Annotated in this window: 52 protein-coding genes (1 of these 52 only partly in view); 33 read left to right on the top strand and 19 right to left on the bottom strand. The window is 68.5% G+C overall.

All coding sequences use genetic code 11. From position 1 onward, the window contains the following. Together ACWDTD_RS14175 and ACWDTD_RS14170 are read right to left on the bottom strand one after the other, a co-directional pair. A protein-coding gene (locus tag ACWDTD_RS14175) for an aspartate aminotransferase family protein (protein WP_449747755.1) crosses the window boundary here: on the bottom strand, window positions 1–735 show its 5' portion. 564 nt of this gene lie to the left of the window's left edge; the window shows 735 of its 1,299 coding nt (coding positions 1–735); it begins with the start codon at window positions 733–735; its stop codon lies beyond the left edge, outside the window. Then, window positions 732–1,301: a type 1 glutamine amidotransferase domain-containing protein gene (locus ACWDTD_RS14170; RefSeq protein ID WP_449747754.1), complete on the bottom strand. Its 570-nt coding sequence runs from the start codon at window positions 1,299–1,301 to the stop codon at window positions 732–734. The genes ACWDTD_RS14175 and ACWDTD_RS14170 overlap by 4 nt, the downstream gene beginning before the upstream one ends. Window positions 1,302–1,397: 96 nt before the next feature. Between ACWDTD_RS14170 and ACWDTD_RS14165 the strand changes: the two genes are divergently transcribed. Next, window positions 1,398–2,495, top strand: coding sequence for an NAD(P)/FAD-dependent oxidoreductase (locus tag ACWDTD_RS14165; protein ID WP_449747753.1), 1,098 nt, complete (start codon window positions 1,398–1,400; stop codon window positions 2,493–2,495). 16 nt (window positions 2,496–2,511) lie between these two features. Here the strand turns inward: ACWDTD_RS14165 and ACWDTD_RS14160 are convergent, their stop codons facing one another. Next, window positions 2,512–4,065, bottom strand: a complete 1,554-nt coding sequence (locus ACWDTD_RS14160) for a DUF222 domain-containing protein (protein WP_449747752.1) — start codon at window positions 4,063–4,065, stop codon at window positions 2,512–2,514. A gap of 105 nt (window positions 4,066–4,170) precedes the next feature. On the opposite strand from ACWDTD_RS14160, the gene ACWDTD_RS14155 reads away from it, so the two are divergent. Together ACWDTD_RS14155 and ACWDTD_RS14150 are read left to right on the top strand one after the other, a co-directional pair. Then, window positions 4,171–5,106, top strand: a complete 936-nt coding sequence (locus ACWDTD_RS14155; protein WP_449747751.1) for a PfkB family carbohydrate kinase — start codon at window positions 4,171–4,173, stop codon at window positions 5,104–5,106. Between the two features lie 42 nt (window positions 5,107–5,148). After that, window positions 5,149–6,246 carry an alpha/beta hydrolase gene (locus ACWDTD_RS14150; RefSeq protein ID WP_449747832.1) on the top strand — a complete coding sequence of 366 codons (1,098 nt, stop codon included), beginning with the start codon at window positions 5,149–5,151 and terminating at the stop codon, window positions 6,244–6,246. 98 nt (window positions 6,247–6,344) lie between these two features. Here ACWDTD_RS14150 and ACWDTD_RS14145 read toward each other — a convergent pair whose 3' ends face one another. Beyond that, window positions 6,345–8,114, bottom strand: a complete 1,770-nt coding sequence (locus ACWDTD_RS14145; protein WP_449747750.1) for an FAD-dependent oxidoreductase — start codon at window positions 8,112–8,114, stop codon at window positions 6,345–6,347. Between the two features lie 103 nt (window positions 8,115–8,217). Between ACWDTD_RS14145 and ACWDTD_RS14140 the strand changes: the two genes are divergently transcribed. The 14 genes from ACWDTD_RS14140 (at window position 8,218) to ACWDTD_RS14075 (ending at window position 20,470) form a co-directional block, all read left to right on the top strand. Further along, window positions 8,218–9,522, top strand: coding sequence for an NAD(P)/FAD-dependent oxidoreductase (locus tag ACWDTD_RS14140; RefSeq protein ID WP_449747749.1), 1,305 nt, complete (start codon window positions 8,218–8,220; stop codon window positions 9,520–9,522). Between the two features lie 176 nt (window positions 9,523–9,698). Beyond that, window positions 9,699–10,223, top strand: a complete 525-nt coding sequence (locus ACWDTD_RS14135; RefSeq protein WP_449747748.1) for an MSMEG_0572/Sll0783 family nitrogen starvation response protein — start codon at window positions 9,699–9,701, stop codon at window positions 10,221–10,223. Window positions 10,224–10,255: 32 nt separating this feature from the next. Continuing rightward, complete coding sequence (locus ACWDTD_RS14130; RefSeq protein ID WP_449747747.1) at window positions 10,256–11,155, top strand: carbon-nitrogen hydrolase family protein; 900 nt, start codon at window positions 10,256–10,258, stop codon at window positions 11,153–11,155. Next, window positions 11,148–11,441 (top strand): MSMEG_0570 family nitrogen starvation response protein, encoded by a 294-nt coding sequence (locus ACWDTD_RS14125; RefSeq protein ID WP_449747746.1) that lies wholly within the window; start codon window positions 11,148–11,150, stop codon window positions 11,439–11,441. Before ACWDTD_RS14130 ends, ACWDTD_RS14125 begins: the two co-directional genes overlap by 8 nt. A 25-nt stretch (window positions 11,442–11,466) precedes the next feature. Then, complete coding sequence (locus ACWDTD_RS14120; protein WP_449747745.1) at window positions 11,467–12,801, top strand: MSMEG_0569 family flavin-dependent oxidoreductase; 1,335 nt, start codon at window positions 11,467–11,469, stop codon at window positions 12,799–12,801. Window positions 12,802–12,805: 4 nt separating this feature from the next. Next, window positions 12,806–13,864: an MSMEG_0568 family radical SAM protein gene (locus tag ACWDTD_RS14115; protein WP_449747744.1), complete on the top strand. Its 1,059-nt coding sequence runs from the start codon at window positions 12,806–12,808 to the stop codon at window positions 13,862–13,864. After that, on the top strand, window positions 13,864–15,285 hold the full coding sequence (locus ACWDTD_RS14110) for an MSMEG_0567/sll0787 family protein (protein ID WP_449747743.1): 1,422 nt from the start codon (window positions 13,864–13,866) through the stop codon (window positions 15,283–15,285). The genes ACWDTD_RS14115 and ACWDTD_RS14110 overlap by 1 nt, the downstream gene beginning before the upstream one ends. A gap of 14 nt (window positions 15,286–15,299) precedes the next feature. Beyond that, window positions 15,300–16,160, top strand: a complete 861-nt coding sequence (locus tag ACWDTD_RS14105) for a carbon-nitrogen hydrolase family protein (RefSeq protein ID WP_449747742.1) — start codon at window positions 15,300–15,302, stop codon at window positions 16,158–16,160. Next, window positions 16,157–17,278: an MSMEG_0565 family glycosyltransferase gene (locus tag ACWDTD_RS14100; RefSeq protein WP_449747741.1), complete on the top strand. Its 1,122-nt coding sequence runs from the start codon at window positions 16,157–16,159 to the stop codon at window positions 17,276–17,278. The genes ACWDTD_RS14105 and ACWDTD_RS14100 overlap by 4 nt, the downstream gene beginning before the upstream one ends. Window positions 17,279–17,316: 38 nt before the next feature. Next, window positions 17,317–18,201, top strand: coding sequence for a hypothetical protein (locus ACWDTD_RS14095; RefSeq protein WP_449747740.1), 885 nt, complete (start codon window positions 17,317–17,319; stop codon window positions 18,199–18,201). A 9-nt stretch (window positions 18,202–18,210) separates the two neighbouring features. Next, complete coding sequence (locus tag ACWDTD_RS14090) at window positions 18,211–18,630, top strand: CoA-binding protein (protein WP_449747739.1); 420 nt, start codon at window positions 18,211–18,213, stop codon at window positions 18,628–18,630. Further along, the gene (locus ACWDTD_RS14085; RefSeq protein WP_449747738.1) at window positions 18,627–19,355 is read left to right on the top strand and encodes a hypothetical protein; all 729 of its coding nucleotides are present in this window, start codon (window positions 18,627–18,629) and stop codon (window positions 19,353–19,355) included. The genes ACWDTD_RS14090 and ACWDTD_RS14085 overlap by 4 nt, the downstream gene beginning before the upstream one ends. A 105-nt stretch (window positions 19,356–19,460) precedes the next feature. Then, entirely contained in the window at window positions 19,461–19,928 is a 468-nt protein-coding gene (locus ACWDTD_RS14080; protein ID WP_449747831.1) for a MarR family winged helix-turn-helix transcriptional regulator, read from the top strand. Between the two features lie 65 nt (window positions 19,929–19,993). After that, the gene (locus ACWDTD_RS14075) at window positions 19,994–20,470 is read left to right on the top strand and encodes a hypothetical protein (RefSeq protein ID WP_449747737.1); all 477 of its coding nucleotides are present in this window, start codon (window positions 19,994–19,996) and stop codon (window positions 20,468–20,470) included. 13 nt (window positions 20,471–20,483) lie between these two features. Here ACWDTD_RS14075 and ACWDTD_RS14070 read toward each other — a convergent pair whose 3' ends face one another. The 3 genes from ACWDTD_RS14070 to ACWDTD_RS14060 form a co-directional block, all read right to left on the bottom strand. Further along, window positions 20,484–21,008, bottom strand: coding sequence for a DUF1697 domain-containing protein (locus ACWDTD_RS14070; RefSeq protein WP_449747736.1), 525 nt, complete (start codon window positions 21,006–21,008; stop codon window positions 20,484–20,486). A 313-nt stretch (window positions 21,009–21,321) separates the two neighbouring features. Further along, window positions 21,322–22,620: a DUF4185 domain-containing protein gene (locus ACWDTD_RS14065; RefSeq protein ID WP_449747735.1), complete on the bottom strand. Its 1,299-nt coding sequence runs from the start codon at window positions 22,618–22,620 to the stop codon at window positions 21,322–21,324. Window positions 22,621–22,692: 72 nt separating this feature from the next. Further along, window positions 22,693–23,826 carry a citrate synthase gene (locus ACWDTD_RS14060; RefSeq protein WP_449747734.1) on the bottom strand — a complete coding sequence of 378 codons (1,134 nt, stop codon included), beginning with the start codon at window positions 23,824–23,826 and terminating at the stop codon, window positions 22,693–22,695. Window positions 23,827–23,879: 53 nt separating this feature from the next. Here ACWDTD_RS14060 and ACWDTD_RS14055 point away from each other — a divergent pair, with 53 nt between their 5' ends. Next, window positions 23,880–25,094, top strand: coding sequence for a citrate synthase (locus tag ACWDTD_RS14055; protein ID WP_449747733.1), 1,215 nt, complete (start codon window positions 23,880–23,882; stop codon window positions 25,092–25,094). Window positions 25,095–25,105: 11 nt separating this feature from the next. Here the strand turns inward: ACWDTD_RS14055 and ACWDTD_RS14050 are convergent, their stop codons facing one another. Then, on the bottom strand, window positions 25,106–25,879 hold the full coding sequence (locus ACWDTD_RS14050) for a methyltransferase domain-containing protein (protein WP_449747732.1): 774 nt from the start codon (window positions 25,877–25,879) through the stop codon (window positions 25,106–25,108). Window positions 25,880–25,957: 78 nt separating this feature from the next. On the opposite strand from ACWDTD_RS14050, the gene rnhA reads away from it, so the two are divergent. From rnhA to ACWDTD_RS14010, 8 genes are all read left to right on the top strand, one after another. Then, on the top strand, window positions 25,958–26,464 hold the full coding sequence (rnhA, locus tag ACWDTD_RS14045) for a ribonuclease HI (RefSeq protein WP_449747830.1): 507 nt from the start codon (window positions 25,958–25,960) through the stop codon (window positions 26,462–26,464). Further along, on the top strand, window positions 26,461–27,414 hold the full coding sequence (locus tag ACWDTD_RS14040) for a D-isomer specific 2-hydroxyacid dehydrogenase family protein (protein ID WP_449747731.1): 954 nt from the start codon (window positions 26,461–26,463) through the stop codon (window positions 27,412–27,414). Before rnhA ends, ACWDTD_RS14040 begins: the two co-directional genes overlap by 4 nt. Before the next feature lie 2 nt (window positions 27,415–27,416). Further along, window positions 27,417–27,917: a gluconokinase gene (locus tag ACWDTD_RS14035; RefSeq protein WP_449747730.1), complete on the top strand. Its 501-nt coding sequence runs from the start codon at window positions 27,417–27,419 to the stop codon at window positions 27,915–27,917. A gap of 30 nt (window positions 27,918–27,947) precedes the next feature. Then, entirely contained in the window at window positions 27,948–28,415 is a 468-nt protein-coding gene (locus ACWDTD_RS14030) for a MerR family transcriptional regulator (RefSeq protein ID WP_449747729.1), read from the top strand. Next, window positions 28,412–29,395, top strand: coding sequence for an aldo/keto reductase (locus tag ACWDTD_RS14025; RefSeq protein ID WP_449747728.1), 984 nt, complete (start codon window positions 28,412–28,414; stop codon window positions 29,393–29,395). The genes ACWDTD_RS14030 and ACWDTD_RS14025 overlap by 4 nt, the downstream gene beginning before the upstream one ends. 66 nt (window positions 29,396–29,461) lie before the next feature. Further along, window positions 29,462–30,253 carry an SDR family oxidoreductase gene (locus ACWDTD_RS14020; RefSeq protein ID WP_449747829.1) on the top strand — a complete coding sequence of 264 codons (792 nt, stop codon included), beginning with the start codon at window positions 29,462–29,464 and terminating at the stop codon, window positions 30,251–30,253. Between the two features lie 122 nt (window positions 30,254–30,375). Then, window positions 30,376–31,047, top strand: coding sequence for a hypothetical protein (locus ACWDTD_RS14015; protein ID WP_449747828.1), 672 nt, complete (start codon window positions 30,376–30,378; stop codon window positions 31,045–31,047). 125 nt (window positions 31,048–31,172) lie between these two features. Further along, window positions 31,173–32,123: a hypothetical protein gene (locus ACWDTD_RS14010; protein WP_449747727.1), complete on the top strand. Its 951-nt coding sequence runs from the start codon at window positions 31,173–31,175 to the stop codon at window positions 32,121–32,123. Window positions 32,124–32,226: 103 nt separating this feature from the next. Here ACWDTD_RS14010 and ACWDTD_RS14005 read toward each other — a convergent pair whose 3' ends face one another. The 6 genes from ACWDTD_RS14005 to ACWDTD_RS13980 all read right to left on the bottom strand — a co-directional run bounded on the left by ACWDTD_RS14005 (window position 32,227) and on the right by ACWDTD_RS13980 (window position 40,904). Then, window positions 32,227–34,176 (bottom strand): ABC transporter ATP-binding protein, encoded by a 1,950-nt coding sequence (locus ACWDTD_RS14005; RefSeq protein WP_449747726.1) that lies wholly within the window; start codon window positions 34,174–34,176, stop codon window positions 32,227–32,229. After that, entirely contained in the window at window positions 34,173–35,906 is a 1,734-nt protein-coding gene (locus ACWDTD_RS14000) for an ABC transporter ATP-binding protein (RefSeq protein ID WP_449747725.1), read from the bottom strand. The genes ACWDTD_RS14005 and ACWDTD_RS14000 overlap by 4 nt, the downstream gene beginning before the upstream one ends. Window positions 35,907–35,983: 77 nt before the next feature. Next, a complete protein-coding gene (locus ACWDTD_RS13995; RefSeq protein ID WP_449747724.1) occupies window positions 35,984–37,267 on the bottom strand; it encodes an acetyl-CoA hydrolase/transferase family protein in 1,284 nt (427 codons plus the stop codon). A 15-nt stretch (window positions 37,268–37,282) separates the two neighbouring features. Further along, window positions 37,283–38,083, bottom strand: a complete 801-nt coding sequence (locus ACWDTD_RS13990; RefSeq protein ID WP_449747723.1) for a family 1 encapsulin nanocompartment shell protein — start codon at window positions 38,081–38,083, stop codon at window positions 37,283–37,285. Between the two features lie 40 nt (window positions 38,084–38,123). Beyond that, on the bottom strand, window positions 38,124–39,170 hold the full coding sequence (locus tag ACWDTD_RS13985) for a Dyp-type peroxidase (RefSeq protein ID WP_449747722.1): 1,047 nt from the start codon (window positions 39,168–39,170) through the stop codon (window positions 38,124–38,126). Between the two features lie 69 nt (window positions 39,171–39,239). Beyond that, a complete protein-coding gene (locus ACWDTD_RS13980) occupies window positions 39,240–40,904 on the bottom strand; it encodes an FAD-binding dehydrogenase (protein WP_449747721.1) in 1,665 nt (554 codons plus the stop codon). A 336-nt stretch (window positions 40,905–41,240) separates the two neighbouring features. On the opposite strand from ACWDTD_RS13980, the gene ACWDTD_RS13975 reads away from it, so the two are divergent. Beyond that, window positions 41,241–42,200 carry an alpha/beta hydrolase gene (locus ACWDTD_RS13975; protein ID WP_449747720.1) on the top strand — a complete coding sequence of 320 codons (960 nt, stop codon included), beginning with the start codon at window positions 41,241–41,243 and terminating at the stop codon, window positions 42,198–42,200. A gap of 556 nt (window positions 42,201–42,756) precedes the next feature. Here ACWDTD_RS13975 and ACWDTD_RS13970 read toward each other — a convergent pair. The 4 genes from ACWDTD_RS13970 to ACWDTD_RS13955 form a co-directional block, all read right to left on the bottom strand. Then, entirely contained in the window at window positions 42,757–44,298 is a 1,542-nt protein-coding gene (locus ACWDTD_RS13970) for a DUF3068 domain-containing protein (RefSeq protein ID WP_449747719.1), read from the bottom strand. Between the two features lie 57 nt (window positions 44,299–44,355). Continuing rightward, window positions 44,356–45,738 (bottom strand): ABC1 kinase family protein, encoded by a 1,383-nt coding sequence (locus tag ACWDTD_RS13965; protein ID WP_449747718.1) that lies wholly within the window; start codon window positions 45,736–45,738, stop codon window positions 44,356–44,358. Window positions 45,739–45,746: 8 nt separating this feature from the next. After that, window positions 45,747–46,130: an ArsR/SmtB family transcription factor gene (locus ACWDTD_RS13960; protein WP_449747717.1), complete on the bottom strand. Its 384-nt coding sequence runs from the start codon at window positions 46,128–46,130 to the stop codon at window positions 45,747–45,749. Between the two features lie 78 nt (window positions 46,131–46,208). Further along, on the bottom strand, window positions 46,209–47,477 hold the full coding sequence (locus ACWDTD_RS13955; protein WP_449747716.1) for an MFS transporter: 1,269 nt from the start codon (window positions 47,475–47,477) through the stop codon (window positions 46,209–46,211). Between the two features lie 110 nt (window positions 47,478–47,587). Here ACWDTD_RS13955 and ACWDTD_RS13950 point away from each other — a divergent pair, with 110 nt between their 5' ends. The 6 genes from ACWDTD_RS13950 (at window position 47,588) to ACWDTD_RS13925 (ending at window position 55,416) form a co-directional block, all read left to right on the top strand. Next, the gene (locus ACWDTD_RS13950; RefSeq protein WP_449747715.1) at window positions 47,588–49,681 is read left to right on the top strand and encodes a heavy metal translocating P-type ATPase; all 2,094 of its coding nucleotides are present in this window, start codon (window positions 47,588–47,590) and stop codon (window positions 49,679–49,681) included. Between the two features lie 99 nt (window positions 49,682–49,780). Then, window positions 49,781–51,424 (top strand): L-aspartate oxidase, encoded by a 1,644-nt coding sequence (nadB, locus tag ACWDTD_RS13945; RefSeq protein WP_449747714.1) that lies wholly within the window; start codon window positions 49,781–49,783, stop codon window positions 51,422–51,424. A 257-nt stretch (window positions 51,425–51,681) separates the two neighbouring features. Next, window positions 51,682–52,413, top strand: coding sequence for a hypothetical protein (locus ACWDTD_RS13940; RefSeq protein WP_449747713.1), 732 nt, complete (start codon window positions 51,682–51,684; stop codon window positions 52,411–52,413). A gap of 115 nt (window positions 52,414–52,528) precedes the next feature. Then, window positions 52,529–52,822: a metal-sensitive transcriptional regulator gene (locus ACWDTD_RS13935; RefSeq protein WP_449747712.1), complete on the top strand. Its 294-nt coding sequence runs from the start codon at window positions 52,529–52,531 to the stop codon at window positions 52,820–52,822. Window positions 52,823–52,949: 127 nt separating this feature from the next. Continuing rightward, entirely contained in the window at window positions 52,950–53,153 is a 204-nt protein-coding gene (locus ACWDTD_RS13930) for a heavy-metal-associated domain-containing protein (RefSeq protein WP_449747711.1), read from the top strand. A gap of 1 nt (window position 53,154) precedes the next feature. Further along, window positions 53,155–55,416 (top strand): heavy metal translocating P-type ATPase, encoded by a 2,262-nt coding sequence (locus ACWDTD_RS13925; protein WP_449747710.1) that lies wholly within the window; start codon window positions 53,155–53,157, stop codon window positions 55,414–55,416. Between the two features lie 97 nt (window positions 55,417–55,513). Here ACWDTD_RS13925 and ACWDTD_RS13920 read toward each other — a convergent pair whose 3' ends face one another. Next, on the bottom strand, window positions 55,514–57,034 hold the full coding sequence (locus ACWDTD_RS13920; protein ID WP_449747709.1) for an FAD-binding protein: 1,521 nt from the start codon (window positions 57,032–57,034) through the stop codon (window positions 55,514–55,516). Window positions 57,035–57,066: the final 32 nt, after the last annotated feature.

The raw sequence follows: 57,066 nt of genomic DNA, 5'->3' as shown, positions 1-57,066 counted from the left end.
GCCGGTCTGCGCCTCGTCGACGATGAGCAGCATGTCGCGTTCGCGGCATTTGCGTTGCAGCGCAGCAAGATAGCCGGGCGGCGGCTCGATGACCCCGCCCGAGGACAAGATCGGTTCGACGATGCACGCGGCGAGCGACCCCACCGACTGGGCGTCGATCAGCCCGAAACCGAAGTCGAGTTGACGTTCCCAGTCGAGCGACCCGTCCGGACGGGTGAAGTCCGGGCGGAACGCGTCGGGGGTGGGTAGCGCGAAATTGCCCGCCGCCACCGGACCGTAGCCGCCCCGGCCGGCGCTGTAGGTGGCGGCGGCCGCCGCGTGGGTCATGCCGTGCCACGAGCGCGCGAACGACACGATCTCGTGTTTGCCGGTGACCAACTTCGCCATCCGGATCGCGGCCTCGTTCGATTCGGCCCCGGTGGTCAGCAGCAGCACCTTCTCCAGCGGATCGGGCAGCGAATCGGCGAGCCGGGAAGCCAAGTCGAGCACCGGTTCGCTGAGCATGCCGCTGAACAGGTGATCGAGGGTGGCGATCTGCCGGGAGACGGTGGCCACCACGTCGGGGTGTGAGTGACCGAGGATCGCCGACATCTGGCCCGAGGTGAAGTCCAGGACGCGTCGTCCATCGGCGGTGTAGACGAAGCTGCCCTCGGCGCGCGCGATGAGTTCCGGACTGAAGGTGCCGCCGTACCGGATGAGGTGGCGGGTGAGGTCGGTGTGCGGGAGGTGGGTCAATGTGCCACCGGGCGGCGGCCGAACTCGGTGACCAGTGCCGCGTTGAACACCGGGATGTCGTCGGGATTGCGGCTGGTGATCAGGGTGTTGGGTCCCTCGCGATCCACCACCACCTCTTGGTCGACCCAGGTGGCACCCGCATTGGTGAGGTCGGTGCGCAGGCTGGGCCACGAGGTGAGGGTGCGGCCGCGCACCACGTCGGCCTCGATGAGCGTCCAGGGTGCGTGGCAGATGGCCGCCACCGGCTTACCGGCGTCGAAGAACTGCGTGACCAACGCGACCGCCGACGGCTCGGTGCGCAGGAAATCCGGATTGGCCACACCACCGGGCAGCACCAGCGCATCGAAGGAATCCGCGCTCACCGCCTCGGCGGTGGCATCCACGTCGAAGGTGTCGGCCGCGTCGAGATGGTTGAATGCCTGCACCGTTCCCTCGGCGGTGGACACCAGTTTCGGTGTGCCACCGGTCTCGGTGACCGCACGCCACGGTTCGGTGAGTTCCACCTGTTCAATGCCCTCGGGCGCCACCAGGAAGGCGATCGTCAATCCGTTCAGTTCGTCGGCCATGGCGTTACTCCGTTCATGTCGGGATCGGGTTGGGGGTCTGTCTTCGACGGTACGCGTCGGTGCTCGGCCGGGCAGCGCGCTTGTAGCGTGGAATCCATGACGCGAACCTCGGATGTGGCGGTCATCGGTGCCGGGATCGTCGGGCTGTCGGCGGCCTATCAACTTGCCGAACAAGGACTCACTGTCACCGTTTACGAGACCGGGGTGCCCGGATTCGGACAGTCGGCAGGCCAATCGCGAATCTTCCGCCACGCGCACGACGACCCGCGGCTGGTGGAACTCGCGGTACGCGCCCGAGCGCACTGGCGACGGTGGGAGGACGAGCTCGGTGCACCGCTGGTCAGTGGCGATGGTGCGGTCTCGCTGGGCGCTGCGGCATCGGGCAGGTTGGCGGAGTTGCAACGCCATCCCGAGATCGGCGCACACACCGTCGACGCCCACGAATTGCGCACGCTGCTGCCCATTCTCGCCGACTTCGACGGTCCGGTGGTCTTCGATCCGGGTGGCGGATCGATTCATACTCGTACGGCCATCGAGCTGCTCGCCCGGGCGCTGGGCGATCGGATCGAGACCCAGCAGGTGATTTCGTTGCGCCGCAACGGTGACGGCGTGCAGGTGCGCTGCCCGACCCTGGTGGCCGAGCACGGTGCGGCCGTGGTCTGCGCCGGACGGGAGACCGCAGCGCTGGCCCGTGGCGTGGGTCTCGACATCCCGGTGACCCTCGGCGCGCATGTGCGGGTGTCGTTCGCGGTGCGCGGCGAGGTCGATCGGCTCCCGACCCTGCAGGACGGCAGCGGCGACTTCGGATTCACCGGTGTCTATGCCGCGGCCTACCCGGACCGTTCGGAATACGGACTGGGACTGTCGGATTCGGTGCCCGCGACCGGCATCGGCGGCATCGCGGACCCGGACGCACTGGCGCGTCTGGCGGAGGACACGTCGGACTACGTTGCGCGGGCCCTTCCCGGACTGGATCCGACGCCCACCGGCATCGTGCACTGCTGGGTGACGTCGCTGCCGTGGGGCGACGACGGCGTGGCCATCTGGCAGTCGGGGCCGGTGTTCTGTCTGGCCGGCCACAACCTGTTCAAGCACGCGCCGACGCTGGGGGAGATGCTGGCCATGTCGGTGGATGTCGGTGCCGTGCCGGCACCCTTCACCCCTGCGGACCTGCTGGGACGGTCGGCGGAATGAGCGAGGCGAATCCCGGCTAGAACGGTGGCGGGTTCGCGTCGTCCCATTCTTGCTGCGCGCGTTCGGCGATGGCGCGTCGTCGCGCATGCATGGTGTCGATGGTTCGTCGTGCCGGGTGGTCGGGTGGTTTGTCGCGGAGGCGGGGGAACAGGTCGAGTCCGGTGAAGGAGTTGCCGACGAACCAGTGTCCGGTGGGGGATTGGAAGATGCTGGTGTTCATGGCGAGCTGGTAGTCGCGCCACGATCCGAAGGTTTTGACGCGGTGATGGAAGCGGCAGACTGGTTTAATGTTGTGCCGCTTGGTTTTTCCGCCACGAGTCGGGTCCTTGTGGTCGAAGGGCACGGTGTGGTCGAGATCGGTTCGCCAGACGGGGTTGGTGCAGCCGGGAAACGAGCAGCACAGTTCGCCGGAGCGGATCAGGGCGTCGAGCTTGCGGCTGGGGGTGTACCGCAGTGCGGCGCGGGCGGATTGCGCATGGTCGGGGTGAAGGAGTTCGAACTCGGCGCCCGCCATGAGTTCACCTACGGTGGCGGCGTCGATCACGCCGTAACCGTCGAGGTAGCCCGGCTCATCGTCGTCTCCGTCGAGGGTGGACTGGTTGGCCACCACGTGGATGATCGCGCGCGGCGAGGCAGGTGTGTCGGGTGTGGGGGCCGCCGCTCCCGATTCGATGGCGGTGACGCATGCCGGGCAGCGGCAGGCGAGTGTGTCGTGGCCCTCGGCGAGCGCGATCAGCGCGTCGGCGCGGCGTTGGGTGCGTGTTCGCGGGTCCGCGTCGTGCACGGAGTCGGCCATCGCGGTCAGCCGGGCGTCGACGCGTACGCCGGAGGTGACCGGCAGAGTTCCCGACACGCGTGCCTGGCCGGTGGTGAACCGATCCGGACGGATTCGGATGTTGCGGTCGGACTCGACGAGTTCGCGCCGCCGTCGCGGTGCGGCATCGTCGATGCGCGTGACGATCGCATCGATCATCGCGGTGTAACGGGTGAGCGACATCTGATCGCGGGAGAACACGGCAAGGGCGATCTCGGTGTCGACGTCGCGAATGTGTTCCGGCGAGCACAATTCGGTACGTGCGACGGCGATGGTGAATCGACGCAGATCGATACGTCCGCAGGCCAGCGCGCCGGCGGTCTGGGGCAGGCGGTAGCGCAGCGCGTGGGCCGTCACGATGAGGTCACGTGCCTGTCGCGGAGGTACCGAGAGCACCGCGCCGATGTCGGCGATGGTGCGTTCGAGTCCGTCGGGCCCGAATTCGGCACGGGGGTTCTCCCCGGCGCGTCCGCGCGCCGCGTGCTCGGCGATGGCGGCGGCCGAGTCGGCCTGTCCGGTGGTGTGCCGGCCGACGTCATGTCCGTAATCCTCTTCGTGTTCCTCGTGGATGAGGCTGATTGCCTGCAGCATGCGGAACTGAGCGGTCGCGGTGGTGGCGGCGCAGTGGGCGATCACCTCGATCAGATCGGTTTTCGACAACTCCTCGTCATCACCGAGCTGCGCAGCGATCGGCAGCGCCCCGGCAGGGGTCGGGGCCGGCATGCCGACCGACGTCGGCGGCTCTCCTATGGACATGCTTCGAACATACATGCGACCACCGACAATTCTGTTCGCGCAGATCAGGCCGCGAGAACGCGCCGTGCGAGGCCGGTCGGATCTCGCACGCGCGATACTCGACGGGTGAGCGCATCCGGCGAGTCGCCCAGGCACCGGAAGGTTGCCGTTGTCGGCACCCTCAACCTCGACCTCGTGCTGCGGGTCTCACGGCGTCCCGCCGTCGGTGAGACGGTGTTGGGCCGTTCACTCATGCAGCGGCCAGGTGGCAAGGGGGCCAATCAGGCGCTCGCTGCTGCTGCTGAGACGAGCACCTCCCTCATCGGCGCCACAGGCACCGATGCGGCGGGTGATCTGATGATCGAGGCCCTTGAGAAGGGTGGCGTCGATGTGACGCACGTACGGCGGGTCGCGGGAACCAGCGGTCACGCCGTGATCGAGGTGGACGACGACGGGGACAACAGCATCGTGGTGATCACCGGCGCCAATGCGGAACTCGGTGCACACGACGTGGTGTCCGCCCTGGATGCGACGCGCCCCGACGTGGTGGTGACCCAACTGGAGTCGCCGATGGAGGCCATCGCCGCGGCGGCCGGGTGGGCCGATGACCGCGGCCGGCGATTCGTCCTGAACCCCAGTCCGGCGGCACCCGTCGATCCGCGGATTCTCGCGGCGGCCGATCCGCTGATCGTCAACCATCTGGAGGCCGCCTACTACGCTGACGCGCCGGCTTCTGCCGACGTCACCGCCACAGACATCACAGACACGGCCCGACAACTGCTCTCGCAAAGCCGTTCGGTGATCATCACCCGCGGCGGCGAGCCCACCATCGTCGCCACCGCAGCCGGCATCGACACGATCACGGTGCCGCGGATCCGCGTGGTCGACACCACCGGTGCCGGCGACGTCTTCGCCGGGACGTTGGCGGCTCGGCTGGCACGCGGAGCCGGACTGCTCGCCGCCGCCGGTGCGGCCGTCACAGCGGCATCGGCGCACGTGGGCCGCGAGCGGACGGTCGGCGGTTGCGATCACGTAGATGGCCGATCACGTAGATTGCACTGAGTGAATCGGGGAGCGGTCGATCGGGGAACGGTGAAGCAGGACATGGCGTCGGCGGGATCGTCGCGGTGGGCCCGGGTGCGCACCGCCGCCCGCATCCTCGGCGGTCATCAGGTGGCCGCCGATCGGGAGACCCCGTTCACGGTGATCTGCGACGAGCCGCACCGGACGCTGCGCCGCTACGGCACCGACGCGCAGGTGGCTGCCGCGGCACAGCGCCCCCCGGTCCTGCTGATACCGCCGCTGGCCGTGCCCGCCCGCTGCTACGACCTCGGTCCCGGGCAATCGGTGACCGAACACCTGCTGGCGACCGGTCGGGTGCCCTACGTCGTCGACTTCGGCGACGTCGGCCGCGCCGAACGCCACATGGGGTTCGCCGACTACTTCGACCACATCGTGCCCGAGGCGATCACCCGAACCATCGACGATCACTTCGCCGGAGGCGGCGGACAGATCGACCTCGCCGCGTGGAGCCTCGGCGGCACCCTCACGTTCCTCACGGTGGCCGCCCACCCGGACCTACCGGTGCGGTCGATCACCGCGGTGGGCACCCCGCTGGACTACGACGCGGTGGTGCCCTACCCGCTCGTGAAACGACTCATGCGTCCGGTCGGCGGTGTTCCCATCACCGCCGCGCTCCGCACCATGGGAGGTATTCCGGCCCCGCTGGTCCGGATCGCCTACCGTGCCACCGCATGGGACCGGGAGATTCGCAAACCGTCGTACATCATGCGCAACGCCGACAATGCCGACGCCCTGGCGCGCATGCAGGTGATCGACCGATTCCAGAACTCGATGCCCGGTTACGCGGGCAAGGTGTCGCTCGAGATGTGGCAGAACTTCGTCTACCGCGACGAACTCGCTTCGGGCGTAGTCGATTTCGATGGACGAATTGTCGACATCACCTCCATCACGCAACCGATACAGCTCTTCGGCAGTCATCGCGACGCCATCGCGAGCTGGCGCGCGGCCCACCACGGCGTCGAATTGTTCACTGCCGCATCGGCGGTCCACTTCGACACCGTCGAGACCAGTCATCTTGGCCTCATTGCCGGAGATGCCGCATTCGCGCAGACCTGGCCGCGCGTCGACGAGTTCCTCAGCGGACTCGATGCTCTCGGCGATGGCGACTTTCGCTCGTAGCCAAAGCGTCGCGGGGCGGTGTCATGAGAGGTTTCATTCTGAGACTTCTCCGCTGAGGTTGGCGAACTCCTCACCGAGTACGAAGGTCCCGGCCTTCGTCACGCGGTCTCGTCGGCGGTGTGTGACTGTGCGGCGAGGAACGCGTGCACCAGCGGCACCGCGCTCGCGCCCTCACCGCTGGCCGACGCGACCCGCTTCATCGAGCCGCCACGGATGTCGCCGGCGGCGAACACCCCCGGCGCACTCGTCGCCAGGTTCGGTGGCGGCAACTCGCCGGGCCAGTGTTCCTTCGGGACGTCGCGCCCGGTGAGGACGAAACCGCGGTCGTCGGTGGCGATCTGGTCGGGCAGCCAATCGCAATGCGGTTCCGCGCCGATCAGCAGGAACAGCCCGCCCGCCGTCACTCGCTCGGTGGAACCTGTTGACCGGTCGCGTAATCGGAGCCATTCCAGCTGTGCATCGCCACCTCCGTCGACCACTTCCGACGACCCGCGCACGGTGATCCGCGGATGATAGGCGATCTCACCGATCAGGTACTGCGACATCGTTGCCGTCAGGTCGGGCCGACGGATCACGATTGTCACCGAGCGGGCGAACCGCGCCAGATGCACCGCGGCCTGTCCGGCCGAATTGCCGCCACCGACCACGAACACGTCGCGGCCCTCCATCTCGCGGGCCGCCGACATCGCCGCGCCGTAGTTCACGCCGCGGCCCACCAGTTCTTCCAATGCGTGCACGCCGAGGCGGCGGTAGGCCACCCCGCTGCTGATCACCACGGCTCGGGCCAGCACGTCGCCGCCCGCGGTGCAGATACGATGCGGCGCGCCGTCACCGCCGACCTCGAGTCGATCGACCGACCAGCCCGCGTAGAAACGCGCGCCGAACCGCACCGCCTGCGTGCGCGCCCGCTGCGCCAGCCGCATCCCCGAGATACCGCGCGGAAAACCGAGATAGTTGCGGATCATCGAACTCGTGCCCGCCTGCCCGCCGATCGCCTCGGACTCGATCACCACCGTCGAAAGGCCTTCGGAGGCACCGTAAACGGCGGCCGCGAGACCGGCGGGGCCGGCCCCGACAATTGCGAGATCCACCACCTCGTCCTCGTCGACATCCGATGGCCTGCCGTACATCAACGTCGCCACATCCCGGACGGCGTGCGCGACCACCACCTTGTCACGCAATTTGGGGCTCACCGAATGGATCAGCGGGTAGGCGCCCTCGCCGTCCACGAGCGCCATGGCCGTACGACCCTCAGCACTGTCCGGACGGTAGGTGCGGTTGGGCATGCCGGTCCGGTCCAGGAAGTCGCGGATCGACAGCGTCAGCGGTGTCTCGGCGGGGGTGATGATGCGAATCGTGTCGACCACCGGGGTGCCCACGGTGGCTCCCCAATCCGAGAGCATTTCGATGATCGCGTAATGGAACTCCTCGTCGCGTGCTCCGCGCGGCATCAGCAAGAACGTGTCGAACTTGCCCTTCTGCAGCGCGGGCCGCAAGGTGGTGGACTGCTCGGCGAACCGCTCCCATGCGATCACCACCACCCGCCGCGCCGTCGGCACGATGCTGCGGAACGAGCCCATCGCCTCCAGCACCGACATGTCCGGCAGTGCGGAGTCCACGACGATCAGCGCGATCGGCACGCCGTCGGTGGCGAGCCTGCCCAGCGAGACGATGGCCTCGACCGCAGAGCGGGCACACTCGATGCGGTAGTCGCGGCGGTAGCGACCGAACTCGTCGGCCAGCGCGTCGGCGCGCTCGGCGGACACCAGCACGATCGCCGGCGTGGGTGCCGTGTTGTCCTCGGGTGCGACGGACTCGGACTGCCCGGGGTGGGGCTCGGACTGCCCGTCGTGGGCGGGGCCGGTCATCGGCGGCGTCCTCGATGCATGTCACCAGTGTGGCACCGTCGACGAGGCGTGGTTGCGGCCGCGAGGACGCCGCCCGACGATCCGGATGGGTAGGCTGACCGGCATGCGACCCCACGTGGTGATCGTCGGCGCCGGATTCGGCGGGCTCAACGCTGCGCGCCGACTCAAGCGAGCCCCCGTGTCGGTGACCGTGATCGACCGGGGAACCATCCACCTGTTCCAGCCGCTGCTCTATCAGTGCGCCACCGGTTTGCTCTCGGAAGGTTCCATCGCGAGCCCGGTACGGCATCTGCTGCGTCGCCAGCGCAACGCGAACGTGCTGCTCGGGGAGGCCACCGGCGTGGACCCGACCGCCAAGACCCTCACCGTGCTCGGCGCCGACGGCACCTCCACCGAACTGCGTTACGACTACCTGGTGGTGGCCGCAGGCATGCGGACCGCCTATCACGGCAACCACAACGCGGTGACCCATGCCATCGGCATGAAGACACTCGACGACGCCCTGGCCATCCGCCGCCAGATCATCGGTGCCTTCGAGATCGCCGAGACGCTGCCCGACGCCGAACAGCGTCGGGAATGGCTGACTTTCGCGGTGGCCGGCGCCGGGCCGACCGGAGTGGAGCTGGCCGGACAGATCCGGGAACTGGCCACCACCGCACTCGAACGCGAGTTCCGCAGCATCGACCCGAGCGAAGCCCGCGTGCTGCTCTTCCACGGCAGCGACCGCGTGCTGCCGTCGTTCAGTCCGTCGCTGTCGAAGCAGGCACAGAAGTCCCTCGACCGGATCGGGGTGGAAACCCACCTCGGGGTGCACGTGACCGACGTCGGGGAATCCACGGTGCAGACCACGGCGAAGGCCACCGGCGAGGTGACCACCTACGACGCGCGCACCACCCTGTGGACCACGGGAGTGGAGGCGGTGCCCTTCGCCGCCACGCTCGCCGACGCCCTCGGGGTCGAGCAAGGCCATTCCGGAACCATCGAGGTCGGCGACGATCTGACCGTTCCCGGACATCCCGAGATCTTCGTCATCGGCGACATGAGTTCGCACGGCGGGCTTCCCGGCGTCGCGGAGGTGGCCATGCAGGGTGGCTGGTATGTCGGCAATCTCATCCGGTCGCTCACCACCGGTCACACCCACCGAAAGCCGTTCCGCTACCACGATCTCGGGAGCGCGGCCTACATCGCCCGCCGCTCGGCGGTGATGGAGGTGGGCAAGCTGCGGGTGTCGGGAACGCTCGGGTGGTTCGCGTGGGGCGGCATCCACATCACCTTCCTCGCCGGCATCCGCAACCGCACCGGCACCGTGCTCTCCTGGGCGGTCACGATTCTCTCCGACACCCGCGGTGAGCGGGCCATCACCTACGGCGATCCGCGGGTCGCGCGACAGCCCTACGGCGAACACTGATCACTCGACCGGTTTCGTGTTACGCGACTCGGCCGTTCAATTATTCCTTCGGTAACCACCCGGAAACAGTGCGGCGGTGAACTGTCTCTCGTAGCCAGTTGCATCGTTGCCCTTGGCGTACAACCTCTCCCGCCTCTCTCCATTCGCCGTATCACCGCACCCGTCAGGAGCTCTTCGTGTCCAGTTTCGACGAGACCATCACCGAGAACATCGCCAAGTCCCTCGCCGAGATCCCGCATCCGTCGCTACCCAAGGGATCCAACATCTATGGCGCCACCAAGATCTTCCCCGACTATCAGGCCGAGGACGGCGAAACCTACTTCACCCTCGTGCACGGCATCGCGCACGAGTCCTCGGTGTCGTTCGTCGCCGTGCTGCAGGCCACCCGCGCACTGCGCAAGGGGTTCGAATCGGCGATCTACTTCTACGGACCTGGTGCCATCAATTGCCTTGCCACGCGCGGCTTCCCGACCACCGGCGACTCCGGATTCCCCGGCGAACAGAACATCAACAACGCCCTGGAGACCTTCATCGCCGAGGGCGGCACCGTGTTCTGCTGCCGCTTCGGCATGGCCCTGCACGGTGCTCGTGAGGAAGACCTCATCGAAGGCGTGATCCCGGCGCACCCGCTCGACGTGCAGGACGCGGTGATCCACTACGCCCGCAAGGGCGCCATCATCAACTCGACCTACATGGTCTGATCTCCCAGACGTCTGATCCCCGAGGTGATCTCATGACCACACTGGCAGCGGTCGCGGCGAACTTCACCCGCGACCTCGAACAGAACTACGCCGTCATCGCCGACTACACCGCACGAGCCCGCGCCCGCGGGGTGGATCTGCTGGTGTTCCCGGAGGCCGCGATCGGCGGCTACCTCTCGTCGCTGGGCAACCACGGCGACACGGTGCGTACCACCAGCCGGTCGCTGCCCCCCGCGATCCGCCTCGACGGACCCGAGATCGCACGCGTGCAGTCGATCGTCGGTGACATGGTGATCGCCATCGGCTTCTGCGAACTCGCCGACGACGGCGAGACCCGGTACAACGCGGCGGCGGTGCTCGACGGCACACACATCTACGGCAGCTACCGCAAGGTGCATCAGCCACTGGGCGAGAACATGTCGTACTCGTCGGGTTCGGGATACGGGGTGTTCGACACACCCGCCGGACGCGTGGGTCTCCAGATCTGTTACGACAAGGCATTTCCCGAGGCGGCGAGGATCATGGCTCTCGACGGGGCCGAGATCATCGCGAGCCTGTCGGCGTGGCCCGCGGCGCGCACCGCCACCGCGGAGAACCTGCAGGAGGACCGCTGGACCTACCGGTTCAACACCTTCGATGTGGCACGGGCACTGGACAATCAGGTGTTCTGGGTGTCGTCCAACCAGTCGGGGACGTTCGGGTCGCTGCGCTACGTCGGCAACGCCAAGATCGTCGATCCCGGTGGCAACGTGCTGGATTCGACACTACTCGACGAAGGGCTCGCCGTCGCCGACGTCGACATCGCGGGTACCTTCACCGCCATGCGCGGTGGGATGTTCCACCTGCGCGACCGTCGCCCCGACGTCTACGCGACGCTGGCCGAGGTGGATTCCGCGGGCAGCGGTAGCTGGCGGGACCTTGCTCATGCCTGAGATGAATGTGGCCGTCCGCTGGCCCGACGGACGGATTCAGAACTGCTACTCACCGAGTCTCGTGATGCACGATCATCTCGAGGTCGGTGGCCGCTACACCGTTTCGGACTTCACCTCCCGAGCGGGCACCGCGCTGGCCGAAGCGGCCGAGCGGGTGCGCGCAAAGTACGGCTTCGCATGCACGTCCGCGATGGCCAGCGCCGACGAAATCAATTCCACCGCACGTCAATACGCCGACAACGACGTCGTCGAAGTGATCTCGATGCACCCACCGCTACCTGCGTAGCACCCTCCCGATCCGGAGCAACATCATGAGCACATCCCTTCCGACCGCCCGCACTCTCGGGCAGGCACGCGTTCCGGTCCTCGTCGTCGGCGGTGGCCAGGCGGGACTCTCGGTGAGTTGGTATCTCGGCCGCGCGGGTATCGACCACCTGGTGGTGGAGTCGGAGACACCCATGCACGCCTGGCGCGACGCCCGATGGGACAACTTCACCCTGGTCACCCCGAACTGGCACTGCCGGCTGCCCGGGTTCGGCTACGACGGACCCGACCCCGACGGCTTCATGACGCGCGACGAGACCGTCGACTGGCTCGCCCGCTGGCTCGACACGTTCACGCCGCCCTTGCGCTGCCACACCACCGCCACCGGCCTGAGACGGAGTCCCGCAGGCGGATTCGAGGTGACCCTCACCGAATCCGGCGCAACGCACACCGCGCCGGAGACGATCACGGCCGACCATGTCGTGGTCGCCAGCGGTGGCTATCCACTCCCGGTGATCCCACCCTTCGCGTCGGCGCTGACCCCCACCGTCACCCAGATCCACTCCCAGCAGTACCGCAACGCCGCGCAGCTCCCCGACGGCGCAGTGCTGGTGGTGGGCACCGGACAGTCCGGCACCCAGATCGCCGAGGACCTCCACCTCGCCGGCCGACAGGTACACCTCGCCGTCGGCAATGCCCCGCGGGTGGCACGCCGCTACCGGGGCCGCGACTGCATGACCTGGCTGGCCGAGATCGGGCTCTACGACACCCCGGCCGCCCAGTACCCGGGTGGCAAGGCCGCCACCGAGAAGACCAACCACTACGTCACCGGTCGCGACGGCGGTCGCGACGTGGACTTGCGCCAGTTCGCCACCGAGGGCATGAAGCTCTACGGAGCACTCACCGGCGGCAAGGATTCCGCACTCGAATTCTCCCCGACACTCACCGAGGCGCTGGATTACGCCGACTCGGTGTACAACTCGATCTGCTCCGACATCGACCGCTACATCACCGACCGCTACACCAAAGACCAGGGGATCGTGGCGCCCGAACCGTCGCGGTACGAGCCGGTGTGGACACCCGAGGCCGACCCGCTGCACCTCGACCTCGAGGCCGCCGGCATCGGCTCCATCATCTGGGCCATCGGCTACCGCCCCGACTACCGCTGGATCGAGGCGAGCGCCTTCGACGGTGCGGGCCGGCCCATGCAGACGCGGGGTATCACCGAAGTACCCGGACTGAGCTTCATCGGTCTGCCGTGGATGCACACCTGGGGTTCGGGACGATTCCTCGGCCTCGATCGCGACGCCCGCCATGTGGCCGATGCCATCATCCGCGACATCACGTCCTCGCACCTCGCGCCCGTCGCAGCGGTCGGGTGATTGCATGACCGTATCGACCAGAGTCGACCTGGCGCTGCTCGGGATTCGCGGAGCGCCCCCACCTCTGTCCCGTACCGGGGGAGCCGGACCCAGCGACGACGGGCACCTCGTCATCGACGGACGCCACGCTGCCATCCCGCGTAACCCCGACAGCCCGTTCACCGTCGACGGCTCGCGGGTTCTCTACGACGGTATCGACATCGGGATCGAGGCCGCATCGATCGCGCGGCCCAGGTTCTACGATCTGCAGACCGACGACGGCGTCGGCTACGAGAAGATCGCGCGGCTGCACGGGCGGGATGTCCTCGCCACCACCGTGGTTCAGACCTGCATCCGCTACGACGAAGACCAACGCTGCCGCTTCTGCTCCATCGAGGAGTCGCTGCGCAACGGGGACACCGTGGCCGTGAAACGCCCCGCCGACCTCGCCGAGGTGGCGCGGGCCGCCGTCGACCTCGACGGTGTGACCCAGATGGTGATGACCACCGGAACCTCCGGTGGAAAGGACCGCGGCGCACGACATCTCGCCCGATGCGTGCGCGCGGTGAAGGCCGCCATCCCCGAACTGCCGATCCAGGTGCAGTGCGAGCCTCCCGGCGACCTGTCGGTGCTCGCCGACCTGCGCGACGCCGGCGCCGACGCGATCGGCATCCACGTCGAATCTCTCGACGACGACGTACGCCGACGCTGGATGCCCGGGAAATCGACGGTGTCGCTGGCCGAATACCGCGCGGCCTGGGCCGAAGCGGTGCGCGTGTTCGGACGCAACCAGGTGTCCACCTACCTGCTCGTCGGACTCGGCGAGAACATCGACGAGATGATCGACGCCGCAAAAGAACTCGCCAACGGCGGGGTGTACCCGTTCGTGGTGCCGTTCCGGCCGCACCGGGGCACCCTCGCCGTCGAGACCGACGGTGCCACGGCGCCGGATGCGGCCGTGGTGGAGAAGGTGACCCGCGAAGTGGGCGAACACCTTCGGCGCATCGGGATGGCGGGGTCGGATCAGCGGGCCGGATGCGCCGCCTGCGGCGCCTGCAGTGTGCTGCCGGACGTGGGCGCCTGATGGCCGCGCCCGTGTCGCGGCCCGAACTGTCCATCCTGGCCGGCACCCCGCGACCCGAGACCCCTACACGGGCAGCCTTTCTCATCTCCGTGTGCGACGACGCGATCCGGCGCGACGCCTACCGCCGACTGCGCCACCGCGAGTTCGTGGACCGGCAGGGTCTGTTCGAACGGTCCGATCTCGATCACGTCGACGATGATCCGCGCACGGTGGTGCTGCTCGGCACGAGTCCGTCCGGTGCCGTCCTGGGAGGGGTGCGGCTGGCACCTGTCTGTGCACCGGACCTGGGATGGTGGACCGGAAGCCGCCTCGTCGTCGACCCCGGTGCCGACGCCCCCGGTCTGGGGGCGGCGCTGGTGCGCGCCGCGGTGGCATTCGTGGAATCGCGCGGTGTGCTGCGGTTCGAGGCGCGGGTGCAGGACCGCTACGCACCGCTGTTCGGCAGACTCGGCTGGGACGACCGCGGCACCGACCACACCGTCGCCGGGCGGGCGCATCGCAGGATGAGTCACCCGATGCGTCAGATCCGGCGGATCGCGGAGGTCACCAAGTCGATGCTCGGCGGCACCCTGGCGCCGCTGGCCGATCAGCCGGGAGGGCTCGGCCCCGCCGGATTCCGCGGCGACGACGGAGTGCCGATGCCCGGGTCGGACGTGGTGGCGGCCTGCGATGCGATCGTCCCGTCGATGGTCGAACGTGATCCGGAGTGGGCCGGATGGTGCTCGGTGCTGGTGAATCTCAACGATCTCGCCGCGATGGGAGCCCACCCGGCCGGCCTGCTCGACGCCGTGGGGGCACCCGACCGCGCACACCTCGACCGGGTGATCGCCGGCCTGTCCGCGGCCGCCCGCGCGTGGGGGGTGCCCGTTCTCGGTGGACATACCCAGTTGGGGGTGCCGTCATCGCTGGCGGTCACCGCGCTGGGCGCCACCCCGAACCCGGTGCGGGCCGGCGGCGGGCGGGTCGGCGACACCGTGACGATGCTGGCCGATCTGGGCGGCGGCTGGCGCCCCGGCTATCGGGACAAGCAGTGGGACAGCACCAGCACGCGCAGCGCCGATGAGCTCCGGTCGATGAATCATCTTGTGGCGCAGATACAGCCGGCCGCCGCGAAGGATGTGAGCATGGCCGGTCTGGCCGGCACCCTGGGCATGCTGGCCGAGGCCTCGGGTACCGGCGCCGAACTCGACATGAGCGCGATCCCGCGTCCGGCCGACGCCGATCCGGCCGCGTGGCTCACCTGCTTCCCCGGTTTCGCGATGCTGCTCGCCGATCGGCACGCCCACACCGCGGTGAGCGCACCGGTCACCGCGGCGGCGTGCGGGCGTCTCACCGCCGGCACGGGCGTGTACCTGCGGTGGCCCGACGGCGAGCGCACCGAGGCGGTGCCTGCGGGTGTCACCGGCCTCGGGTGTGCGTGACCTAGAGTGCCAGCATGGGAACGGTGACGCTCGGCGCTCTGGCCGCGCATTTCGGACGCGACGTGGAACGCGGAGTGTCCAAGGCGGTCGGCATCATCGAGTCCGCGGCGAGCGACGGCGTGGAGCTGCTCGTGTTTCCCGACGCCAGCATCGGCGGTTACATCGGGGATCTGCGTCACCCCGACCCCACCGAACTACCGCCGGCGCTGCAACCCGACGGCCCCGAGATCGCTGCGCTCATCGCGGCGGCCGGACCGATGACGGTGTGCATCGGCTACACCGAGGCCGCCGGCGGCAACCGGTACAACACGGCGGTCTGCCTGTCCGGAGAAGGGGTGCTCGGCACGCATCGCAAGGTTCACCAGCCCGCCGGTGAGTCACTGGCCTATTCCGCCGGTGATGCCTTCCGCGCCTTCGACACCCCGGTGGGTCGGATCGGCATGCTCATCGACTACGACAAGACGTTTCCCGAGTCGGCGCGCACCCTGGCCCGGCAGGGTGCCCGCATCATCGCCGCGCTCTCGGCGTGGCCGGCCAGCGTCACCGACCGCGCCGCCCGGCTGCCCGCCGACCGTCAGTCGCGGCTCTTCGACCTCTACGACTGCGCCCGCGCGGCCGAGAACCAGGTGTTCGTCGTGTCGTCCAACCAGACCGGGGTGATGGGATCGCTGCGTTTCCTCGGGCAGGCCAAGGTCGTCGGTCCCGGCGGGGACATCCTGCGGACCACCCGGTCCAAGGGCGGGCTGGCCAAGGTGTCGGTCGACGTCGACGCCGAGATCACCCGCGCGCGAAGGGTACTCAATCATCTCGGCGAGCTGCGGCCCGACGCGTACGGGGTGCCCGGCGACGCGCTTCCCGCGGGCGAGCCACGGTGAACCGCGGCACTCCGGGCGACGTACCGCGGGTGGCGTTGCTGACGTACTCCACCAAACCCCGTGGCGGCGTGGTGCACACCCTCAACCTGGCCGAGGCGCTCGCCGCGCTGGGCGTGGACGTGACCGTCGTGACACTCGCGCGAGGCGGCGACGACGGATTCTTCCGTGCGGTCGACCCGGCGGTGACCGTCCGCTACATCGAGTTCGCCGATCAGCCCGGCGACAGCGTCACCGAACGCATCCTGCGCTCGATAGCCCTGATGCGTGAACAGTTCTCACCCGGGGATTTCGACATCGTGCACGCCCAGGACTGCATCAGCGCCAACGCGGTGGGCACGTGCATCCGCACCATCCATCATCTCGACACGTTCACCACCCCGATCCTCGTCGAATGCCACGAGAAGGCGATCGTGAATCCCTATGCGCACATCTGTGTGTCGCGTGCGGTGGCCGACGAGGTGCGGGCCGGGTGGTCGCTGAACCCGACAGTGATCCCCAACGGTGTTGCCGCACAGCGGTTCAGCGCAGCAGCGGGCGACGACGAGCAGGCTGCGTCGGCGCGGGACGCGTGGGAGCGGCAACTCGGGAGATTCGTGCTGGCGGTGGGCGGGATCGAACCACGCAAGGGCAGCGTGGACCTGCTCGAGGCGTTCGCACTGCTGCGGACCCGGCATCCCGACCTCGCCCTCGTCTTCGCAGGTGGCGAGACGCTGTTCGACTATCGCGATTACCGTGCCGGATTCGACCGCCGGGCAGCCGAACTCGGCATCGAACCGGTGATCCTGGGTGCGGTGGACGAGGAGTCGCTGCCGGCGCTGGTGGCCGCCTGCGAGGTGTTCGCGTTCCCGTCGGTCAAGGAGGGTTTCGGGCTGGCCGCGATGGAGGCGCTTGCCGCCGGGCGTCCGGTGGTGGCCCGCGACCTGCCGATCCTGCGTGAGGTGTTCGGCGACACCGTGACCTACGCGCGTGACGTCCCCGAACTCGCCGACCTGCTCGAGCAGGCCCGACAACCCGACGGCGGCCGCCTCGTCGCCGGCCGTGCGCTGGCCGAGTCCCTCACCTGGGAGTCGGCGGCCCGCGCCCACCTCGACTTCTACCGGGCTCATCCCACGCCGTAGCGGGCGTCGAGGGCGGGTCGATCCGTTACGGTCGTCCCATGTTCAGTATCGGAGTGATCGCCGCGGCGCTGGCCGCGGTGGCCTACGGGTTGTCCACCGTGCTGCGTGCCCAGGGGGCACAGGAGGCAGCGACCTCGACCGGAAGCGCCGCCGGGTCGGCGGGCGGAGCGCTCGCCGCCTTCCGGAATCCGACCTTCCTGATCGGCACCCTGATGGTGATGATCGGTTTCGGCGGCGGCGCCATCGCCGCCCGCTTCCTGCCGTTGTTCCTCGCGCAGTCGATCGTCGCGGGCAACCTCGTCGTCACCGCGCTGCTGGGCACCGTGATGCTGCACACCGCGCTGCACGCCCGGCAGTGGGCGGCGATCGCGTTGGTGGTGGTCTCGTTGTTCCTGCTCGGCCTGTCGGCGTCGCAGGAGGCGAAAACGCACGCCGACATGGCATTTCACTGGTGGTTGTTCGGTATCACGGTGACCGTCGCGATCGTGGGCACCGTGATCATGCGCGCGCTGGGAGACCGTGGGGCACTGTTCGGTGGCGCGCTGTCGGGCCTGATGTACGGGGCGCTCGCCGTCTCCGTGCGCGTGCTGCTCGGCGTCGATCCCTTCGACCTGGAGCGGCTGCTCACCGACCCGGCGGCGTGGACCATCGCGATCGCCGGTGCACTCGCGTTCTACATCCAGACGCTCGCGCTGCAGATCGGACCGGTCAACGCGGTCACCGCGGTGCTGGTGGTCGGCGAGACCGGACTGCCGGCCATCGTCGGTGTGCTGTTTCTCGGCGACAAGGCCATCGACGGACTGGAATGGCTTGCGGTGGTGGGTTTCATCGGGGCCATCGCGGGTGCGAGCCTGGTGGCGTGGTTCACCACCACCGGCGACGAGCCCGGACATGAATCCGGTGACCCCGCCGTCGCAGCCTAGACTGAACCGATGAGCACCGACGAGATCATCGAAACGATCCTGCGTCAGTACGACACGATCACCGTCGTCGGCGCGAGTGCGAATCCGGCCAAGCCGTCCAACGAGGTCCCGGCCTACATGAAGGACCACGGCTGGCGGATCATCCCGGTGAATCCGACGGCCACCGAGATCGTCGGGGAGACGGTGTATCCGAGCCTGGCCGAGGTGCCCGAGCAGGTGGATTTCGTGGACGTGTTCCGGCCCGCGGCCGACGCCCCCGACATCGCCCGCCAGGCCGTCGCGGCCGGGGCCGGGGCCCTGTGGCTGCAACTGGGCATCGTCTCGCCGCAGGCCCGGCGGATCGCCGAGGAGGCCGGGTTGCTCTACGTCGAGGATCGCTGTCTGAAGATCGAGCAGCGCCGGACCCGGATCACACCGGCCGGGCGATGAACGGTCCGGCCGGACTGCCGCTTGCGCTGCTGTTCGTCGCCTTCCTGCTCACCTTCCTCATCACGCGGACCATCACCCGACTGATCCGTGCCGGTAAGGGTCCGTTCCGCAACAACGTCGCGGGCGGCGTGCACATCCACCACGCGGTACCGGGGATCGTGTTGCTGATCGTCGGGGCCGTCACGTCGGTCGCCGCCGACGGTCACAGTCCGGCCGGGGAGATCGCCGCGGTGCTGATCGGGGTGGGGGCATCCCTGGTGCTCGACGAGTTCGCGCTCATCCTGCATCTGCAGGACGTGTACTGGTCGGGTGAGGGGCAACTGTCGGTGCAGGTGGTCTCCCTCGCGTTGGCGGTCCTCGGGTTGCTGGCCCTCGGCATCAACCCGTTGACCACCGCCGACGACGACACCCGGTCGGCCTACGGCACCGCCGCATTCGTCGTCGTACTCGTCATCCACCTCGGCTGCGTCCTGCTGTGCGTGGCCAAGGGCAAGTATTCGACGGCGGTGGTCGGCGCCTTTCTCCCGCCGGTGGCCTGGGTGGGTGCCGCGCGGCTGGCACGCCCGCATTCACGCTGGAGCAGGCGACATTACTCGACCGCCAAACAGGAGCGTGCGCAGCGCCGCGCATCCGGTTTCGACGCACGGTTCGGCAAGTGGGGGCTGACCGTCGCCGACCTCGTGGCCGGCCGCCCCTCGACGCCGGACCCGTCACACCCGTCCTGACCCGACAACCCACGTCCTGGCGCGCGCAACAGAGGCCACCGTCAATCAGTTGCGTGCGATCGAATAAGATGGGTGAAGGTGGTACCGAACGGCGAAGGGACCGACATGGCCGCGCAGCAGCCCGAGATCGACGACAATCCCCTGCAACTCGAACGGCAGGTGTGTTTCGCACTGGCGCTGGCCAACCGGTCGGTGCTGCGCATCTATCGGCGTCTCCTCGATCCGCTGGGCCTCACCCATCCGCAGTACATGGTGATGCTGGCGCTGTGGGAGTCGCATCCACGATCGGTCAAGGACCTCGGAATCGTGCTGCAACTCGACTCCGCGACGCTCTCGCCGCTACTCAAACGACTGCAGCGAACGGGCCTGATCGTGCGCACGCGACGCGACGACGACGAACGCAACGTCGACATCGACCTCACCGCCGAGGGGACGGCACTGCGTGAGCGGGCCCTGTCGATACCCGGTGCTGTGGTCGATGCGCTCGGCGTGCCGCTCGACGATCTCGACGAGCTTCACGATGTGCTGACACGCGTCAATGCGGCGGCCGTGCGCGCCGACGTCCGCGACTGAGCTCCATCCGGCTATGGTCGAAGTGTGTCCGCATGCGACGGGGCACCTGACCAGGGGAGCGCAGCATGGTAGCCGCCATCGTGATCGGAGTGACCGTCCTCGTTGCCCTGTTCATCCTTGGTGGCGCGGCCTGGTTTGCGTTCGATTCCGACAAACGGGTTCGCAAATTCGCCCGCTCCACCGACCTCATTCCCGGGCGGCCCGGCCGCGCGCCGCAGGAGTGGACCACCTCGACCTCGCTGGAGGCGCGACTGCACAGGCGCATTCGTTACGCGATCGCCGACGTGCATCAGAATCCCGCGATTCCGCACGACCAGGGACTCATGGCCGAACGTGATCGCCTCGACTCCGCGGTCTTCGACCTCGACGACAAGCTGATCGCCGCCGCCGAACTCCCGGACGACGACAAATCGGTGGAACTCGAGCGGATCGAGTCGGCGATCAAGCAACTCGAGGAATTGCCCAAGAAGTTGTGGGAGGCGCCTGCCGATCAGCAACGCACCGACATCGACGACGTGATCGCGTCGATCGCGCGGGTCTGATCCGGCCGCAGGCTCATTCGGTCATCTCGATCAGAGTCCGGATGGTGCGTAGGTTGCGCCCTGTGCCCTGCACCCCGAGTCCGCGCGCGATGGCGGGCGCGGTCAGCGCGGACTTCCCCGCACCGGCCTGATAGCGGATGTGCAGATCGCTGCCGATCACGTGCAACTCGTCGTCGCCGAAGTCCTTGTCGGCGAACGACTTCACCCGGTCGGCGGTGGGTGTGCCGGTGAGAAAGTACACGTAGGAGTACTTCTCGTCGGCGACCTCGAACGGATGCGCGGCCAGCGCGTCGATCAGGTCGTCGTGCGAGCGGCTGATCACCTCACGGAAGAAGCCGTACCGCTGCTCGATCGCCTTCTCCAGCGTCCGGTCGAAATGCTCGGGCGTGCCGGGCGGGGTGCATATCAGGTTGCCCGATGCGATGTACGTCGTGACCTCGGTGGCGCCGAGATCGCTTGCCATGCTGCGTAATTCGGCCATCGGCAGCTTGGCGCCGCCGACATTGACCGCCCGGATCAGAACTGCGCGCCGCCCCATCCGCGATGCCTCAGATCACCACCGGGCGCGGTGGCGGTTCGGGCTCGGGTGGTCCCGGCTGCGGTATCGGCTCCGGCTCGGGAACCGGGATGGGCGGCTCGGGCGGCGGCTCGGGAATCGGGGCCGGTGCCGGCGTGGGTTCCGGCGGGGGCGGTGGAGGCGGTACTGGCTGACTCATCGTCTGCGATCCTCTCCGCGGACCACGCGGATGCGGGTCCGCTGTGTCCGACGGTACGCGAGCACCCGCCCGGCGGCCACGAGAGTGCCGTGCGCTGGGCGGATCCTTGGGTGCGGATCGTTGAGCGTGAAACGATCAGCGGAACGCCGCGAGGTCGGTGCGGATCAGCATCACGTTGTAGTCGTCCCAGCGGGACGCGACGAAATAGAGGAACTGCCCGCCCGATCCCGGATAGATGGAAGGCGCGTACAGACCGGCGGTCTGCGACGCCGGCACGACGACCCGCGGATTCGACCACGGTCCGGCCGGGGTGGGAGCGCTACGGAAGGTGATGTTGCCGGTGTTCTCGGTGAGCATCACGAAACGCCCGAGATAGCTGTTGTAGGCGACCGACAACTCGGCGACCGGCGCGGTGACCACCGGCACGGCGTCGGCCGGATGCGGCGACCACTGATAGCCGGAACCGCCGCGGAAGTACTCGTAGCGGGAGAGGTCGAGGATGTCGCCGGGCCGGAAACGTGAAATGTAGGCGGGACCCTGCCGGCCGCTTGGCGTGCCGTACTGGTAGACGTAGTCGCCGCTGCGGACGAAGGCACCCATCTGGAATCGGCTGTTGCCGTCGGCGACCTGCGGCACCCCGGGCAGGCCGAGGTCGAGGTTCCACCGCCGGGTGTCGGCGTCGAGGCCCCAGGTCTGGCCGTTGTCGCGCGACACCGCGATGGCCGAGTAGTTGGTGGTCCAACGGCCGGGGCCGGGCCCCCACCGGTGGATCGACATCATGTTGACGTACTGCACACCGCCGATGGAGATCGCGCCCGTCGGGATCACGCCGACCTCGATGTTGCGCACAGCCACCGCGTTGACCATGGGCTGCGCGAACGTCGGGTGAGCCGCGGTGACCGAGGCGCCCGACCGGATCACACCCGGGATCGCGTCGGGAAAGGTGACGCCCTTGTCGAGGTCGGAGTTGCCGTTGGCGCGCAGCATCGTGTTGTGCCGCCACACCATCTGGCCGGCGCATTTACCCCAGGTGTCACCGAAGGCCATCAGCACCTGCCCCGAGCCGTTGTCCCAGGGGAGGCCGACGTCGGTGGAGGTGATCGAGAAGCGGGTGTCGGTGTGGTTGGGGCTGCGCGGACCGGTGACCCATTGGATCGCCTTGTTCGGCTTGGTCAGCGTGACCAGCGGTCCCTGCGGCTTCTTGCCCTCGGCCCGGTAGCTGCCGAAGTCCACGCTGCCCAGGCCGATGTCGGAGGAACCGCTGCTGCCGGTGCTGCCGACGTCGCCGCCGGTGAAGCCGTTCGCATTGCAGATCGAGGCATGTGCGGGTGCCGACACCGCGGTGGCGCCTGTCGCCGCCACACCGATCGCCACCGCGAGGACGGCACCTCGACGCAGCATTCGTCCCCGGGACATCGCGGCCCGACTCTTCATGTGACACCTCGCCTCGCCAAAACTGTGAACAGTGTGGCAGATGAGGACGAGGAGTGTCATGGTCCGGCCGGATCAGCCCACCGCGGGAGGTGGACCGACATAACGCGCGGCCGGACGGATGATCTTGCGATCGGCGGCCTGCTCGAGAATGTTCGCGCACCACCCCACCACCCTGCTCACCGCGAAGGTGGGGGTGAACATCGACCGCGGCACACCGCAACTCTGCATCACCACACCCGCGTAGAACTCGACGTTGGCATAGCGCGGACGGTCCGGGTGGGCCTCGCGCAGCACTCCCGTGATGGCCGTCTCGGCCTGAACCGCGGCGTCGACGGTGGGACCGCCGAGCGACACCGCGATCTCACGAAGCAACAGCGAACGGGGGTCCTCGGTGCGATAGACGGCGTGTCCGAAACCCATGATCCGGCGTCGCGCGTCGACCTGCTCCCGAGCCCAGGCGCGTGCATCGCCGTGCGCGGCGATCTCGTCGAGTGCGTCGAGCGCGCGGTCGGGTGCGCCGCCGTGCAGCGGCCCGGAGAACGCGCCGAGCGCCCCGCACACCGCGGAGTAGACATCGGCCCCGGTCGACGCGATCACCCGCGCGGTGAAGGTCGACGCGTTGAAGCCGTGGTCGATGGTGGCGATGAGATACTGCTCGATCGCCCGCACGTGCGCGGCCGCCGGGATCTCGCCGGTGATCAGGTAGAGCCAGTTCGCGGCCACGCCGAGGTCGGGGTGCGGAACCAGCGGGGTATCGCCGCGGCGAAGGCGGTACAACGCGGCCAGGATGGTCGGCGTCACCGCGGCCACCTGCAGAGCGTCGGCGCGGCGCTGGTCCTCGTCGCAATCCCACATCGGTCGCGCGCCGACCGCCGGGGCCATCGCCGAGAGCGCCGTGCGCAGGCCGGGGAGGAAGTCGCGTTCACCGCCCAACGTGGCGCTGTGGGCGACGATGGGCTCGATCTCGTCGGGGATCTCGCGTGCGGCACGGGTCAGGGCGACGAAGTCGGCGAGTTCGTCGGCGTCGGGGAGCCGGCCGTGCACGAAGAGGAACCACACCTCCTCGAACGTGCGGCCACGCGCGAGGTCGATGGCCGGGTACTCGCGGTAGTGGTAGAAGCCCTCGTCGCCGCGGACGTCACCGATCTCGGTGTCGGCCACCACCACGTTCTGCAGCCCCGCCGGGGCGATCACCTGCTGAGTCATGACTCCACCATCGGGTGTTGATCGAGGTGCGTCAATGTTGATTCAATCAAGATATGGAGCGCACTCGTACCCGGCGGTGGCCGACCCCCATCCGGCACGACGGACGCGATTACCTGACCACCGACCAAGTGGCGAAGGTGTTGGGCGTCAAGGTGTCCACGGTGTACTCCTACGTCAGCAGGGGCAGGCTCACCAGCCACCGGATCGACGGTGTGGACGGCAGCGTGTTCGGCGTCGACGAGGTGGAGGCGGCACTGCGCGGTCCCCGCCACCGGCCACCTGCCGGGGTGGTGGAACGCATCCGCACCCAGGTGACCTATCTACACGACGATCGCCTCTACTACCGGGGCCGCGACGTCGTCGACCTCGCCCGCACGACGAGGTTCGAGGATGTCGCCGCGCTGCTGTGGCAGCAGCCGTGGACGCCGGTCGCCGCAGATCCGACCCTGGCACAGCGGGTCCGGACCGTGGCGCGACCCGGCTGGCGGGGTGTGGACCGGGTGCGGCTCGCGGTGGATCTGCTCGGCTCCGACGATGTGTATCGTCACCGCCTCGACGCGCCCGCGGTGGCGGCGAAGGCGGCAACGGTGATCGTCGGGGCGGTTGCGGCGCTCGATTCCACGGACTCGGGGGTGTCGGTCGCGAGTCGTCTGTGGCCGGCGCTCACCGATGAACCGTCGACGCCGCAGACGGTGGACCTCCTCAACGCGGCACTGGTGCTGATGGCCGATCACGACCTGTCGGCGGGTGCCGTGGCCGCGCGGGTGGCGGCCAGCGCGCGCGGCAGCATCTACGCCGCATTCGGCGCGGGTCTCGGCGCCTTCGACGGTCCGATGCACGGCGGGGCCACCACGCTGGCCCGTCGCTTCCTGCTCACCGCGCTCGACGATCCCGCGTCGGCGGTGTCGGGCCAGATGTCTGCGGCCACACCGATTCCGGGAACCGGACACGTGGTGTACCGGCACCGCGATCCGCGCGCGGACGCACTGCTGGACATGATGCGGGCCGCTGCGGGCGGCGACCCCCGCGTGCAGCCGGCGATGGACACCGTCGTCGAGGCACTGGGCCCCGGACGGTTCGTGAATTCCGACCTCGCGCTGGCCGCACTCGCCCTGCGGTACCGGATGCGGCCCGACGCGGCCGAGACCATCTTCGCCGTCGCCCGGCTCGCGGGATGGGCGGCACATGCCCTCGAGGAGTATTACGAGACGCCGCTGCGCTTCCGGCCCGAAGGGGTCTACACCGGAGTGCGGCCCCGGCCCGTGTGACTGGTGGGCTGTCAGTTGCGGGTGGCGACGGCGAACGTGCGCCGGTACGGCAGCACCGTGCCCCACGGCTGCGCCGGATATGCCGCGCGCAGCCGTTCCCGCAGTTCGGTGGTGAATCCCTCGCGCATCTCGTCGGGCAGCGCCAGCAGATAAGGGCGCGCACCCGTGCCCGAGATCCAGTCGAACACCGGATCCTCGCCCTTGTCGGCCAGCACGTGCAGATAGGTGCTCTCCCAGGCGTTGACGACGAAACCGTGCTCGGCGAAGAACGTCAGGTACTGCTCGGGCGGGCAGGCCGGGAGCCTGCGCACCGAGTGCAGGTACTCCGCGTACGGATCGGCGGCGGCCAGATCGGTGAGGGCTTGGTGGGTGGCCGCGCCGGACTGGTTGGGCACCTGGATCGCGAACGCCCCCTCGTCGGTGAGGTGCTCGATCAGCCGGCCGATCACCGACATCTGCTCGGGCACCCACTGGAACACCGCGTTCGACAGGAACAGGTCGACGGGCTCCGCGGGCGTCCACTCGGTGAGATCGGCGACGTCGTAGTTGGCGTGCGAATCGCTGTTGATCCGGATCGCGGACTCGATCATCTCCGCCGACGAATCCACTCCCAAGACGTGGGCGTCCGGCCATCGTTCGCGCAGGTGACGGGTGTGTTGTCCCGGACCGCAACCCAGGTCGACGACAGTCGACGGGGTGATCGGCACCTGGGCGACGAGGTCCAGGAAGGGGCGGGCGCGGGCGTCGGCAAACTTGAGGTAGCGGGCTGGATCCCAGGCGGCCATGACCCAACTCTATGTGCACCCGACGCCGATGCGCAGCTTCATCCCGCAACGCTGCAGTAGCCTCGAGAGGTGCCAGAGATGCTCGTCGGCCACGCCGACATCCCCGACGAAACGGTCGTCGCCGCGCAATCCACTCCCGCGGACATCGTCGAGATCTCCACCGATGGCGCCTGCCTGGGAAACCCCGGCCCCGGCGGGTGGGGAGCGGTGCTGCGCTACCGCGGCCACGAGAAGCAGATCTCCGGATCCGATCCGGAGACCACGAACAACAAGATGGAATTGACCGCCGCGATCGAGGGTCTCGCCGCGTTGACCAAACCCTCCACCGTGATCCTCTTCACCGACTCCAGCTACGTGCGCAACGGCATCACCAAGTGGGTGGCGGGCTGGCAGCGCAACGGGTGGAAGACCGCCGACAAGAAGCCGGTTAAGAACGCCGACCTGTGGCGTCGCCTCATCGAGGAGGAGAAGCCGCATCGGGTGACGTGGCGGTGGGTGAAGGGCCACGCCGGCGACCACTACAACGAGATCGCCGACACCCTGGCCACCGATGCGGCCAAACGGATCGCAGGTCGCGACACATGACTGGCGGCGCAACCGATTCCGGTTCGGGCGCTGAGCGCACCGACCCGTTGCCGGTTGCGCTCGAACCCGACCGCGACGAGCATCTGCTCGCCGCGATCGAGAGCGCCGGGGGCCGGGTGGTGCCGCTGGATCAGGCCCGCGTGCTGGTATGGATCGGCGGAGCCGACGGCTTTCCGCACCTACCCGACGAGGTGGCGTGGGTGGCACTGAAAACGGCTGGCATCGAAGAGTTCGTCGACGCGGACGTGCTCGACGACAAACGTGTGTGGACCAACGCGTCGGGCTTCTACGCGGAGAACGTGGCCGAGCACGCACTGACCCTGCTGCTGGCGGGTCTGCGTCAGATCAACACCTCGGTGCTGCGGCATTGGGCCAAGGAACCCATCGACACCGCGGTGCGCTCGTTGCACGGCTCGACGGTCGCGATCATCGGCGCGGGCGGCATCGGACGCTCTCTCGTCCCACGGCTCAAGGCCTGCGGCACAAAGGTTCTCGCCGTCAACCATTCCGGCCGGGAGGTGGCCGGCGCCGACCGCACCCTCCCGTCGTCGCGGACCGACGAGGTGTGGTCGGCCACCGACCACGTGATCCTCACCGCTCCCGCCACACCCGAGACCCATCACCTGATCAATGCGGAATCGTTGGCGCAGTTGCCGTCGCACGCGTGGGTGGTGAACGTCGCACGGGGGCCGCTCGTCGATCAGGAAGCCCTCTACTGGGCGCTGCGCGGCGGTGAGATCGCCGGTGCCGCACTGGATGTCACCGATCCCGAACCGCCGTCACCGGACGACCCGCTGTGGACGTTGCCCAACGTGATCATCACCCCGCACATCGCCAACCCCACCTCCGGGCTGACGCGCGAACTGGCGCCCTGGGTGGCCGAGAACATGCGTCGTTTCATCGCGGGTGAGGAGATGGCGTCGGTGGTGTCGCCCGGACGCGACTACTGAGTGTGACGTCGAGCGTCGGGCCGATCGTGGTCGCCGGGGTGTCGGGGTGCGGCAAGAGCACCGTGGGCGGGGCACTCGCCGCGGTGCTGGCCGTGCCGTTCGCCGACGCCGACGATCTGCATCCGCCGTCGAACATCGAGAAGATGCGTGCGGGCATCCCGCTCACCGATGTCGACCGCCGACCCTGGCTCACCGCGGTCGGCACGTGGCTCGCCGATCACCCGGCGGGCGGGGTGATGGCGTGCTCGGCGTTGCGGCGAAGCTACCGCGACCGGCTGCGCCGCGCCGCGCCGACCACCCGGTTCGTGATGCTCGACATCGGCCACGACGACGTGACCGCACGGCTGAAACACCGGCCCGGCCATTTCATGCCCGCGTCGCTCGCCGATTCCCAGTTCGCCACCTACCAGCCGCTGGGCCGCGACGAACCGGGAATCACGGTGCGCGCCGAGAGGCCGATGGACGACGTCGTCGCCGAGGTCGTCGATCACCTCTTGCGTTAGAGCGCGCTCGAAGGCCTAGCGTCGGATGTCATGAGCACAGATCGCCTCATGCGCAAGGCGTTGGCCGCCCTCGACGAGATCGACGGGCCGATGTCGGTGGAGGTGATCCACGAGTTGGTGGCCATGCCCGACATCACCGAACCGTTGGGCGTCGCCGAGGCCGCCGACATCCTCGACGTGTCGCCGCACACTCTGCGCTACTACGAGCGGGCGGGGCTGGTCACCGTCGACCGTGACGCCGGCGGTAACCGCGTCTACGACGCCGATGCCATGCGCCGGCTGGTGTTCATCTCCCGGATGAGGTTGTCGGGCATGGCGATCCGCGATCTCCAGCACTACGTGCAGCTCGTCGACGACGGCGACGGCACCGTACCCGAACGGCTCGAGATGCTGCTCGAACACCGCGACATCATCCGCCGTCAGATCGCCGAACTGCGGCTCTCGCTGGCCGCCACCGAGTACAAGATCGCCACCTACGGAGGAAGGGCCCAACCGTGAGTAATCGTCCCGCCGTCTCAGGCGCCCGGCGCAGGGTCGGAGACCTGGAGGTCTCCGCACTCGGCTTGGGTTGCATGGGAATGAGTTTCGCCTACGGCACCGCCGACGACACCGAGTCGATCGCAACGCTGCACCACGCCCTCGACATCGGGGTGAATCTTCTCGACACCGCAGACATGTACGGGCGCGGCGACAACGAACGGCTGTTGTCGACGGTGCTTGCCGACCGCCGCGACGAGGTTGTGCTCGCCACCAAGTTCGGCATACTGGTCGACCCCGACACCGGGTATCCCACCGGCAAGGTGGACGGGTCGCCGAGTTATGTCCACACGGCCGTGGACGCGTCGCTGCGGCGGCTGGGCATCGACGTCATCGACCTGTACTACCTGCACCGGATCGACCCGGACGTCCCCGTCGAGGAGACCGTCGGGGCGATGGCGCAACTCGTCGCGGCCGGGAAGGTGCGGGCGATCGGATTGTCGGAGGCGTCGGCGGAGAATCTGCGGCGCGCTGCTTCGGTGCATCCGATCGCGGCCCTGCAATCGGAGTGGTCGATCTTCAGCCGCGACATCGAAACCGACGTACTCCCGGCGGCGCGAGAGGTCGGGGCCACCGTGGTCCCCTACAGCCCGCTGGGCCGCGGCATGCTCACCGGTGCCGCGATCACACCGGCCGCCGGCGATTTCCGGACCACGCTGCCGCGCTGGCAGGGCGACAACCTGGCCGCGAATCTGGAGCTCGTCGACGAGGTGCGGTCGGTGGCCGCCGAGGTCGGCGCCACCGCCGGGCAGGTGGCGCTCGCCTGGTTGCTCGCCCAGGGCGACGACGTGGTGCCGATCCCCGGCACCAAGCGACGCCGCTACCTCGACGAGAACGTCGGGTCATCGGGGGTGGAACTGACGGGGGCCCAACTCGCCCGACTGTCGGCCCTGGAACCCTCCGGGGACCGCTACCCGGACATGAGTTGGGTCAACCGCTGAACCACCCCGCAACCGAATAATGGAACACGTTCTCGTCGAGCCGTGATCGGTGGCACCCTGACCGGTGTGATCCTGGACAGATTTCGGCTCGACGACACCGTCGCCGTCGTCACCGGAGCGGGCCGCGGCCTCGGGGCGGCCATCGCCATCGCGTTCGCCGAGGCCGGTGCCGACGTGGTGATCTGCGCACGCAGCGAACCCGAACTCGAGCAGGTGGCCGCCGAGGTGGCCGACCGGGGCAGACGCGCCCGGGTGGTGGCGGCCGATCTGTCCGACCCCGAGAAGGCCGCAGCACTGGCCGGTGTGGCGGTCGAGGCGTTCGGGCGCCTGGACGCGGTGGTGAACAACGTGGGTGGTGCGCTGCCCCGCCCGGTGCTCGACACCAAACCCGAGCACCTCGCCGACGCCTTCGTCTTCAACGTGGTCAACGCCCACGCCCTGCTCACCGCGTCGGTCCCGCACATGCTGGCCACCGCGGGCGGAGGGTCGGTGCTCAACATCACCTCGGCCATGGGACGACTGCCCGGCCGCGCGTTCGTGGCCTACGGCACCGCGAAGGCCGCGCTCGCGCACTACACCCGACTGACCGCCATGGACCTCAACCCGCGAATCCGCGTGAACGCGATCGCACCGGGCGCGATCCACACCTCCGCGCTCGACATCGTCGCCGGCGACGACACGATGCGCACCGCGGTGGAGAAGGCCACACCGCTGCACCGCCTCGGCGACCCGCAGGACGTGGCGGCCGCCGCGCTCTACCTCACCTCACCCGCCGGCGCGTACATGACCGGCAAGATCCTCGAAGTGGACGGCGGCATCATCGCGCCGAACCTGGAGTTGCCCATCCCCGACCTCTGACGTCAGCGAGGGCTTCACGCACCGTCTCGTCGTAGTCGAAGACGATGACCGGGTGCCTGCGAATCGGACATCTTCGCAGGTTAACCGTTCTCGCCGATCGGTAGAGTTGTGTGGTGGGCGGAATGATGGACTTCATCGGCAACTACTGGTGGCTGGTGTTCGTCTTCGGCGGTGTCGGCGGCGGCTGGGCGAAGTCGATCTCCGCCTACAACGAGAGGCGTCGGCGCGACAAGATCGAACTGGCCCGGGTCAAGGCCAACGCCCGCACCGAGCAGCTTCGCCTCACCCAGGCCGACAAGGCCGCGGTCTCGCGGGTGATGGATCGCCAGGCGGCCGTGGACGAACGGTGGTTCCGCTACGAGCTGGATCTGGCCACGCTCATCGAATTCCCGATGATGATCGACATGCGCGAACCGATGACGCTGGCGTTCCATCGCGCCAAGGTGCGCGCCGACGACCTGCGGCCGGAGTCGGCGGATGCGCCCCTCGACCCCACCGAGTTCGAGCGCTACCGGGAGGCCGTCGGCGATTACGCCGCGGCGTTCGATGCCGCCGAGCGCGAAGCGCGTCGTCGTAAGCAGTCCGATTTCTCGCCGATCGAACGGGAGTCGTTGGATCGGGCCCGCAAGCTGATCGGGGTGGCTGCCGACAACGCCGCCACACCCGCCGAACGGCAGGCCGCCTACCGCAAGGCACGTCAGGAACTCGACGGGCTCATCGACGTGCCGGCTCCCGCGGCCGCCCAACTCGAGCAGCGCATCGCCGGGGAACTCGAACGCGGCCGCGAGGCCTGACCCCGTTCCCCGTCTCGACGCTATGGCTACCGAAGAACGCTGAGGGTGCAAGCTGCGCGTTCTTCGACAAGCCGAGCGAGTGAGGCCGATGGCACCGAGCGCACCGCAGATGCGTCGAAGCCGGTATGACACTCACCTCCACCACCGATCCCCGGTATCCGACGGACCGCCACGGACTGATCCATCGCGGCCTGGCACACGCCGGCGGCTTCACCGACTACGAGCTGTCCGCGGCGGTCGCCCGCGGCGAGTTGCGGAAGGTGGTGCGCGGCATCTTCGTGCGAGCGATGGACCGCACACCCGCCGACAACCATCGTCTGCTGGCGATCGCGACCTACCTGTCGGCCGGTGACGACGTGGTGGTGAGCCATCAATCGGCGGCGACATTGCTGGGCATCGAGATGCTCAAGCCCGAACTCGGGCGAGCCCAGATCATCATCGGACGCCGCTCGGGAGGGCACAAGGATCGCCATCGTCACGTTCGCGTGGGCGTCGTCCCAGCCGGCGAACGCACCCAGGTACGCGGCATCCAGGTGACAAGCCTGGAGCGGACCGCGGTGGACGTCGCTTGCACGACCGCCATGAAGTTCGCCGGGGCACTGGCGGTCTTCGATTCGGCGCTGCGGCTGGGTGCCGATCCCGGCGAGATCGCCCGGCTGCTCGAGCAGCGGAGACGGGGGGTCGAGTGTGCCCGGCTGGCGTTCGGCTATGCGGACGGGAGGGCAGAGAATCCCGGCGAGTCATGGGGGCGGGCACAGATGATCGAGGCGGGCCTGCCGGTTCCCCGGCTACAGCACACCTTCTTCGACGAGAACGACCGGTTCGTCGCCCGCACCGACTACGACTGGGACGGCAGGCTGGTTGCTGAGTTCGACGGTGAGATCAAGTACGGCAAGCTGCTCCGGCCCGGTGAGTCCCGTGCCGACGTGGTCAAGCGGGAGAAGGAACGAGAGGATGCGCTGCGCCGAATGGACGTCATGGTCGTGCGGTTCACCTGGAAAGACCTCGAAGCCGGGCGCGTGGCGGCCATGCTTCGGGAATGGTTGGACCGGTTCGACCTCATGGCGGCAGGGTGAATACATCCGACGGATAAACGCTCGGTTTGTCGAAGAACGCTGGGCGTGCAAGCTGCGCGTTCTTCGACGGCCACAGCGTTTGTCGTGTCCGGTGGTTCGCCGGTCAGCTCACCTCGGCGTCCACCGGCCCGGCGAACTGGCTGCGGTAGAGACGGCAGTAGGCACCCTCGGCGGCGAGCAGCTCGTCGTGCGTGCCCTGCTCGACGATGTGCCCGTCCTCCATCACCACGATGGTGTCGGCGTCGCGGATGGTCGAGAGCCGGTGGGCGATGACGAAACTCGTGCGGTCGGCACGCAGATTCGACATCGCCTTCTGGATCAGCAGTTCGGTGCGGGTGTCCACCGAACTCGTGGCCTCGTCGAGGATCAGGATGGTGGGCCGGGCGAGGAAGGCACGCGCGATGGTGATGAGCTGCCGCTCACCGGCACTCACGCCGCCGCCCTCCTCGTCGAGCAGCGTGTCGTAGCCGTCGGTGAGGGTGCGGGCGAAGTGGTCGACGTGACTCAGTCGTGCTGCCTCCATCACCTCCTCGCGCGATGCGGTGGGGTCGCCGTAGGCGATGTTCTCGTAGATCGTGCCGCCGAACAGCCACGAATCCTGCAGCACCATGCCGGTGCGTTCGCGCAGGTCGTCGCGCGTCATCCGGCGCGACTCCACGCCGTCGACCATGATCCGTCCGGAATCGACGTCGTAGAACCGCATGATGAGGTTCACCAGGGTGGTCTTGCCCGCACCCGTCGGACCGACGATGGCCACCATGTGTCCGGGGCGGGCGATCAGCGACAAGTCCTCGATGAGCGGCTTGTCCTCGACGTAACGGAACGAGACGTCGTCGAACTCGATGAACCCGCTGTCGTGTGCGGGTGTCTCTGGATGGACGGGGTCGGGGGTCTGTTCCGGCGCGTCGAGGATGTCGAAGATGCGCTCCGCCGACGCCACCCCGCTCTGCAGCAGATTGACCATCGAACCGATCTGGGTGAGCGGCTGGGTGAACTGTCGGGAGTACTGGATGAACGCCTGCACCTCGCCGAGACTGAGCGCACCCGACGCCACCCGCAGCCCGCCGACGACGGCCACGGCCACATAGTTCAGGTTGCCCAGGAACATGATGGTCGGCATCACGATCCCGGAGATGAACTGCGCCCGCCAACTCGACTGGTACAGCTTCTCGTTGCGTTCGTCGAACTCGTCCTCCACCGCGCGCTGGCGACCGAAGGCGGTGACGAGTTCGTGGCCGGTGAACGCCTCCTCGACCTGTGCGTTGAGCTTGCCGGTCGACGACCACTGCGACATGAAGTGCGGCTTGGATCGTTTCGCGATGAGTGCGGTGGCACCGGCGGCCAGCGGGATGGTGATCACCGCGATGAGCGCGAGCAGCGGCGAGATCCAGATCATCATCACCAGGATCGCGATCACCATCAGCAGCGAGTTGAGGAACTGCGAGATGGTCTGCTGCAGGCTTTGTGACAGGTTGTCGAGGTCGTTGGTGACGCGGCTGAGCAGGTCTCCGCGTGCGGTGGTGTCGTAGTAGCGCAGCGGCAGCCGGTGGATCTTGTCCTCGACGTCGGCGCGCAGGCCGCGGATGGTGCCGACCACCACCTTGTTCAGCAGGTACGCACCGAGCCATGACAGCACCGCAGAACCGGCGTAGAGCACCAGAACGATGGTCAGTACCCGTCCGACCGCCGCGAAATCGACACCCACCCCGGGTGTCAGATTCATCGAACCCACCATGTCGGCGAACGTGTCCTGGCCGCGTTCGCGCAGCCCGGCGACGGCCTGCGCCTTGGTGATGCCGGCCGGCAGCATCTTTCCGACGACGCCGTCGAAGATCAGGTTGGTGGCGTCGCCGAGGACGCGCGGTGCGATCGCGGTGAGGATGACCGAACCGACGATCGTCGTGATGACGACCGTCATGAACACGCGGTAGGAGAACAGCAGCCGGATCAGTCGCTTGATCGAGGGGCCGAACGAGCGGGCCTTCTGCACCACCGGGCCTGCCGCCATCGGCCCACGGCCCGGTCCCGGACCGGCCGGACCGCCGCGCGTCATGCCGGTTCCCCGATCGACAACTGCGATTCGGCGATCTCCCGATACGTCTCGCTGGTGGCGAGGAGTTCCTCGTGGCGGCCGATGCCGGCGATCTGCCCGCGGTTGAGGACGACGATCTGATCGGCGTCGACGATGGTGGAGATGCGCTGGGCGACGATGATGACCGCGGCGTCGGCGGTGGCCGGGCGCAGCGCGGCGCGCAGCCGCGCGTCGGTGGTGACGTCGAGCGCGGAGAATGCGTCGTCGAACACGTACACCGATGGCTTGCGGATCAGTGCTCTCGCGATCGCGAGTCGCTGCCGCTGACCGCCCGACACGGTGGTGCCGCCCTGGGCGACCGGGGTGTCGAGTCCGTCGGGCATGGCGGCGACGAAGTCGGCGGCCTGTGCGATGCGCAGCGCCTCCCAGATCTCGTCGTCGGTGGCGTCGGCCTTACCCTGGCGCAGATTGCCGGCGACGGTGCCGGAGAACAGGTACGGGCGCTGCGGCACCAGGCCGATCCGGGCGCGCAGCGCGTCGGGGTCGAGTTCGCGGACGTCGGTGCCACCGACGAGGACGGCGCCCGCGGTGACGTCGATCAGGCGGGGGACCAGTCCGATCAGGGTGGTCTTTCCCGATCCGGTGGATCCGACGATCGCCGTGGTGGTTCCGGGGGCCACGCGAAAGTTGATGTGGCACAGCACCGGATCGTCGGCGCCCGGGTAGCGGAACTCGGCGTCGACGAACTCGACCGTCGACGGGTCGGCGGCGAAGGGCACCGGCGCGGCGGGGGCACGCACCGACGTCTCGGTGTCGAGGACCTCGCAGATGCGTTCGGCGCACACCGACGCGCGCGGGGCCATCATCGCCAGGAACGAGGCCATCATCACCGACATCATGATCTGCATGACGTAGGTGATCATCGCCGACAGCGCGCCGATCTCGACGTTGCCCGCCGAGACCTGATAGCCGCCGAACCAGATGATCGCCACGATGGTGACGTTGGTGATCAGCATGACCGCCGGGAACATCAGCGCCTGCAGCCGGCCCACCCGCAGCGTCGCGTCGGCCAGCGAATCGTTGGCGACGGAGAAACGCCGGATCTCGAAGCGTTCGCGGACGAACGCGCGCACCACGCGGATGCCGGTGATCTGTTCGCGCAGCACCCGGTTGACCGAGTCGATGCGTTCCTGCATCGCCCGGAAACCGGGGATCATCCGTCGGATCAGCATCGTCATCGTGACTGCCAGCACCGGCACCGCCACCACCAGCACCCACGCCAAGCGGCCGCCGACGTGGACGCCCATCACGATGCCGCCGATGCACATGATGGGGGCCATCACGAGGATGGCGGTACTCATCACGATCAGTAGCTGCACCTGCTGCACGTCGTTGGTGGTGCGGGTGATCAGGCTCGGCGCGCCGAATGTTCCCATCTCGCGGGCCGAGTACGTGTTGACGCGATGGAGCAGGTCGTGGCGGATGTCGCGTCCGGTGGCCAGTGCGGCGCGGGCCCCGAAGTATTGGGCGATGATCGTGCAGATCACCTGCGCGATGGTCACACCGAGCATCACGGCGCCGATCCGCAGGATGTAGTCGGTGTCGCCGCGGGCGACGCCGTTGTCGATGATGTCGGCGTTGAGCGTCGGCAGATACAGCATCGCTGCCGTCGCGATCACCTGCAGAACCACGACGGCGGTCATGTGGCCCGGGTACCTCGAGAGGTATGTCCGGATCAGGCGCGTCAGCATGAACTCGTCACCCGTCCGACGCTATCAAGCTGCGCCGACAGGGGCGATCGGTTAACCCGGCACCGTAGTGCGCGCGGTCAGAGCAGACCGGATTCGCGTGCCGCGCGGGTGAGGTCGTCGCGGTGCTCGGGGGCCGCGATGGAGATGAGGGCGGCGGCACGTTCACGCAGCGACCGGCCACGCAGGCTGGCCACCCCGTACTCGGTGACCACGTTGTCGATGGTGTTCTTGTGGGTGGTCACCACGCTGCCCGGGCTCAGCTGCGCGCTGATCCGGCTCTTGCCCTTCGAGGTGGTGGCCCGCGTCACCAGAAACCCTTGGCCGCCTTCGGAATACTGTGCGCCGCGGGCGAAATCGACCTGCCCGCCCGACCCCGACCAGTATCGTCCGCCGATGGTCTCGCTGGCCGCCTGCCCCATCAGATCCACCTCGGTGGTGGCGTTGATGGACACCACATGACGTTCGTCGCCGATGAGGCGCGGGTCGTTGGTCTGGTCGACGGGCAGCAATGAGACGCCCGGGTTGCGGTCGATCCAGTCGTAGAGTTCGCGGGAGCCGAGGCAGAAGGTGGCGACGTGCTTGGCGCGGTGGTGTTTCTTGCGGGCGCCGGTGACCGCGCCGGACTGCACCAGCCGCATCACCCCGTCGGTGATCACCTCGGTGTGGATGCCGAGGTCGCGATGGCCCGAGAGCAGTTCGGCGATCTTGTCGGGCACGTTGCCGATGCCGAACTGCATGCAGGCGCCGTCGGGGATGCGGTCGACGATGTACTCGGCGATGCGGTGATCGCGGGGATCGTCGCTCGCGGACTGTGTTTCGAAGAGCGGACGGTCCACCTCGGTCCATCCGACGATCTGGCTGATGTGGATGTGGTTCTCGCCGTAGGTGTGCGGCATCTGATGGTTGGCCTCGAGGAAGAACGGCATCTCCCCGATCAGTGCGGCGCAGTATTCGGCGTTGGTGCCCAGCGAGAAGTAGCCGTGCTCGTCGGGCATGCTGGCGCCGGTGATGACGAGTTTGGGTCCCCGCAGCGCACGCAGCAGATCGGGGGTCTCCGAGAAGTGGCTCGGCACCAGGTCGCAGGTGCCGTTCCAGAAGGCCTTGCGGGTGGCCGGGGACAGGAAGTAGTCGACGTGACGTAGCCGGTCGCCGAACTCCCCGCGGATGTAGGCGCGTTCCTCGATCGCGCTCATCCGGTGCACGTGCACCCCGGTGAGTTGCTCGTTACCGGCCTCGACGGCGTCGAGTAGTGACGACGGCTCGGCGGCGTAGAGCGGGGCGATGATGTTGGTGCCCGGCGGGATGTGCTCGAGCACCCGCTCGGGAGCCACCGGCATGACCACCGAGTGTTTACTGCTCATATCGGCGTGACCCGCTCAGCCGGCGGTGAGGGCGACGGCGGCCTCACCGGTGTAGGTGAGGTAGGTGAACGACTCCTGGAAGTACAGGTTCACCACGTCGGCGTCGTGCGAGTCGTAGCCGATCGAGACGTCCTGGCCGATGGTGAGTTCGAAGTCGCCGCCACGGGTGGACAACACAAACGCGCCCGAAATTGCTGGGGCCCAGACGATTTCGCCGTCGATGAGCCGCTGGATGTGCTGCCGGATCGGGTAGCCGTGGTTGGAGGTCTCGTTGACCAGGTTGTAGACGTCGGCCGACAGCGCGATCGAATACGGCCCGTCGATGGAGGCGAGTTTCAGCGTCGACAGCGCCAGGCTGAACGCTTCGGGGTAGTCACGCACGTCCTCGGGCAGCGTGATCGGGGAGGCGGTGATCTCCGAGCGGATACCGCTGATACCGGCAGCGGTGTAGCCCTCGAAGATGGCGCGGTCCTCGGCGAGTGCGAGCTGTCGGGCGCCCTCCACCACGGGATCCCAGTCGGAGTCCTCGGCTCCGCGGTCGACGTCGTCGATGGCGTCGCGGGTGACCGTGAAGGGCACCTTCAGCTCGACCAGCGGTGCCACCGTGCGCTGGAAGGCGATGATGCCGTCTGCCGGGGAGTCGATCTTGGCGCGATGCCCGCGGGTCACCGACGACGTCTCGAGCCCGAGGGGGCCCTTGACGTCGACGAGGCGTCGACCGGCGATGTTGCGCTTGAAGGAGCGGGTCGCCTCCTCCTCGATGGCGTCCCACGCTGATGCGGAGATGGGGGCGAGTTCGCGATGCAGGTTGTTCATGATCGGGCTCCTGATTCGGCGGGGATGGGTCGGGTGGGTGTCAACGCAGCGAGCCGATACCCAGCGAACCGTCGCCGGGTCGGGCCGGCTGCGTGGGTGCGGCGACGGTGGGTGCGGGCGTCGGGGAGTCGTCCTCGTCGGGGGCGGCGTCGGCCGCGGGTGGGTCGGGCAGGTCGTCGAAGAAGTCGACGGTGGGGGCGAAGAACTGGGAGCCGCTCACCGCGGTGGTGAAATCGAGGAGGCGGTCGTAGTTGCCGGGCGGGTCGCCGATGAACATCTTGCGCAGCATCTCCTCGGTCACGTCCGGGGCGGCGGAGTAGGCGATGTAGAAGGTGCCCGCCTCTCCGGCGCCGGACACGTCGCCGTAGGGCATGTTGTCGCGCACGATGTCGATCTGCTCGCCGTTCGCGTCCTCGACCACGTTGAGGGCGATGTGCGAGTTCGTCGGTTTCACGTCGTCGGACATCTCGATGTTGTCGAGTTTGGTGCGGCCGATCGCGGCCTCCTGATCTTCCACGGAGATCGAGTTCCACGAGCCGAAGTCGGTGACGTAGCGCTGGATGGCGACGTAGCTGCCGCCGGCGAAGGCGGGGTCTTCGTCGCCGACGGTGATCGCGTCGATGGCGGCCTGCCCGACCGGGTTCTCGGTGCCGTCGACGAAACCGATCAGGTCGCGCAGGTCGAAATAGCGGAAACCGTGCACCTCGTCGACCACGGTGACCGCGTCGCCGAGTTCGGTCATCAGCAGCCGGCCGAGTTCGTAGCAGAGGTCCATCGCGTCGGCCTTGAGGTGCAACAGCAGGTCGGCGGGCGTGGCGGGTGCCACGTGCACGTCACCGGCGTACTCGACGAAGGGGCGCAGGGCTTTGGGGCGCGGGCCGCTGAACAGTCGGTCCCAGGCATCCGAACCGATGGAGACGATGCCGGCCAGCGCCTGTTCCGGTGCGCGCGAGGACACCGAGTTGGTCCGCGACCCGAGGTCGGCGAACATGTCGCGGACCTTCTCCTCACCACCCTCGTTGATCAGCAGGACGAGGAACAGGGCGTGTTTGGTCTTCCGTGTCAGGATCGTCTGCGGTACCGGCACCCGGACCACACTAGTCGAACCGGGTTGTCGGCGGCATGGGTCGGATGTCGCATGTCACGGGCGGGATCGTCACCCCCGGGCGACGGCCCGTCCGGCGGCCCGGCCCGAGAAGATGCAGCCGCCGAGGAAGGTGCCTTCGAGCGCGTTGTACCCGTGCACCCCGCCACCGCCGAAACCGGCGACCTCCCCGGCGGCGAACAGGCCGTCGAACACCGAGCCGTCCGGTCGCATCACCGCCGAGTCGAGGTTGGTCTCGAGCCCGCCGAGGGTCTTGCGCGTCAAGATGTTCAGGCGCACCCCGATCAGCGGACCGTGCTTGGGATCGAGCAGCTTGTGCGGTTTGGCGACGCGGACCAGCTTGTCGCCGAGATACTGCCGCGCGTTGGTGATCGCCGCGAGCTGCGCGTCCTTGGAGTACTTGTTGTCCACCTCGGCGTCGCGGGCCGAGATGACCCGTTCGACGTGCTGGAGGTCGAGTTTGGGGCCACGGGTGATCTCGTTCATGCCCGCGACGAGGTCGGCGAGATTGTCGGCGACCACGAAATCCGACCCGTGATCCTTGAAGGCCTGGACCGGCCCCGGCGCCCCCTTGGCCAGGCGGCTCTTGGCGGCGAACCTGAGGTCCTTGCCGGTGAGGTCGGGGTTCTGCTCGGACCCCGACAGGGCGAATTCCTTCTCGATGATCGACTCGGTGAGGATGAACCACGAGTAGTCGTGGCCGGTCTTGAGGATCTCCCGCATCGTCGAGTTGGTGTCGAAGCCGGGGAAGTTGGGCGGCGCGAGGCGGTTGCCGTTGGCGTCGAGCCACAACGATGACGGTCCGGGGATGATGCGGATCGCGTGGTCGGGCCAGATGGGATCCCAGTTGTGGATGCCCTCGGTGTAGTTCCACATCCGGTCCCGGTTGACCAGGCTGGCCCCTGCCGTCTCGGCGATGCCGAGCATCCGCCCGTCGACGTAGGCGGGGACCCCCGAGATCATGTGCCGGGGTGCTTCGCCGAGGCGGTCGACCGGCCAGTTCTTGCGGATCAGTTCGTGATTGTGGCCGATGCCGCCGGTGGTCACGATCACCGCGCCCGCGCGGAGGTCGAAGTCGCCGACCACGTCGCGGCTCGACGCACGGCCACGGTCGAGGTCGGTGGGCGCGAGCACGGCGCCGCGCACACCCACCGCCGCGCCGTCCTCGACAATGAGTTCGTCGACCCGGTGACGGAAGCGGAACTCGACCAGACCGCGCTTCTCGGCCTCGAGTACGGGGTCGGCGAACACGCGGACCACCTCGGGCCCGGTGCCCCAGGTGATGTGGAAGCGCGGCACCGAATTGCCGTGGCCGTCGGCGAAACCGCCGCCGCGTTCGGCCCAGCCCACCACCGGGGTGACCCGCAGCCCGAGGTCATTGAGGTACTGCCGTTTCTCCGACGCGGCGAAGTCGACGTACGCGCGGGCCCATTGTCGGGGCCAGTAATCCTCGTCCTCGCGGTCGAAACCGGCCGACCCCATCCAGTCCTGCAGGGCGAGTTCGGCGGAGTCGTGGATGCCCAGACGACGCTGCTCGGGGGTGTCCACCAGGAAGAGCCCACCCAGCGACCAGAACGCCTGACCACCGAGGTTGTTGCGATTCTCCTGGTCGACGACGACCACTGTGCGTCCCGCTCTGGTCAATTCGTAGGTGGCCACCAGTCCGGCCAGTCCCGAACCCACGACGATGGCGTCGGCCTGCGATGTTGTCGTCACGTGCGACCCCCTGTTGCTCTGGAATCCGACCCTAGCGCGCCGCACCCGGGCCGAAAAGGGGTCGGGGCCGGGATGTGGTTTTCATGAGAACCGGCTGGGGTGGTCCTGTGACACAAGTGACGCAGTACCGGTATCGACCCAGGTGAGGCGTGTAGGGAAGCATCTTGGGCATGCCTGTGCACGATCTCGGCGTCCTCGTCTGCTTTTGCCGGTGTGTTATCGACCCGTTACACTCGCGTGCGTCGGGGAGCACTCCGGCAGATGTCCACGCTCCCCACCGTCGTTGCCCGTATGGACACGGCCCGCTCGGGTCGAGATCGTAAGGATTCATCACACATGTTGACCCGTGCGCGAAAGCGCCTCGTTGCCGGAGTGGCCGCCGTCGCCGCCATCGCCGGTGTGACCATGGCCGTCGCTCCCGAAGCCCATGCCGCCGGGCAGACCGAGATGGTCTACTCGGCCGCGATGCACCGCAGTATCGCGGTGCGGATTGTCGACGGCGGGGGCAGCGGTCCCAAGCCCACCCTGTATCTGCTCGACGGACTCCGGGCGCCGAACAACACCAGCGGTTGGCTGCAGAACAACACCGGCGCCGACAGCTTCATGCTCGGCAAGGGCACCAACCTCGTCATCCCGTTCGGTGGTGGCGGCAGCTTCTACAGCGACTGGGAGCGTTCCGACCCGAAGCTCGGCGTCGTCAAATGGGAGACCTTCCTGACCCGTGAGCTCCCGGCCTACATGAAGGCCCGCCACAACTCTGACAATGTCCGCAACGGAATCGCCGGCCTGTCGATGTCGGGGACGTCGGCGCTGAACCTGGCCTCGCGGCACCCCGGCTTCTATCGGGCCGTCGCCTCCTACAGCGGCTACCCGACCGTCACCGCCCCGGGATTCACCCAGGGCATCCAAGCCTCGGTGGGGGTCATGGGCGGCGATCCCAACAACATGTGGGGCTTCTACCCGGGAGGTCAGTGGTTCCAGAACGATCCGTTCCTGAGTGCCAACAACCTCGCCAACCACTGGGTCTACGTCTCTGCCGGTAGTGGACTCGGCAGCCGGTACGACAGTTCGGTCAACCCGAGCAGCGCCAACTTCGACCCGGTGAAGTTCTCGCAGATGGTGCCGCTGGAGGTCGCAGCGTCGGTGAGCAGCCAGCTCTACATCCCGCGCGTCGCCGTCGTGCCGGGCGTCAAGCTCACCACCCACATCACCGGCGACGGTGTGCACTGGTGGGACTACTGGCAGAACGACTTCAAGCAGTCGTGGAACACCACGTTCCGCCCCGCCTTCTTCTGAGAGGCAACGGGGACTGCTGAGCGCAGTCGATAACGCGAGGGCCGGTGATCGGATCGATCACCGGCCCTCGCGTTTGTCGTGCCCCGCGCTGCTCGACCGCCCCCGCTGGTTGAGCGCCCCTGCTGGTTGAGCTTGTCGAAACCACCCGCTGGTTGAGCGCCCCTGCTGGTTGAGCTTGTCGAAACCACCCCGCTGGAGAAAGTGATCTCGACAAGCTCGATCAGCAAGTGGCCCCGCTACTCGAGCGTGCCCAGCCCGCTGCTCGAGCGCGCCCCCGCTGGTTGAGCGTGTCGAAACCACCCGCTGGCGAAAGTGATCTCGACAAGCTCGATCAGCAAGTGGCCCCCGCTGCTCGAGCGTGCCCGGCCCGCTGGTTGAGCGTGCCCCGCCCGCTGGTTGAGCTTGTCGAAACCACCTCACCGGGCACGCTCAACCCGAATCTGGGCACGCTCGACGCCAAACTGGGCACGCTCGACCGGGATCTGGGCACGCTCGACCGGGATCTGGGCACGCTCGACCGGGATCTGGGCACGCTCGACCGGCAGGGAGCGGCGGGTCAGCTGTCGCGCGGACGCCGGTCGCGGAGGGACGGTTCCTGGGAGGGTTCGACCGGTGCGAATTCGTCCGACGCCGGCGAACTCTGGTCGTACGCTGCCGGTCCGGTCACCCGCGGGATCTGCTGGGTGTCCCGGTCCCACAGGTAGCCCTCATCCTGCTGGTCGCCATCCTGCTGCTCACCGTCCTGCTGGTCACCGTCCCGGTGTTCGTCGCTCGGCCGCTCGTCCTCGTCGCGGTCGATGACCTCTGTCGCACCCGCGGTTCCGGCCGCTGCCGCAGCACCGGCCCCCGCCGCGCCCGCATGACGGGGAAGGACGGTGGTGGGTTCGGCGGTCTGATCGGTGTCGATCACCCGGGTGTCGGTGTCGTCACCGTCGGGCGGCACCGTTCCGTCGTCGGCCTTCGTGCCACGCCCGCGCCACATCAGCAGCCCCCAGGCGACCAGCAGCACCGCGCCGACGATGCCCAGAATCAGCGGCAACCAGAATCCGCCGAGACGCAACTGCTTGATGTAGCCCTTGCTCTTGTTCGCCTGATAGGCCACCGACCGGTCGGACCACTGCATGTCCGCCTTCAGCACCGACATCCTGAAGTCGCGCACGGCCTGCGGGACCTCGGAGCTCTGGTCGGGCGATTTGAAGACCCAGTCCTGGACCTCACTGGCGTCCACGATCGTTCCGGTTTGCGGCTCCACCCACAGCCGCCGCGTCAGCTTCGCGTACTGGTGCATGGTGATCTGGTCGTTCGGCTTCACACCGGGACCCGAAATACCCCACCACTTGGCAGGCATGGTGAGCATGGTGCCCAGCGCGGCGTCGCCCTGTGGGTCGGGGAGACCGGACAGGTCGGTCTCGGGCACCTCGTTGACAAACGCGTAGGTCTTGACCCCGTCGATCGTCTTCTCGCCGACGTAGTTCGCGGGCAGGTTCTGGCGGGTGTAGATGTCGTAGTACAGGTACGGCCGCTTCTTCACGTTGAAGCCGAACTTGTACTGAAAGCCCTTCCGATCGGGCAGCTGGACCGACACGTCCTTGACACTGACGCCCTTCGGCGCGGGCTGCACCTGGATGAAGCTCACCGTCCCGTTGGGCACGGCGGTCTTCCGGTTGACCGATACGTGGTCGATGTCGGCGCTCAGCATCGCGTCGTCACACGGGAGTTCACCGGTGACCGGCCCGAGTGTCGGAACCGTCTCCTTGCCGTCGGCCGCGCGCGTGCGGTCCACGCGCACCATCTGGCCGGACTGCACCGTCGCCTGGCGGCTGTCGGAGGGGTCCACGATCAGGGTTCGACGCTGCTGGGACAGATTCGCGTCGAGAGTCCGCGCCTTTGCCTGCGACACCGAGCAGCGATCGAAGATCACCGCGGGAAACCGCTCACCCGACGACCCCTCCGGCGGGGCCGACGACGAGTCCGACGTGATGTCCAGGTCGAGCGGAACCACCCGCAACTGTGGCACGAGGAAGGCCGGTACCGCGATGGCCGCGGTGATACAGGCAACCCCCAAGAAAGCCAGCAGTGCCGGCCAGACTCGTCTCATTCTCGACTCCTGTGCAGTGAGCTCAACACTCCCACCCTAGTGGGTGCATCACGCCGGTTATCCCAGGTACGTGCGATCGGTCCGGCGATCACGCTCGGCCTCTTTCATGATTCCCGCCATGTAGCCGTAGATCTCCGAATCCGACATCGCCTTCCATCGCGGCGCCAGCAGTTTCATGTACTTCTCGACGTAGAGCAGTTGTTTGCCGACGAGCACCAGCTCGCGGGGCAGTCGGGCGTCGTGCGCGCGGGCCACCGCGGCCAGTTGCCTGCCGAGGTCGGTGTAGCTCATCGCGCCGAGGTCGGTTCCCGACAGTGGGGCGGCCACCTTCTCGATGTCGGCGCCGCCCTGCTGCGTCGACCCGGGTTTGCGGACCGCGCCGAGCAGGAAAATGGCCCGGCCCGCCGACTCATAGTCGCCGCGCACGATGAGATCGACCACCAGTTGCCGCAGGATTCTCCTGGTTCGGGGGGTGAACCGGCCGACGATTCCGAAGTCGAGCAGCACCAGCGTGCCCTCGTCGTCGACCAGGACGTTTCCGGCATGCAGATCCCCGTGGAACAGTCCGCCGTGGAAGGCCGATTCCAGCAGGGACAGCAAGAGATTGCGGCACAACGCCACACCGTCGTGACCGGCCGCGCGCACCGCCTCGACGTCGTCGATCCGGATGGCACGGATGCGTTCCATGGTCATCACGCGTGCAGTGGTCAGCTCGGGATACACCTCGGGGACACGGACCCGATTGCCGAACGGTCCTTCTCGAAGGCACTCGTACCACTCCGACATCGCGGCGGCCTCGTTGCGGAAATCGAGTTCGGCGTCGAGTCCGTCGGCGAAATCCTCCACCACGTGTCGCGCGCTGAGCATCCTCCCGTATTCGGAGATCTCCGCGATCCCGGCCAGTCGTTCCAGGATCGCCACGTCGGGGGCCAACCGCCCGGCGATACCCGGCCGCTGGATCTTCACCACCACCTCCTCGCCGTCGGGCAGGGTGGCAGTGTGTACCTGCGCGATGGACGCCGACGCGATGGGCACGGGATCGAAGGTGGCGAACACCTCCTCGGGCGCCCGACCGATGTCGTCGACGAACACGTCGCGGATCTGATCGGGATCGGCGGGCGGCACCCGGTCGAGCAGCGATTCGAATTCGGTGGCGAGCGTCTCGGTGAACACCCCGGGACTCGAGGCGATCAGCTGCCCGAGTTTGACGTAGGTCGGGCCGAGGTGTTCGAAGGTGGCGCGGATCTCCTGCGCAGCGCGTTGCGGGCTCGGTGGCCGCAACTGCAGGGCATCGGTCGCGGTGTGGATCAGGAATCTGCCCACCCCGGCGGCGGCGTGCACGGTGGTGGTGCCGAAACGCAGCGCCTCGGTCAATGGTGAGGCCTGCTGCAGACGGGATCTCCGGCCGGTGTCGTCGTGGCTGTGATGATCGGGAGGCATGCGGAAACTCATTCGTGGGTGGGTTCGCCGGTCACCCGGTGGTCGGCGTGGTTGAGGGCTTCGGCGATCAGTCGGCTGACGTGGCCGTCGCGGATGCGGTAGATGATGCGACGGCCCTCGCGGCGGGTGTCCACGAGGCCGGTGAACCGCAGTTTCGCGAGGTGCTGGCTGACCGCGGTCCTCGACGCGCCGACCGCCTCGGTCAGCGCGCCGACGTCCGATTCGCCGTCGCTGAGCTGCCACAGGATGTGTAGTCGCGTCGGGTCGGAGAGCATCGCGAACAGCGACGTCGCAGCGCCGAGCAGTTCGGGATCGGGCCGTACGGGGTGATGCAGGCTGGCCTCGTGGCGATCGTCGCGGGATTTCGACGCGGGTGCCGTCTTGTCGACCATGTCTCCTGCGTTCGGCTGCGTGGTGTGTTCCGGTGGTACCCGTTCCAGGGTGCCCGTTGCCGCCGGGTCCGGAGCACGTCAGGTCGTGGCGGTGTGCCTCATGGTAGGGGAGCGGTGCGCAAGCTCGTCGGTGTTCGCTCGGCGTGCCGGGACGCGCCGGGCCGTGATGACGGCACCGACCGCGCCGACCACGGCCATTGCGCCGAGCACCAGAACCGTTCCGGCCGTGCCCGCCGGTGCCACCCCGGCCAGCGGATAGGCCACCAGGTAGGCGGCGTGTGAGGCGGCGAACTGGGCGGTGAACACGTCGTCGCGCGTGGCGGCACCGGTGTGGTCGCGGATCAGCCGGTTGGTGCCGGTGGACGCCAGAGACGTGCCCGCGCCGAGCACGAACCACGTCGCGGCCAGCGCGGCCATCGACGCGCCGAGGCCCAGCCACGTCGCGGTGACCAACAGTCCGACGATGCACAGCGCGGCACCGGCCCACAGCGCGGCACGCACACCGCGACGCCGGATCAGCCGCGGCGCGAGCAGCGCCGCGCAGATCGAACCCGCACCGAACACGCCGAGCCCGGCCGCGACCGCGGTGTCGCCGAGCCCGATCCCGGAGCGTACGTAGACCACCGTGTCCACCAGCACCACCGCGGTGGCCGCCGCGACCGTGATGTTGGTCCACAGCGCGATGCGCAGTGCCGGGCGAGACACCATCATCCGCAGTCCGGCCGTCATGCGGCGGCCGAACGACGTCGCGTCGTCGCTCGCGGATGGTCGGCAGCGATCGTGACGCGCCAGCCCGGAGCCGGCGACGAGCACCGCCGAGGCCGCGAATCCCATTGCGGTGTAACCGAACAACGCGGAATAGGGCATCACGGTCAGCAGCGCGGCCGCGATCACGGGGCTGCCCACCGATTCGAGGTCGTAGGCCACGCGCGAGGCCGAGACCGCCGCGGTGTAGGTGTCCGCGTCGGGCACCACCCGCGCGATCGTCGAGGTGAACGCGGGCGTGAAGGTCGCCGACGCGGTCTGCAGCGCGAACACCAGCAGATACACCTGCCACACGTGGGTGACCCACGGCAGGCAGGCGGCCATCGTCAACCGCACCACGTCGGCGCTGACGAGCACCCGGACGGCGGGTAGCGCGCCGACCAACGCCCGCATCACCGGCGACATGACGACGTAGGCGATCATCTTGACCGCCAGCGCCGTGCCCAGCACCCGGCCCGCGTCGGCGCCGGCCAGGTGGTAGGCGAGCAGCCCCAACGCGACGGTCATCACGCCGGTGCCGAGCAGCGACGCGACCTGCGCGGCGTAGAGCCGCCGGAACACGACGTCGGCGAACGGACTCACATCGACGAGTGTACGTGTCATGTGCGCATATGCACACATGACATCAACGAATAAGTCACCGACCGACTGGGTGTTTGACGTATACCCCTATGGGGTATAGAACGGGAACCATGGACCACAACAAGGTGATGACTCACCCCGACATGGGCCATTCAACAGGCAAGGACCATGAAGGCTCGGGTCATGCCGGGATGGATCACATGGCGATGGGCGGGCACGCGCATCACGTGGCCCAGTTCCGCCGCCTCTTCTGGATCATGACGGTGATCGCGATCCCGGTGGTGGCGGCCAGCCCGATGTTCGCGTCGCTGCTCGGCTACCACCTGCCCGACGCGGAGTGGATCAAATGGGTGTCGCCGGTGGGTGGCACGGTGATGTACCTCTGGGGCGGCAAACCGTTCCTCACCGGTGCGGTCAGCGAACTACGTTCGCGCACACCGGGAATGATGACCCTCATCGCGCTGGCCATCACCGTCGCGTTCGTCTCGTCGTGGGGCTCGTCGCTGCACCTGCTCGACCATGAACTCGACTTCTGGTGGGAGCTGGCGCTGCTGGTGGTGATCATGCTGCTCGGGCACTGGGTCGAGATGCGGTCGGTCGCGCAGAGCACCTCGGCGCTGGAATCGCTGGCCGGGCTGATGCCCGACGAGGCCGAACGCATCGACACCGACGCCCACGGCGTCGAACAGGTGGTGTCGGTGGCACCGGCCGACCTGCATCCCGGCGACGTCGTGATCGTGCGTCCGGGTGGTCGCGTCCCCGCCGACGGTGACATCGTCGAGGGCACCGCGGAACTCGACGAATCGATGATCACCGGCGAATCCACCCTGGTGTCACGCGGTGTGGGCGATCACGTGGTGGCGGGCACCGTCGCCGCCGACACCGCGATCCGTGTCAAGGTCACCGCCGTCGGCGACGACACCACACTGGCCGGTATCCAGCGACTCGTGGCGCAGGCGCAGAACTCGTCGTCGCGGGCCCAGCGCCTCGCCGACCGCGCCGCGGCACTGCTGTTCTGGTACGCACTCGGCGCCGCGGTGATCACCGCGATCGTGTGGGTTGCGCTGGGGCAACCGGATTCCGCGGTCGTCCGGACCATCACGGTGCTGGTCATCGCGTGCCCGCACGCGCTGGGACTGGCGATTCCGCTGGTGGTGGCGATCGCCACCGAGCGCGCCGCGAAGATGGGTGTGCTGGTGACCGACCGGGTGTCGCTGGAGACCCTGCGTCGCGCCGACGTGGTGCTCTTCGACAAGACCGGAACCCTCACCACCGGCAGCCCCGCCGTGAACGACGTGGTGACCGTCGACGGCTGGACGCGCGACGACGTACTCGCACTCGCCGCGGCCGCCGAACGCGACAGCGAACATCCCCTCGCCGCCGCGATCGTCGACGCCGCCCACCGAGCGGAAGTCGAGATCCCCGCGGCCGGCGACTTCACGTCGACCGCCGCCGTCGGCGTCCGTGCCGAGGTCGGGGGCAAGCGGGTGGAGGTCGGTGGTCCGCATCTGCTGGACGATCTGTCGATCGACGCCCTTCCGCAGGCCGCTGAGCTCGCCGAGGCCGGCAACACCGTGCTGCACGTCGTCGTCGACGGCGAGCCGGTGGCTGTCATCGCCCTCGCCGACGAGATCCGCCCGGAATCGGCGGAGACGATCGCGGCCCTGCATCGACGCGGCGTGGAGGCGGTGATGGTGACCGGTGACGCCGAACCGGTGGCGCGTTCGGTCGCCGCGCAGGTCGGCATCGACCGCGTCTACGCGGGTGTGCGCCCCGAGGACAAGGAACGCATCGTGGCCACCGAGCAGCGCGACGGTCACACGGTGGTGATGGTGGGCGACGGCGTCAACGACGCCCCGGCGCTGGCGCGCGCCGACGTGGGGATCGCGATCGGCGCGGGCACCGACGTCGCGATCGGATCGGCCGGTCTCGTCCTCGCCGGCAACGACCCGCGCACCGTCGTGTCCGCGATGCGGTTGTCGGAGGCGACGTACCGAAAGATGCAGCAGAACCTGTGGTGGGCGGCGGGATACAACCTCATCGCGGTGCCGCTGGCCGCCGGGGTGCTGGCCCCGATCGGATTCGTGCTGCCGATGGCGGTGGGCGCGATCCTGATGTCGGCGTCGACGGTCATCGTGGCGCTCAACGCCCAGTTGCTGCGTCGCGCCGATCTCCACGAACCACGCAGCGACGGGCAGGCGTAGAGTTCGTCACACCAGGTTTTCGACTGGGAATCGAAAACGGCTCCGAGCGGTTGACCCGGGTGGCTGTCCCGACAACCACCGGGAACGGAAGGTGTGAACATGAGCCGATCCGAACGCAGGGCCGACCTCGTGGTGGTGGGCGCCGGGATCGCCGGTCTGACCGCTGCGCTGTGCGCCGCCGAGGCCGGGCTGAGCGTGGTGGTGTGCAACAAGGGCCCGCGATGGCACCCCGACCGTGGCGAGCAACCCACCGCCACCTTCTACGCGCAGGGCGGGGTGGCCGTGGTGGCTCCCGACATCGCCGAGGATTCCGTCGACCTGCATCTGCACGACACCGTCGCCGCCGGCGCCGGGCTGACCGACCCGAGCGCCGCGCTGCCCATCCTGGCCGACGGGTGGCCGGCGGTGACGCGGCTGATCGGGCTGGGCGCCCGCTTCGACCGCGACGCCTCCGGTGCCCTGCTGCGCACCCGGGAGGGGGGACACTCGGTGCGCCGCATCATCCACTCCGGCGGAGATGCCACCGGCGCACAGATCCAGCGTGCACTCGGGGTGGCGGTGACCTCGGTGGCCGGTGAACTGGCGCTGCAGTGCCTCGACGACACCATCGTCACCCGGCTGTTGCTCTCCGGTGGAGGGGTCACCGGGGTCGCCTACCGTGACCGGCGCAGCAGCACCCCGGACGAGACCGGGGTTGTTCTGGCCCCCACCGTCCTGCTGGCCACCGGCGGCAGCGGACACCTGTACGCGGCCACCACCAACCCGCCCGGCGCCACCGCCGACGGGCTGGCGTTGGCGCTGCGCGCGGGTGCCGAGGTCGCCGACCTGGAATTCATCCAGTTCCACCCGACCATGCTCTACACACCGGGCGCGCGCGGCCGGCGCACCCTGGTGACCGAGGCGATCCGCGGCGAGGGTGGCCGGCTGATCGACGTCGACGGCGCGTCGGTGACCGGCGGCGTGCACCCGCGCGGCGATCTCGCGCCCCGCGACGTGGTGGCCAATGCCGTGCAGAGCGCGATCGAACGCACTGGCCACCCGTGCGTCTACCTCGACACCAGCACCATCGACGACTTCGAAACGAGGTTTCCGACCGTCACCGCGGGGCTGCGTCGCGCCGGACTCGATCCGGCCGAGCGCCGTATCCCGGTGGTTCCCGGCGCGCATTACCAGTGCGGCGGGGTGGTCACCGACGTCGACGGTCGCACCCGCGCGCCCGGGCTGCTGGCCGCCGGTGAGGTGGCCCGCACGGGTCTGCACGGCGGCAACCGGCTGGCGTCCAACAGTCTGCTGGAGGGCCTGGTGATGGGTGGCCGGGCGGCCGCGGTGGCGATCGCGCGACGCGACGAGGTCGTGTCGGAGCCGGACGACGCCGCCGCCGACGACGTGACCGCGCCGATGCTCGACCGGGGCGTCCTGCAGGATGCGATGTCGGCGCACGTGGGTTTGCGCCGCGATGCCGACGGTCTCACGCAGGTGGCGCACCTGCTGTCCGCCGCGCCGGCGCGGGTGATGCGCACGGCCGCAGACGTGGAGGACGCCGCGCTGGGTGTGGCTGCCGCGGCCGTGGTGGCCGCCGCCGCGGCGCGCACCGAAACACGGGGATGCCATGTGCGAACCGACTATTCGCGAACCGATCCCGCGGATGCGTCTCCGCGTGGCTTCCGATGGGTCGACGGCGAGATCCGCCCGTCGCCGGCTTCGGTCCATGGGTCGGGACTCGCGGTTGGCGCCGCGGGGTAGAACTGGCAGACCTTCCTTCGTAGACTGACCCGGGTGGCGCGCGCGAATTGGCGCGCCGATGGGAGGGCCGGATGAACAGCGAAGGCTGCTGGTCAACGGTTGTGTGTTCGGCGGACGAACGTCGTGCACTCGGGTTGGCGAATACATCGGAATGGTTGCTGCAGTGCCGGCTGGCGGCCGGCCATCGCGGCAACCATGCGACAGATGCGAGTTCCCGCCCCCGCGCCGATCGACGACTGTGGCTCGAGTGGAACGACGTGGACTCACACGCCCAGTCGCTGATCGAACGCAATCCGTGCCCGGTGCCCTCGCCGGACGGGGCCCGATGCATCTTCTTCCACGGCCATGGTGGCCCGCATTTCTATGCCCGGTCCAACGGGCACGCGCCGACTGCCATGTCGGGTCAGGGCCGGCGGCCCGCCGAACCCGCCCGGCAGCCCCAGCCGGACGCCCCACGTCAGGACGGGTACCGAAGCCCGACGGTCGGGCCGCCGGCCGCGGTGCAGTCGCACGGTCCGTCGACGGGTGATCTCACGGTGGTCGCCGCCTATTCCGGTTCGCACCGCCTCGACGATCCGACACCCCAGACCGCAACACCCCAGACCGCAACACCCCAGGCCGTGACACCCCAGACCGCGGCACCAGAGACCCAGGCACCGCAGGTCCTCTCGCCGGTCGAACAGGCGTCCGAGGCCTCGCCGTCACCGTTCCTCGAGGTCAGGTATCGCGGAGAGCGTCGTTCCACCGACTTCGAACCGACCAGCAGTGTGTCCTCGCCGCGCAGCCGCCACCGGCTCGATGACGACGAGACCGTCTATCTGACCGCCGATGCCACTGGAGCCCAGGCCGGCACGCCGCCGGCTGCGCCGCCCGCCGCGGATGCCCTCGACGGTCGCCCTGCCCCGCTCGAGGACCCGACGGTGACCGCGGCGCTGCGTGACATCGCGGCGGCCCTGGAAAAGCTGGCCGCCGCTCTCGATCGCCGCTGACTGGCGACCGCCTGCGGGCGGATGAGCGTGACATTCTCTGAGCACCTACCCTAGGGGGGTACCGTTTTCCCTTGTCTTCTGGTATACCCATAGGGGGTATCAGAGGAGTGTGAAGATGAGCAACGCCACGCACGGCTACATCACCCGCAAGGACGACTACCTCAAGCGGTTGCGCCGGATCGAGGGCCAGGCTCGCGGACTGCAGCGGATGGTCGACGACGAGGAGTACTGCATCGACATCCTCACCCAGCTCTCGGCGATGACCAAGGCCCTGCAGGCGGTGGGGCTGGGTCTGCTCGAGGAGCACATGAGCCACTGCGTGGTGCACGCCGCCCAGGAGAGCGACGAGGCCGGTGCCGCCAAGGTGGACGAGGCGATGGCCGCCATCGCGCGTCTGGTCAAGTCCTGACCGCCCGAGAGCACTGTCCCCAACGGCATTGTCCCCAAAAGCATTGTCCCCAACGGCATTGTTCTTGACGGCATTGCCACAGACAGCGTTGTCCCCGACAGTGCTGCCCCGAGAGAAGGAGAAGTCGATGACCACAACCACATTCACGGTGACCGGGATGACCTGTGCGCACTGCGTCGCCTCGGTGCGCGAGGAAATCGGGGAGATCCCCGGTGTGCGCAGCGTCGATGTCACCCTGGACACCGGCAGCGTCTCGGTGACCAGTGACGGCGAACTCGATCGCACCGACGTGGCCAACGCCGTGGTCGAGGCCGGCTACCAACTGGTCTGAGATGGCCGCGCCCACGCGTACCCCGACACCGCAGGACGAGCGGTCCCTCGTCGATCTCGACATCGGCGGGATGACCTGTGCCTCCTGCGCCAACCGGATCGAACGCAAGCTCAACCGCATCGACGACGTGCACGCGACGGTCAACTACGCCACCGAACGCGCCACGGTCGAGTTCGGCCCGAACGTCGAGGTCGGCGATCTCGTGGACACCGTCCGCGGCGCGGGTTATCGGGCCACTCCGGTGCGGCCCCATCACGGCCGGTCGCCGTCCGACGAGCCGTCGGCGAGCGGCACCACCGCCGACACCGAACTCGGGCTGCTGCGTCAGCGACTCCTGATCTGCGCGGCGCTGACCATCCCCGTGGTGGCACTCGCCATGATCCCGTCGTGGCAGTTCACCTATTGGCAGTGGCTGTCGCTGACGCTCGCCGCGCCGGTGGTGGTGTGGGGCGGCTACCCGTTCCACCGCGCCGCGCTGCTGAACCTGCGCCACGGCACCGCGACCATGGACACGCTGGTGTCGCTGGGAACGCTGGCCGCCTTCGGCTGGTCGCTCTACGCCCTGTTCTTCGGCATGGCCGGAATGCCCGGCATGACACACGGTTTCGACCTCATGCCACAGCACGGCGGCGACGGCGCCTCCTACATCTATCTGGAGGCCGCGGCGGGGGTCACCACCTTCGTGCTGCTCGGCCGCTACCTGGAGAAGCGGGCCAGGCGTCGCGCCGGAGATGCGTTGCGTGCCCTGATCGATCTCGGCGCCAAGGACGTGGTGATCCGTCGTGACGGCGCGGAGCAGCGGGTGTCGATCTCCGAACTGGCAGTCGGCGACGAGTTCGTGGTGCGGCCCGGCGAGAAGATCGCCACCGACGGTGTGGTCATCGACGGTGTCGCCACCGTGGACGCCTCGATGATCACCGGCGAATCGATGCCGGTCGAGGTCACCGCGGGCGACACGGTGGTGGGGGCCACCGTGAACGTCAGTGGGCGGATCGTGGTGCGTGCCAGCCACATCGGCGCCGACACCGCCCTGGCGCAGATGGCCCGCATGGTCGAGGACGCGCAGAGCGGGAAGGCCCGTGCGCAGCGTCTGGCCGACCGGATCTCGGCGGTCTTCGTGCCGGTGGTGCTGCTGATCGCGGTGGCCACCCTGGTCTTCTGGTGGGTCGACGGCTCGGTGCTCTTCGCGTTCACCGCCGCGGTGTCGGTGCTCATCATCGCCTGCCCGTGTGCGCTGGGACTGGCCACACCCACCGCGCTCATGGTCGGCACCGGCCGCGGGGCGCGCGAGGGCATCCTGCTCTCGGGTCCCGAGGTGCTCGAGACCACGCGACGCGTCGACACCATCGTGCTCGACAAGACCGGCACCGTCACCACCGGCGTCATGCGGGTCGACGCCGTGCATCCGGCGGGCCCGGACATCTCGTCCGACGACGTGCTCACGGTCGCCGCAGCTGTCGAGGCCGCATCCGAACATCCGATCGGGACGGCGATCGTCGCTGCCGCACAACATCTTCGGGTTCCCGACGTCACCGACTTCGATTCGGCGCACGGCATCGGGGTCAGCGGTGTGGTCGATGGCGCGCGTATCTGGGTGCGGGGCCCGGCCGACGCCGGCCTTACGCCGGGTGGTGAATCGGCCGACGTGGTGGACCGCGCCCAGCAGCGCGGGGCGACCCCGGTGGTGGTCGGCCGCGACCGCACGGTCCTCGGGGTGATCGTCGTCGCCGACACGCCCAAGCCGTCGGCGTCGGAGGCCATCGCCGGACTGAAGAAACTCGGCCTGACGCCGATCCTGCTGACCGGTGACAACGAGGGCGCCGCCCGGCACGTGGCGCGCCAGGTCGGTATCGACACCGTGATCGCCGGGGTGCGTCCCGCCGGCAAGGTGGACGCCGTCGTCGCGCTGCAACGCGACGGCCACGTCGTCGGCATGGTCGGCGACGGCATCAACGACGCGCCCGCTCTGGCGCAGGCCGACCTCGGCATCGCGATGGGCACCGGCACCGACGTGGCCATCGCGGCGAGCGACGTCACCATCGTCGACGGCGACCTCGGCAAGGTGATCGGCGCGATCCGCCTGTCCCGGCGCACCCTCGGCACGATCAAGCAGAACCTGTTCTGGGCGTTCGGCTACAACGTGGCGGCGATCCCGCTGGCCGCGGCCGGGTTGCTCAATCCGATGATCGCGGGTGCCGCGATGGCCTTCTCGTCGGTGTTCGTGGTGGCAAACAGTTTGCGGTTACGCGGTTTCCGCGCCTAGCCGGGCTGGTCGGGCCGGCTGGCCGGTCGGGCCGCTGCCTGCAGAAAGTAGGGGAGCGGTGTTTTTCCCCTACTTTCGTACCGTTCCCCGTGAAACATCACGGGGAAGGTGTCGAACCCCGGGGAAGGATTCCTTCCCCTACTTTCGTTGCTCGGGCCGCCCGGGTCGCGGCGTGAGCACCGGCGCGACGACCGAAGTACGATCCCTCGCCCAGTTGGGTGCCGCTGGCATAACCCTTGCTGTCCTGGGCGATGTTGGCTGCGCACGCCCCGGCCGCGTACAGACCCGGGATCGGCGCGCCCGCATCGTCGAGCACCTCGCCGTCCACCGAGGTGGCCATGCCGCCCAGGGTGAATCCCGCGTACATCGCCTTGCCGAGGCTCAGGTCGAACACCGCCCACGGGCCGGTGTCCTGCGCGGCGAGAAACTCCGGCGCCTTGTGGAACTCGGGGTCCTCACCGCGCGCGGCATTCTCGTTGTAGGTGTCGAGGGTCGCCTGCAGCCGATCGGCGGGGATGCCGAGGGCCTCGGCCATCTCGGCCACCGTCTCGTAACCGTCGACGAATGGCACCAGCGGTATCCGCGGCCGCTTCATGTGGGCCTCGTCGACGATGAGATACGCGGTGGCATCGGGTTGTTCCAGAACGAAACTCGACGTCCGGGAATGGTAGGAGTCCTCGGCCACGAACCGCTCGCCGTCGCGGTTCACCGCGAGCCCGGTGAGCAGGATCGCGGGCGGATAGGCGGGTGCGGTGCAGAACGCCTGATCCATGTGCCGCAGCGCGGCTCCCGCCGAGACGCCGAGACGCAAACCGAGGCCGTCGTCGTAGGTGTTGCCCAGCACGTAGGGTTTTTCGGCGAGCCACGGTACGTGCTCGGCCACCATGTCCGGGTTCATCACGAAACCACCCGCGGCGATCACCACGCCCTGCGCCCGGATCACCCCGTCGCCCGTTCCCGGGCTGCGCCAGGCCACTCCGGTCACCCGGCCCGCGTCGTCGACCACCAACTGGCGCGCCCCGGTGTCGTAGCGCACCTCGACGCCGAGGTCGGCGAGGCGTTTCACCAGCAGCTCGATGATCAGCGCGGCACCGCCGGTGTCTCCGGGGACGGGCACCTTGTGGCCCCGCGGGGCGGGGACGGCCATCGTGTTGAACGGCCACACCTTCTCGTTGCCGGTGTACATCAGTCCCTGCGTACCCGGTTGCACCACAGCCTTTTCCGGGTAGTAGCTGCGCTCGAACTCGAAACCGAGCGACTCCAGCCAGTCGAAGTGGGCGACGCTGTCGGTACAGTAGGCGTGGATCTTGTCCGGTTCGGGCTCCCGGGAGACGGCGGTGATGTAGCGCTCCATCTCCTCCGCGGAGTCGTCGTGGCCGGTGGCCCGCTGCACCGCGGTACCGCCACCGAGGTAGAAGTGACCGCCGGCCAGGGCGGTGGTGCCGCCGGCCGCTGCGGCGCGTTCGAGCACCAGGACCCGCGCGCCGCGCGACGCCGCCTCCACCGCCGCACATCCACCGGCGATCCCCAGTCCGATGACCACCACGTCGAACTCGTCGCCGAAGTCCTCCACCGACCCGAGTGCGATGGTCTCGGGAATTTGGGTGCCGTCAGCCATGCGCAGAGAATAGCCGAAAACTAGAACACGTT

The sequence above is a fragment of the Gordonia sp. NPDC003425 genome, from assembly GCF_053588635.1.
Note: the sequence above shows the minus strand (reverse complement) of the source record. Positions and strands in the feature narration are given on the sequence as shown.

What these genes read in the sequence shown, in the direction of transcription:
- ACWDTD_RS13925 (WP_449747710.1), top strand. Translation starts at nt 53,155, where the DNA reads ATGGCCGCGCCCACGCGTACCCCGACACCGCAGGACGAGCGGTCCCTC.
- ACWDTD_RS13970 (WP_449747719.1), bottom strand. Translation starts at nt 44,298, where the DNA reads ATGAGACGAGTCTGGCCGGCACTGCTGGCTTTCTTGGGGGTTGCCTGT.
- ACWDTD_RS14015 (WP_449747828.1), top strand. Translation starts at nt 30,376, where the DNA reads ATGATGGACTTCATCGGCAACTACTGGTGGCTGGTGTTCGTCTTCGGC.
- rnhA (WP_449747830.1), top strand. Translation starts at nt 25,958, where the DNA reads ATGCTCGTCGGCCACGCCGACATCCCCGACGAAACGGTCGTCGCCGCG.
- ACWDTD_RS14065 (WP_449747735.1), bottom strand. Translation starts at nt 22,620, where the DNA reads ATGAAGAGTCGGGCCGCGATGTCCCGGGGACGAATGCTGCGTCGAGGT.
- ACWDTD_RS14075 (WP_449747737.1), top strand. Translation starts at nt 19,994, where the DNA reads ATGGTAGCCGCCATCGTGATCGGAGTGACCGTCCTCGTTGCCCTGTTC.
- ACWDTD_RS14080 (WP_449747831.1), top strand. Translation starts at nt 19,461, where the DNA reads ATGGCCGCGCAGCAGCCCGAGATCGACGACAATCCCCTGCAACTCGAA.
- ACWDTD_RS14150 (WP_449747832.1), top strand. Translation starts at nt 5,149, where the DNA reads ATGGCGTCGGCGGGATCGTCGCGGTGGGCCCGGGTGCGCACCGCCGCC.
- ACWDTD_RS14095 (WP_449747740.1), top strand. Translation starts at nt 17,317, where the DNA reads ATGTTCAGTATCGGAGTGATCGCCGCGGCGCTGGCCGCGGTGGCCTAC.
- ACWDTD_RS14090 (WP_449747739.1), top strand. Translation starts at nt 18,211, where the DNA reads ATGAGCACCGACGAGATCATCGAAACGATCCTGCGTCAGTACGACACG.
- ACWDTD_RS14060 (WP_449747734.1), bottom strand. Translation starts at nt 23,826, where the DNA reads ATGACTCAGCAGGTGATCGCCCCGGCGGGGCTGCAGAACGTGGTGGTG.
- ACWDTD_RS13990 (WP_449747723.1), bottom strand. Translation starts at nt 38,083, where the DNA reads ATGAACAACCTGCATCGCGAACTCGCCCCCATCTCCGCATCAGCGTGG.
- ACWDTD_RS14170 (WP_449747754.1), bottom strand. Translation starts at nt 1,301, where the DNA reads ATGGCCGACGAACTGAACGGATTGACGATCGCCTTCCTGGTGGCGCCC.
- ACWDTD_RS14070 (WP_449747736.1), bottom strand. Translation starts at nt 21,008, where the DNA reads ATGGGGCGGCGCGCAGTTCTGATCCGGGCGGTCAATGTCGGCGGCGCC.
- ACWDTD_RS14010 (WP_449747727.1), top strand. Translation starts at nt 31,173, where the DNA reads ATGACACTCACCTCCACCACCGATCCCCGGTATCCGACGGACCGCCAC.
- ACWDTD_RS14085 (WP_449747738.1), top strand. Translation starts at nt 18,627, where the DNA reads ATGAACGGTCCGGCCGGACTGCCGCTTGCGCTGCTGTTCGTCGCCTTC.
- ACWDTD_RS14130 (WP_449747747.1), top strand. Translation starts at nt 10,256, where the DNA reads ATGACCACACTGGCAGCGGTCGCGGCGAACTTCACCCGCGACCTCGAA.
- ACWDTD_RS14000 (WP_449747725.1), bottom strand. Translation starts at nt 35,906, where the DNA reads ATGCTGACGCGCCTGATCCGGACATACCTCTCGAGGTACCCGGGCCAC.
- ACWDTD_RS14125 (WP_449747746.1), top strand. Translation starts at nt 11,148, where the DNA reads ATGCCTGAGATGAATGTGGCCGTCCGCTGGCCCGACGGACGGATTCAG.
- ACWDTD_RS14110 (WP_449747743.1), top strand. Translation starts at nt 13,864, where the DNA reads ATGGCCGCGCCCGTGTCGCGGCCCGAACTGTCCATCCTGGCCGGCACC.
- ACWDTD_RS14115 (WP_449747744.1), top strand. Translation starts at nt 12,806, where the DNA reads ATGACCGTATCGACCAGAGTCGACCTGGCGCTGCTCGGGATTCGCGGA.
- ACWDTD_RS13935 (WP_449747712.1), top strand. Translation starts at nt 52,529, where the DNA reads ATGAGCAACGCCACGCACGGCTACATCACCCGCAAGGACGACTACCTC.
- ACWDTD_RS13920 (WP_449747709.1), bottom strand. Translation starts at nt 57,034, where the DNA reads ATGGCTGACGGCACCCAAATTCCCGAGACCATCGCACTCGGGTCGGTG.
- ACWDTD_RS14050 (WP_449747732.1), bottom strand. Translation starts at nt 25,879, where the DNA reads ATGGCCGCCTGGGATCCAGCCCGCTACCTCAAGTTTGCCGACGCCCGC.
- ACWDTD_RS14145 (WP_449747750.1), bottom strand. Translation starts at nt 8,114, where the DNA reads ATGACCGGCCCCGCCCACGACGGGCAGTCCGAGCCCCACCCCGGGCAG.
- ACWDTD_RS14105 (WP_449747742.1), top strand. Translation starts at nt 15,300, where the DNA reads ATGGGAACGGTGACGCTCGGCGCTCTGGCCGCGCATTTCGGACGCGAC.
- ACWDTD_RS13930 (WP_449747711.1), top strand. Translation starts at nt 52,950, where the DNA reads ATGACCACAACCACATTCACGGTGACCGGGATGACCTGTGCGCACTGC.
- ACWDTD_RS14055 (WP_449747733.1), top strand. Translation starts at nt 23,880, where the DNA reads ATGGAGCGCACTCGTACCCGGCGGTGGCCGACCCCCATCCGGCACGAC.
- ACWDTD_RS13995 (WP_449747724.1), bottom strand. Translation starts at nt 37,267, where the DNA reads ATGAGCAGTAAACACTCGGTGGTCATGCCGGTGGCTCCCGAGCGGGTG.
- nadB (WP_449747714.1), top strand. Translation starts at nt 49,781, where the DNA reads ATGAGCCGATCCGAACGCAGGGCCGACCTCGTGGTGGTGGGCGCCGGG.
- ACWDTD_RS14005 (WP_449747726.1), bottom strand. Translation starts at nt 34,176, where the DNA reads ATGACGCGCGGCGGTCCGGCCGGTCCGGGACCGGGCCGTGGGCCGATG.
- ACWDTD_RS14030 (WP_449747729.1), top strand. Translation starts at nt 27,948, where the DNA reads ATGAGCACAGATCGCCTCATGCGCAAGGCGTTGGCCGCCCTCGACGAG.
- ACWDTD_RS14040 (WP_449747731.1), top strand. Translation starts at nt 26,461, where the DNA reads ATGACTGGCGGCGCAACCGATTCCGGTTCGGGCGCTGAGCGCACCGAC.
- ACWDTD_RS14120 (WP_449747745.1), top strand. Translation starts at nt 11,467, where the DNA reads ATGAGCACATCCCTTCCGACCGCCCGCACTCTCGGGCAGGCACGCGTT.
- ACWDTD_RS14160 (WP_449747752.1), bottom strand. Translation starts at nt 4,065, where the DNA reads ATGTCCATAGGAGAGCCGCCGACGTCGGTCGGCATGCCGGCCCCGACC.
- ACWDTD_RS14140 (WP_449747749.1), top strand. Translation starts at nt 8,218, where the DNA reads ATGCGACCCCACGTGGTGATCGTCGGCGCCGGATTCGGCGGGCTCAAC.
- ACWDTD_RS13965 (WP_449747718.1), bottom strand. Translation starts at nt 45,738, where the DNA reads ATGCCTCCCGATCATCACAGCCACGACGACACCGGCCGGAGATCCCGT.
- ACWDTD_RS14165 (WP_449747753.1), top strand. Translation starts at nt 1,398, where the DNA reads ATGACGCGAACCTCGGATGTGGCGGTCATCGGTGCCGGGATCGTCGGG.
- ACWDTD_RS13975 (WP_449747720.1), top strand. Translation starts at nt 41,241, where the DNA reads ATGTTGACCCGTGCGCGAAAGCGCCTCGTTGCCGGAGTGGCCGCCGTC.
- ACWDTD_RS13950 (WP_449747715.1), top strand. Translation starts at nt 47,588, where the DNA reads ATGGACCACAACAAGGTGATGACTCACCCCGACATGGGCCATTCAACA.
- ACWDTD_RS13960 (WP_449747717.1), bottom strand. Translation starts at nt 46,130, where the DNA reads ATGGTCGACAAGACGGCACCCGCGTCGAAATCCCGCGACGATCGCCAC.